Source organism: Methylobacterium adhaesivum, from assembly GCF_022179065.1.
GTDB lineage: Bacteria > Pseudomonadota > Alphaproteobacteria > Rhizobiales > Beijerinckiaceae > Methylobacterium > Methylobacterium adhaesivum.
Window position 1 is genome coordinate 1 of sequence record NZ_BPQD01000007.1, and the last position, 57,200, is coordinate 57,200.

At 67.4% G+C, this 57,200-nt stretch carries 49 protein-coding genes and 2 tRNA genes (1 of these 51 running past the window's edge); 15 read left to right on the plus strand and 36 right to left on the minus strand.

Annotated elements, in window-relative coordinates:
• Positions 1-181: 181 nt before the first annotated feature.
• Positions 182-397: a hypothetical protein gene (locus MFF01_RS07370; protein WP_238223497.1), complete on the plus strand. Its 216-nt coding sequence runs from the start codon at positions 182-184 to the stop codon at positions 395-397.
• Between the two features lie 112 nt (positions 398-509).
• On the plus strand, positions 510-1,010 hold the full coding sequence (locus tag MFF01_RS07375) for a CAP domain-containing protein (RefSeq protein ID WP_238223499.1): 501 nt from the start codon (positions 510-512) through the stop codon (positions 1,008-1,010).
• 4 nt (positions 1,011-1,014) lie between these two features.
• Here MFF01_RS07375 and MFF01_RS07380 read toward each other — a convergent pair whose 3' ends face one another.
• The 7 genes from MFF01_RS07380 to MFF01_RS07410 all read right to left on the minus strand — a co-directional run bounded on the left by MFF01_RS07380 (position 1,015) and on the right by MFF01_RS07410 (position 7,816).
• Positions 1,015-1,272 carry a hypothetical protein gene (locus MFF01_RS07380; RefSeq protein ID WP_238223502.1) on the minus strand — a complete coding sequence of 86 codons (258 nt, stop codon included), beginning with the start codon at positions 1,270-1,272 and terminating at the stop codon, positions 1,015-1,017.
• 93 nt (positions 1,273-1,365) lie between these two features.
• The gene (locus tag MFF01_RS07385; protein ID WP_238223503.1) at positions 1,366-2,742 is read right to left on the minus strand and encodes an LLM class flavin-dependent oxidoreductase; all 1,377 of its coding nucleotides are present in this window, start codon (positions 2,740-2,742) and stop codon (positions 1,366-1,368) included.
• A gap of 17 nt (positions 2,743-2,759) precedes the next feature.
• Positions 2,760-3,998 carry an SfnB family sulfur acquisition oxidoreductase gene (locus tag MFF01_RS07390; RefSeq protein ID WP_238223504.1) on the minus strand — a complete coding sequence of 413 codons (1,239 nt, stop codon included), beginning with the start codon at positions 3,996-3,998 and terminating at the stop codon, positions 2,760-2,762.
• Positions 3,999-4,004: 6 nt separating this feature from the next.
• Positions 4,005-5,237, minus strand: a complete 1,233-nt coding sequence (locus MFF01_RS07395) for an SfnB family sulfur acquisition oxidoreductase (protein WP_238223505.1) — start codon at positions 5,235-5,237, stop codon at positions 4,005-4,007.
• Positions 5,238-5,251: 14 nt separating this feature from the next.
• Positions 5,252-5,905, minus strand: a complete 654-nt coding sequence (locus MFF01_RS07400; protein ID WP_238223506.1) for a methionine ABC transporter permease — start codon at positions 5,903-5,905, stop codon at positions 5,252-5,254.
• Positions 5,886-7,016, minus strand: coding sequence for a methionine ABC transporter ATP-binding protein (locus MFF01_RS07405; RefSeq protein ID WP_238224298.1), 1,131 nt, complete (start codon positions 7,014-7,016; stop codon positions 5,886-5,888). The genes MFF01_RS07400 and MFF01_RS07405 overlap by 20 nt, the downstream gene beginning before the upstream one ends.
• Positions 7,016-7,816 (minus strand): MetQ/NlpA family ABC transporter substrate-binding protein, encoded by an 801-nt coding sequence (locus MFF01_RS07410; protein WP_238223507.1) that lies wholly within the window; start codon positions 7,814-7,816, stop codon positions 7,016-7,018. The genes MFF01_RS07405 and MFF01_RS07410 overlap by 1 nt, the downstream gene beginning before the upstream one ends.
• A 343-nt stretch (positions 7,817-8,159) precedes the next feature.
• Between MFF01_RS07410 and MFF01_RS07415 the strand changes: the two genes are divergently transcribed.
• The 3 genes from MFF01_RS07415 (at position 8,160) to MFF01_RS07425 (ending at position 12,344) form a co-directional block, all read left to right on the plus strand.
• Positions 8,160-8,834 carry an HAD family hydrolase gene (locus MFF01_RS07415; RefSeq protein WP_238223508.1) on the plus strand — a complete coding sequence of 225 codons (675 nt, stop codon included), beginning with the start codon at positions 8,160-8,162 and terminating at the stop codon, positions 8,832-8,834.
• 161 nt (positions 8,835-8,995) lie between these two features.
• Positions 8,996-9,271, plus strand: a complete 276-nt coding sequence (locus MFF01_RS07420) for a hypothetical protein (RefSeq protein ID WP_306421580.1) — start codon at positions 8,996-8,998, stop codon at positions 9,269-9,271.
• Positions 9,272-9,407: 136 nt separating this feature from the next.
• Positions 9,408-12,344, plus strand: coding sequence for a PAS domain S-box protein (locus MFF01_RS07425; protein ID WP_238223511.1), 2,937 nt, complete (start codon positions 9,408-9,410; stop codon positions 12,342-12,344).
• A gap of 305 nt (positions 12,345-12,649) precedes the next feature.
• Here the strand turns inward: MFF01_RS07425 and MFF01_RS07430 are convergent, their stop codons facing one another.
• The 11 genes from MFF01_RS07430 to MFF01_RS07480 form a co-directional block, all read right to left on the minus strand.
• On the minus strand, positions 12,650-12,949 hold the full coding sequence (locus MFF01_RS07430) for a GCG_CRPN prefix-to-repeats domain-containing protein (RefSeq protein WP_238223513.1): 300 nt from the start codon (positions 12,947-12,949) through the stop codon (positions 12,650-12,652).
• Positions 12,950-13,160: 211 nt separating this feature from the next.
• A complete protein-coding gene (locus tag MFF01_RS07435) occupies positions 13,161-14,276 on the minus strand; it encodes a protein-glutamate methylesterase/protein-glutamine glutaminase (protein WP_238223515.1) in 1,116 nt (371 codons plus the stop codon).
• Between the two features lie 13 nt (positions 14,277-14,289).
• Positions 14,290-15,129, minus strand: a complete 840-nt coding sequence (locus MFF01_RS07440; RefSeq protein WP_238223516.1) for a CheR family methyltransferase — start codon at positions 15,127-15,129, stop codon at positions 14,290-14,292.
• Between the two features lie 7 nt (positions 15,130-15,136).
• Positions 15,137-15,610, minus strand: a complete 474-nt coding sequence (locus MFF01_RS07445; RefSeq protein WP_238223517.1) for a chemotaxis protein CheW — start codon at positions 15,608-15,610, stop codon at positions 15,137-15,139.
• Positions 15,611-15,742: 132 nt separating this feature from the next.
• Positions 15,743-17,926 carry a HAMP domain-containing methyl-accepting chemotaxis protein gene (locus tag MFF01_RS07450; RefSeq protein WP_238223518.1) on the minus strand — a complete coding sequence of 728 codons (2,184 nt, stop codon included), beginning with the start codon at positions 17,924-17,926 and terminating at the stop codon, positions 15,743-15,745.
• Positions 17,927-18,090: 164 nt separating this feature from the next.
• Complete coding sequence (locus tag MFF01_RS07455; RefSeq protein ID WP_283207165.1) at positions 18,091-20,160, minus strand: HAMP domain-containing methyl-accepting chemotaxis protein; 2,070 nt, start codon at positions 20,158-20,160, stop codon at positions 18,091-18,093.
• A gap of 25 nt (positions 20,161-20,185) precedes the next feature.
• Positions 20,186-20,650: a chemotaxis protein CheW gene (locus tag MFF01_RS07460; protein WP_373319672.1), complete on the minus strand. Its 465-nt coding sequence runs from the start codon at positions 20,648-20,650 to the stop codon at positions 20,186-20,188.
• Positions 20,647-22,665 carry a chemotaxis protein CheA gene (locus MFF01_RS07465; protein ID WP_238223520.1) on the minus strand — a complete coding sequence of 673 codons (2,019 nt, stop codon included), beginning with the start codon at positions 22,663-22,665 and terminating at the stop codon, positions 20,647-20,649. The genes MFF01_RS07460 and MFF01_RS07465 overlap by 4 nt, the downstream gene beginning before the upstream one ends.
• 835 nt (positions 22,666-23,500) lie before the next feature.
• Positions 23,501-24,571 carry an HD-GYP domain-containing protein gene (locus tag MFF01_RS07470; RefSeq protein ID WP_238223523.1) on the minus strand — a complete coding sequence of 357 codons (1,071 nt, stop codon included), beginning with the start codon at positions 24,569-24,571 and terminating at the stop codon, positions 23,501-23,503.
• Positions 24,572-24,845: 274 nt separating this feature from the next.
• Positions 24,846-25,211, minus strand: coding sequence for a response regulator (locus MFF01_RS07475; RefSeq protein ID WP_238223525.1), 366 nt, complete (start codon positions 25,209-25,211; stop codon positions 24,846-24,848).
• Between the two features lie 26 nt (positions 25,212-25,237).
• Positions 25,238-25,525, minus strand: a complete 288-nt coding sequence (locus tag MFF01_RS07480; protein ID WP_238223526.1) for an STAS domain-containing protein — start codon at positions 25,523-25,525, stop codon at positions 25,238-25,240.
• 319 nt (positions 25,526-25,844) lie between these two features.
• On the opposite strand from MFF01_RS07480, the gene MFF01_RS07485 reads away from it, so the two are divergent.
• Positions 25,845-26,963, plus strand: a complete 1,119-nt coding sequence (locus MFF01_RS07485) for a methyl-accepting chemotaxis protein (protein WP_238223528.1) — start codon at positions 25,845-25,847, stop codon at positions 26,961-26,963.
• Between the two features lie 364 nt (positions 26,964-27,327).
• Here the strand turns inward: MFF01_RS07485 and MFF01_RS07490 are convergent, their stop codons facing one another.
• The 9 genes from MFF01_RS07490 to MFF01_RS07530 all read right to left on the minus strand — a co-directional run bounded on the left by MFF01_RS07490 (position 27,328) and on the right by MFF01_RS07530 (position 35,919).
• Positions 27,328-27,516 carry a hypothetical protein gene (locus MFF01_RS07490; RefSeq protein ID WP_238223530.1) on the minus strand — a complete coding sequence of 63 codons (189 nt, stop codon included), beginning with the start codon at positions 27,514-27,516 and terminating at the stop codon, positions 27,328-27,330.
• A gap of 340 nt (positions 27,517-27,856) precedes the next feature.
• Positions 27,857-28,651, minus strand: coding sequence for an ABC transporter permease (locus MFF01_RS07495; protein WP_238223532.1), 795 nt, complete (start codon positions 28,649-28,651; stop codon positions 27,857-27,859).
• Positions 28,652-28,809: 158 nt separating this feature from the next.
• Positions 28,810-28,947, minus strand: coding sequence for a hypothetical protein (locus tag MFF01_RS07500; RefSeq protein WP_238223534.1), 138 nt, complete (start codon positions 28,945-28,947; stop codon positions 28,810-28,812).
• A 155-nt stretch (positions 28,948-29,102) separates the two neighbouring features.
• Positions 29,103-29,178, minus strand: a tRNA-Val gene (locus MFF01_RS07505).
• Positions 29,179-29,281: 103 nt separating this feature from the next.
• Entirely contained in the window at positions 29,282-31,708 is a 2,427-nt protein-coding gene (gene lon / locus MFF01_RS07510; RefSeq protein WP_238223536.1) for an endopeptidase La, read from the minus strand.
• A gap of 249 nt (positions 31,709-31,957) precedes the next feature.
• The gene (clpX, locus tag MFF01_RS07515; RefSeq protein ID WP_238223538.1) at positions 31,958-33,229 is read right to left on the minus strand and encodes an ATP-dependent Clp protease ATP-binding subunit ClpX; all 1,272 of its coding nucleotides are present in this window, start codon (positions 33,227-33,229) and stop codon (positions 31,958-31,960) included.
• 218 nt (positions 33,230-33,447) lie between these two features.
• Positions 33,448-34,077, minus strand: coding sequence for an ATP-dependent Clp protease proteolytic subunit (locus MFF01_RS07520; RefSeq protein ID WP_238224302.1), 630 nt, complete (start codon positions 34,075-34,077; stop codon positions 33,448-33,450).
• A gap of 132 nt (positions 34,078-34,209) precedes the next feature.
• On the minus strand, positions 34,210-35,658 hold the full coding sequence (tig, locus tag MFF01_RS07525) for a trigger factor (protein WP_238223543.1): 1,449 nt from the start codon (positions 35,656-35,658) through the stop codon (positions 34,210-34,212).
• Positions 35,659-35,834: 176 nt separating this feature from the next.
• Positions 35,835-35,919: transfer RNA gene (locus MFF01_RS07530), tRNA-Leu, on the minus strand.
• Positions 35,920-36,127: 208 nt separating this feature from the next.
• On the opposite strand from MFF01_RS07530, the gene MFF01_RS07535 reads away from it, so the two are divergent.
• On the plus strand, positions 36,128-37,621 hold the full coding sequence (locus MFF01_RS07535) for a multicopper oxidase family protein (protein ID WP_238223545.1): 1,494 nt from the start codon (positions 36,128-36,130) through the stop codon (positions 37,619-37,621).
• Between the two features lie 6 nt (positions 37,622-37,627).
• On the opposite strand, the gene MFF01_RS07540 is transcribed toward MFF01_RS07535, so the two are convergent.
• Positions 37,628-39,133 carry an NAD(P)H-hydrate dehydratase gene (locus MFF01_RS07540; RefSeq protein ID WP_238223547.1) on the minus strand — a complete coding sequence of 502 codons (1,506 nt, stop codon included), beginning with the start codon at positions 39,131-39,133 and terminating at the stop codon, positions 37,628-37,630.
• 215 nt (positions 39,134-39,348) lie between these two features.
• Here MFF01_RS07540 and MFF01_RS07545 point away from each other — a divergent pair, with 215 nt between their 5' ends.
• The 8 genes from MFF01_RS07545 (at position 39,349) to MFF01_RS07580 (ending at position 47,371) form a co-directional block, all read left to right on the plus strand.
• Positions 39,349-39,687 (plus strand): P-II family nitrogen regulator, encoded by a 339-nt coding sequence (locus MFF01_RS07545; protein ID WP_003600526.1) that lies wholly within the window; start codon positions 39,349-39,351, stop codon positions 39,685-39,687.
• 242 nt (positions 39,688-39,929) lie between these two features.
• On the plus strand, positions 39,930-41,342 hold the full coding sequence (gene glnA, locus MFF01_RS07550; protein WP_238223549.1) for a type I glutamate--ammonia ligase: 1,413 nt from the start codon (positions 39,930-39,932) through the stop codon (positions 41,340-41,342).
• Between the two features lie 139 nt (positions 41,343-41,481).
• Positions 41,482-42,636, plus strand: coding sequence for a PepSY-associated TM helix domain-containing protein (locus tag MFF01_RS07555; protein ID WP_238223551.1), 1,155 nt, complete (start codon positions 41,482-41,484; stop codon positions 42,634-42,636).
• An 82-nt stretch (positions 42,637-42,718) separates the two neighbouring features.
• Complete coding sequence (locus MFF01_RS07560) at positions 42,719-43,297, plus strand: NADPH-dependent FMN reductase (RefSeq protein WP_238223566.1); 579 nt, start codon at positions 42,719-42,721, stop codon at positions 43,295-43,297.
• Positions 43,298-43,351: 54 nt separating this feature from the next.
• Positions 43,352-43,678: a hypothetical protein gene (locus MFF01_RS07565; RefSeq protein ID WP_238223569.1), complete on the plus strand. Its 327-nt coding sequence runs from the start codon at positions 43,352-43,354 to the stop codon at positions 43,676-43,678.
• A 140-nt stretch (positions 43,679-43,818) separates the two neighbouring features.
• Positions 43,819-46,128: a ribonuclease R gene (gene rnr, locus MFF01_RS07570; RefSeq protein WP_238223571.1), complete on the plus strand. Its 2,310-nt coding sequence runs from the start codon at positions 43,819-43,821 to the stop codon at positions 46,126-46,128.
• Between the two features lie 51 nt (positions 46,129-46,179).
• Positions 46,180-46,659, plus strand: coding sequence for a DUF983 domain-containing protein (locus MFF01_RS07575; RefSeq protein ID WP_238223573.1), 480 nt, complete (start codon positions 46,180-46,182; stop codon positions 46,657-46,659).
• Entirely contained in the window at positions 46,616-47,371 is a 756-nt protein-coding gene (locus MFF01_RS07580) for an NUDIX hydrolase (protein ID WP_238223575.1), read from the plus strand. Before MFF01_RS07575 ends, MFF01_RS07580 begins: the two co-directional genes overlap by 44 nt.
• Positions 47,372-47,617: 246 nt before the next feature.
• On the opposite strand, the gene MFF01_RS07585 is transcribed toward MFF01_RS07580, so the two are convergent.
• From MFF01_RS07585 to MFF01_RS07620, 8 genes are all read right to left on the minus strand, one after another.
• Positions 47,618-49,018, minus strand: coding sequence for a class II 3-deoxy-7-phosphoheptulonate synthase (locus MFF01_RS07585; protein WP_238223578.1), 1,401 nt, complete (start codon positions 49,016-49,018; stop codon positions 47,618-47,620).
• Between the two features lie 128 nt (positions 49,019-49,146).
• Positions 49,147-49,446, minus strand: a complete 300-nt coding sequence (locus MFF01_RS07590; protein ID WP_238223580.1) for an RNA polymerase sigma factor region1.1 domain-containing protein — start codon at positions 49,444-49,446, stop codon at positions 49,147-49,149.
• Positions 49,447-49,453: 7 nt separating this feature from the next.
• On the minus strand, positions 49,454-51,757 hold the full coding sequence (locus MFF01_RS07595; protein ID WP_238224306.1) for an FdhF/YdeP family oxidoreductase: 2,304 nt from the start codon (positions 51,755-51,757) through the stop codon (positions 49,454-49,456).
• A 93-nt stretch (positions 51,758-51,850) separates the two neighbouring features.
• Positions 51,851-53,236: a glutathione-disulfide reductase gene (gene gor / locus MFF01_RS07600; protein WP_238223582.1), complete on the minus strand. Its 1,386-nt coding sequence runs from the start codon at positions 53,234-53,236 to the stop codon at positions 51,851-51,853.
• 150 nt (positions 53,237-53,386) lie between these two features.
• The gene (rpmG, locus tag MFF01_RS07605; protein WP_056255359.1) at positions 53,387-53,554 is read right to left on the minus strand and encodes a 50S ribosomal protein L33; all 168 of its coding nucleotides are present in this window, start codon (positions 53,552-53,554) and stop codon (positions 53,387-53,389) included.
• 107 nt (positions 53,555-53,661) lie between these two features.
• Entirely contained in the window at positions 53,662-54,834 is a 1,173-nt protein-coding gene (locus tag MFF01_RS07610; RefSeq protein WP_238223591.1) for an MFS transporter, read from the minus strand.
• Between the two features lie 92 nt (positions 54,835-54,926).
• Positions 54,927-56,204 (minus strand): efflux RND transporter periplasmic adaptor subunit, encoded by a 1,278-nt coding sequence (locus MFF01_RS07615; protein ID WP_238223593.1) that lies wholly within the window; start codon positions 56,202-56,204, stop codon positions 54,927-54,929.
• A protein-coding gene (locus tag MFF01_RS07620) for an efflux RND transporter permease subunit (protein ID WP_238223594.1) crosses the window boundary here: on the minus strand, positions 56,201-57,200 show its 3' end. It continues 2,228 nt past the right edge of the window; the window shows 1,000 of its 3,228 coding nt (coding positions 2,229-3,228); the start codon falls outside the window, past its right edge; it ends in the stop codon at positions 56,201-56,203. Before MFF01_RS07620 ends, MFF01_RS07615 begins: the two co-directional genes overlap by 4 nt.

A 57,200-nucleotide genomic window follows, 5' to 3' on the forward strand; every position in this document is an offset into this window, starting at 1 on the left:
AGTCCCGTCGCCCGCGCCACTTTCCCAGATCGACCGATCTCCTTCGCGGCCTTGGCCTCAGCTCGGTGTGTGCAGGTGACATTGCGCCGGCTCGCTTTCGCGCGCGGAAACTCTACCCTTCATGCCTGCATCCGGCCGAAGGACGCTCGGGTCCGTCGCGCGTGGTTGCGGAGGGTGGACGATGCCGGGATTCTTCTTCCTCTACTTCACCGCGTGCATGAGCCATGCGCCCGATACGTGCGAAGCGCGGCGCCTGGCCCTCGACGTCGCAGATGCGCAAGCCTGCCAGCATGTGGCTCAGCCGCAACTGGCGCGGTGGATCGAGACGCACCCGGCCTATCGCATCACCGGCTGGCGCTGCGGCGCGCCCTTGCGCGATCCCGGCACTCGCATCTGACCGGCCGCGTGCCTCGAATGCCCCCAGAGGAGTGGCGGGGGCAGCGCCGCGTTTTCGCCGCATCGAACCATGAAGGGCTTGCGGGCGACCCCGCCTGCGCCCCTTCGAGCCGATGCCACCGATTCCCTTCCGTTTTGCCGCCTTCGGCGGTGCCGCCCTTCTCACGCTCGGCCTCGCCGGCTGTGGTGCGCCGTCGCTCCTCACGGCCGATACGCCGACGAGCGTCGTGATCCTCAACGAACAGGCGGCCGCCGCGGCGATCTCGCGCTACCGGGCGCAACACGGTCTCGGGCCGGTGACCATCGACTCGAGCCTCATCCGCGCGGCCTCCTATCAGGCCGCCTCGAACGCCAAGGCCGGACGGCTGAGCCACGAGATCGGCGGCACGTTCGATAGCCGCATGGCGCAGGCCGGTTTCGGGCGCGCCTACGCGGCCGAGAACCTCAGTGCGGGTGCAAACACCTTCGACGAAGTGCTGGCGCGCTGGAAGGCCTCCCCGGAGCATAACAAGAACATGCTGATTCCGCAGCTGAAACGCGTCGGCATCGCCCGCGTCGATGCGCCGGGCACACGCTACAAGCGCTTCTGGGCCCTGGTTCTCGCCGGCGGCTGAGGGCTCAACTCTCCGACGCGTCGGCTTCGGCGAGGCCGTCCTGCAAGGTCCGGATGATCGTGCGCATCTCTGGGATCATCGCCACCGCCTTGGCGATGCGGTGCGCCTCGTCGCGGGTCATCACGCCCGTCGCCGACCGAACCGCATCGTCGTCCGAGAAGTAGGTCCAGGCCACGGCGGCTCCCGACGCGTCCTCGACGCAGAAGCTTTCCGCCTTCTCGACGACGAGCCACGGTGTGGGAAAGCCGCGCGGCTCGGACATGTCGGATCATCCAGAGTTGGGCCGTGCTGCAAGGCACCGGGAAAGGATCGGTACCGCCGGGCGCGGAACGCCGCAACCGTCACCACCCTCCCCTCACACAGACGGACCATTCAGTCCGGCGCTGTGGCGGAAGGCGTGGGCGGCATGACGCTCCGGCAGACGGTCGCCCTCCGCGAAGAGCTTTCGCCGCAGCGAGCCGTCCGCGTAGGCGGTCTTGTAGAGCCCGCGATCCTGAAGCTCCGGCACCACGAGGTCGATGAAATCCGAAAAGCTCTCCGGCACGACGATCCGGCTGAGATTGAACCCGTCGACCTCGCCTTCCTCGACCCAGGCCTGGAGTTCGTCCGCGACCGTCACCGCATCCCCCGTGAGGACGGCGTAGCGCCCGCCGAGGCCGAGTTCGGCCAGCAGATCGCGCTTCGTCAGGCCGCGCCGGGCGGCGGCGGCGTTGGCCGACTGGATGGCATTGCCCTGGCCGTAGGGAATCGGATCGTCGAGGCCGTAGGCGGCAAAATCGATCCCCGTGGAGGCGGAGAAATGCGCGAGCCCGGCTTCTGGACTCGCATAACGCAGGTATTCGGCGCGCTTCTCCTCGGCCTCGGCCTGGGTCCGCCCCGGAATCACCGCGAGGCCGACGAAGATCTTCACGTCGTCGGGCCGGCGTCCGGCAGCCACGGCCTCGGCCCGGATCGCCCGCCCGGCTTCGCGCGCGCTCGCGCGGTCGCGGGCGGAGATGAAGACGCACTCGGCATGGCGCCCCGCGAACGCCCGGCCGCGCCCCGAGGCGCCGGCCTGATAGAGCACCGGCGTTCGCTGGATCGACGGTTCGGCGAGGTGGAAGCCCGCGACATCGAAGTATTCGCCGCGATGCGAGACCGGGCGGATATGGGCCGGATCGGCAAAGACCCTGGCCGCCGGATCGCGCCGCACGGCCGCGTCACCCCAGCTGCCTTCCCAGAGCTTGTAGAGGACATCCATGTACTCGTCGGCGTAATCGTAGCGCCGGTCGTGGGCGGGCAATGCGCCGCTGCCCTGGCCGCGATGGGCGCTGTCGAGGTAGCCCGTGACGACGTTCCAACCGACCCGACCGCCCGTGAGGTGATCGAGGGTCGAGAGGCGCCGGGCGAAGGTGGACGGCGCTTCGTTGTGGACGTTGACCGTGAGCCCGAAGCCGAGATGCCGCGTCACCGCCGCCATGGCGGAGACGAGCACGGTCGGTTCGTTAACGGGCAGTTGCACGGCCTCCCGCGCGGTGACGTCGATGCCCCCGCCATAGATGTCGTAGACCCCGATGATGTCGGCGATGAACAGGCCGTCGAACAGGCCGCGTTCCAGCAGTTTCGCCTGGTCGGTCCAGTATTGCAGCGTGTTGTACTCCGCCGACCGATCGCGCGGGTGGGTCCAGAGACCGTGATTGATATGGCCGACGCAGTTCATGTTGAACGCGTTGAGGAGAATCTGTTTCTTCATCGAACCTGGGGCCGCCGTTAGAGGGCGCCGTGCCGGGGCGGCAGCCGACCGTTGAGATGGTAGGCGCCGATCCAGTGATGCTTCCAGCGCACGGGATCGTGCAGGGAGTGGGTGCGGACGTTGCGCCAGTAGCGGTCGAGGGCCTCGGCGCGGTCGGTGGCCGCGGTGCCGCCGAGTTCGAAGAGCTTGTTGGCGGCCAGGAGCCCGGCCCGGTGGCTGGCGGAGCGCGCTTCCGCCACGGCCACGGACGCCGCCGCGACGGTTGCTTCGTCCGGCGCGTCCCGCGCGGCATCGACGAAGCGTCCGGCCCGTTCGAGCAGGGCATCGGCGGCGGTGAGGCGCACCCGCACGTCGCCGATGGCGTGCAGCGTGAGGGGATCGTCGCTGGCGCGCGAGACCCCTGAATCGATCCACGGCCGGGCCCGGTCGCGCACGAAGGGCAGTGTTTCGGCAAACGCCCCCCGGCCGATGCCGAGGTCGATCCCCGCATGGAGGATCTGTGCGAAGGGTCCGATGGCGGTGGGGCGGTCCATGGAGGCGCTGAAGGGCACGACCCAGTCGGGCTCCACGCGCACGCGGTCGAACAGCACCGAGCCCGAGCCTGTGAGCCGCTGGCCGAATCCATCCCAATCGTCCACCAGGGTGATCCCCGGCGCATCGCGCGGAACGAAGACGAGATAGGCGACCGTCTCCCCCTCCTCCTCGGCCTCCACCAGGGTCGGGATGCGGTGGGCGAACAGCGAGCCGGTGCAGTAATACTTTCGCCCCTCGACGAACCAGCCGGCAGGGTCGCGCACGAGGCGGGTGCGGCGACGGTGGTCGCGCCGACCGATCTCGGCGAGCGCGTTGCCGAAACGCTCGCCCGCGAGCACACGGGCATAGAGCGCCCGCTTCTGCGCCTCGCTGCCGCCGTTGCGCAGCACTTCGAGGGCATAGAAGTGGTTCTGGGGAATCTGCCCCAGGGAGCCGTCCGCCGCCGACACGATGGCGATGACCTGCGCCACGGTCGCGCTGCCGACGCCGGTGCCGCCGTAGTCCTTCGGCACCGTGATGGCCCAGAGGCCTGATTCGGTGAAACGCTCGACTTCCGCGAAGGGCAGGTCCCGTTCGAGATCACGGGCGGCGGCTGACGCGATGAACGTCTCCGCGAGGGTGCGGGCGACGGCGAGCGCCGTGTCATCGTCGGGGATCACCGGCACCGGGCGGGGTGGAGCCGGCGCGCGTGTGAAGGCGGTCTCGTGGGACTGGAGCGGCATCGGACGTCAGTTCCACTGATGCCGGCGCGGCAGCGCGCCGTTCAGGGTGTAGTTGCCGACGAGGTGGTACTTCCAGCGCACCGGATCGTGCAGGGTGTGCACGCGCGCGTCGCGCCAGAACCGGCCGAGATTGGGAGCCGCCCGCGTCGCCGAGGTCCCGGCGAGTTCGAGCAAACGTTCGGAAGCCTCGAGGGCGAGTTCGGTGGTGAGGATCTTCGCCTCGGCCACCGCCACGGAGGCCTCTGCCGCACTCGCAGCCGTGACGGCGGCGGCGGCCACGCGGTCGAGGGTTCGTCCGGCGCGGGCGAGCACCTCCTCGGCGGCGTGCAGGTCGATCTCCAGGCGGCCGATTTCGCCGAGGATGTACGGGTCCTCCGTGGCGTCCGCGACGGTGAAGGGGGCGGCACGCGTCGTCGTCCGGACGAAATCCAGGGCCGCCGCCACCGCGCCCCGGCCGATCCCCGCATCGATGGCGGCGTGGACGAGCTGGGATGTTGCGCCGAACAGGCCCGGACGGTCGGTCAGTCCCGTGAGATCGAGGGTGAGGCCCGCCTCCACGGGCGCGTCGATGAAGATCACGGTTCCGCTCGCGGTGGTGCGCTGGCCGAAGCCCTGCCAATCGTCCACGACCCGTACGCCGGGGGCCTCGCGCCGGACCCAGACGAGGACGGGCCGGCCATCGGCGTCCTGGGCGCGCGCCGGAATCCAGTGCGCGAACAGGGCGCCCGTCGCGTAGAAGCGCTCCCCGGACAGGCGCGGGCCGTCCGGGCCGGGCATCAACCGCACGCCCGTTTGGGTGATGGCCTTTCCGTCGCGCGCCGGGCCGGCATTGCCGATCCGGTGCCCCGCCAACACGTCCGAATAGATCCGCTCGGCCTGCGCTGGACGCGCCGCCGCGCGGACGAGGGCGAGCACACCGAAATGGTTCTGCTGAATCTGCGCCGCCGAGGCGTCGGCGGCCGCCAGGATCGCGAACACCTCCGCGAGAGTCGCGTGCGAGACATCCGCCCCGCCCTGCGCGCGCGGGACGGTGATGCCGCCAAGCCCGCTCGCCGTGAAGGCCTCGACGGCGTCCCAGGGCAGGCGCCGCGCGCGGTCGCGCTCCGACGCGCCCTCGGCGAATAGACGGGCGACGGCATGGGCCGCCGCGATGGCCTCGGCATCCGAGCGGATCCGTTGCGGAGGCGTGGGAGGCGACGGATGCCGGTCCACGGCGTCCGGGTCGACGAGCGATGTCATGGCAAGCACATCCGTCACCGGGCCCTGAGCCGCCGCACGGCCGTGTCGCCCGCGAGCTGGACGAGGCAGACGAGGGCGATGAGGATCGCGATCACGGCGGTCATCACGGTGGTGTCGAACCGTTGGTAGCCGTAGCGGATCGCGACGTCGCCGAGGCCGCCGGCCCCGACGGCGCCCGCCATGGCGGAGGCGCCGATCATCGAAACGAGGGTGATGGTGAAACCGGCGACGATCCCCGGCAGCGCCTCGGGCAGGAGCACGTGGGCGAGGATGTGCCGGCGCCGGCAGCCGATGGATTGGGCCGCCTCGATGAGCCCAGCATCGACCTCGCGCAGGGAGACCTCGGCGATGCGGGCGAAGAACGGCGTCGCACTCACCGCGAGGGGCACGATGGCCGCCCAGACGCCGATGGTGGTGCCGGTGACGAGGCGGGTGAACGGGATCAGCGCCACGAGGAGCACGATGAAGGGCACGGCGCGAAAGCCGTTGACGAGGGTGCCGATCACCCGGTTCGTTCGGGGCGCGGGGAAGATGCCGCGGGGGCCGGAGGTGACGAGGAACAGCGCGAGGGGAAGCCCGACCAGCACCGCGATCCCGGCGGAGGCGGCGACCATGACTAGGGTATCGAGACCGGCCTGCCAGAGGCGGTCAATCATCTGCGGCGACATACCCGATCCTTTCGATCTCACCCCCGAGAACCCTGAGGCGCTCTTCGACCTCGGGTGCCGCCCCCGCGATGGCGACGATCATCCGGCCGACGGCGCGGCCCTGGATCCGGTCGATGCCGGCCTGGATCAGGCGCACCGGCGCACCCGCCGCCCCGGTGAGGGCCGCGAGATCGAGGGCCTCGCCCGCGCAGGTGATCCGCAGGAGGAGGGAGGCGCCGGCCGTCCGGTCCGAGCGCAGGCGGGCGGCCAGATCCTCCGGCAGATCGCGGCTCAGGGGCTCAAGGAGCGCCCGCGTGGCGGCATGCTCGGGCTGCCCGAAGACCCGCCAGACCGGCCCGGTCTCGGCGATCCGCCCGCGCTCCAGGACGACAACGTCGCTGCAGATCTCGCGGATCACGCTCATCTCGTGGGTGATGAGCACGATCGTGATGCCGAGGCGCCGGTTGATGTCGCGCAGGAGCCCCAGGATCGCGAGCGTGGCCTCGGGGTCGAGGGCGGAGGTCGCTTCGTCGCACAGGAGGATCGCCGGCCGGGTGACGAGGGCGCGGGCGATGCCGACGCGCTGTTTCTGCCCGCCCGAGAGCCGGGAGGGATAGACGTCGGCCTTGCCCTCCAGCCCCACGAGGCGCAGCACTTCGTCCACCCGAGGGCCGATCTCGGCCTTGGGCACCCCGGCGACGGCGAGCGGCAGGGCAACGTTCTGCCGTACGGTCTTGGCTGACAGCAGATTGAAGTGCTGGAAGATCATGCCGATGCGCCGGCGCAGGGCCACGAGGCCGTCGGCATCGAGGGCTTCGATCGGCTCGCCGTCGACGATCACCCGGCCGGAGGTCGGCTCCTCCAGGCGGTTGATGGTGCGCAGCAGGCTCGACTTGCCCGCACCCGAGCGACCGATGATGCCGAAGATCGTTCCGGCGGGGATCGCAAGATCGATGGCGTCGAGGGCCTGGACCGTCCCCGAGGCGGAGCGGTAGGTCTTGGAGACCGCCTCGAACCGCACGGTGCCGGCCGCCCCGCCCGCCGTCGCGGTCCGTGCGGCGGGAATGGGACGAGCGCTCGCCGTGTCCCAGCGAACCGGGTCGTGGATGCCGTGGAAGGCCAGGCCCAGCATCACTCCAGCCATGCCAGCACGTAGAGCTTGTCGCTGTCGGCGAACGACTTGTGGATCTGCGTCTTCACGGCCTGGGAGGCCTGGAACAGCGCGACGAACTTGCGGATCGTCGGATCGTCCTTGCGCGCCGCCTTGGTGACGAAGCTCACGGCGAAGAGCTTGTCCTCGATGCCCGAATAGACGAGGCCGCTCGTCGGATCGAAGGCGCCGGACGCCACGATGAAGTGCGGGTAGCCCTGCGCAAGGTCGACGTCGCCGGTGATCCGGGCAAGCTGCGGCCCCTCGACCTCGATGAATTTCAGCTTCTTCGGGTTCTCGGCGATATCGTCGAGGGTGCCGAGGAAGCCGACGCCGTCGCGCAGCTTGATCAGGCCGGCCTTCTGCAGCAGCAGCAAGCCACGGCCCTGATTGACCGGATCGTTGGCGATGGCGACGCGCCCGCCGACCGGTATGGCATCGAGACTCTTGTGTTTCAGGGAGTAGAGCCCGAGATTCTGCAGGATCCCGAGGCCGACGATCGCGAAATCGTAGCCCTTCTGCGTCTCGGCATTCTCCATGAAGGGCCGGTGCTGGAAGAAGTTCATGTCGATATCGCCCGCATCGAGGGCGACGTTCGGCGTCGTCCAATCGCTGAACTCGACGACCGTGACGTCGATGCCCTGTGCCTTCGCCTCGGGCAGGACGGCGTTGACCGCGTCGGCGTAGGCCCCCGGCACCACGCCGATCTTCAGGCTCGCTGCCTGGGCGGCCATCGTCCCCAGCGTCAGGGCGGCGACGGCGAACAGTCTCAAGGCTCGCATGATGGCGGAACTCACGGATATCGGCTCGGCACGGGCCGAGGAGGGGAACGGCGAAACCCGATTGTCGGGCGACACGGGTGTTCGCACCGGGCTCGTCTGATGGTCCAAGGCTAGAACAAAGACGTTCCGCCGCACATTCCAAAGATCGGCCCGATACAGCCCAAACCATCTCCCGAAACGGAGGTCTTTTAGATTCGCGTTCCTTCCCGTTTCCTGCGGTCGTTGCGTCTTCGTGCTGGCCGCCAACGCCGAGGGCGCGACGTCACGCCCACGGCGCGAACGCCCGGCTCCGGAACAGGACGGGCAACCGGCCACTTCTCCCCTGGTGCAGAGCAGGCGGGCCATGCTGAGAGCAGTGATTTTCGATGTCGACGGAACGTTGATCGATTCCGTGCCCCAGCATGCGAAGGCCTGGCAGGACGCGTTCCGCGACTTCGGGCACGATTTCCCCCTGGAGGACATCCGACGCCAGATCGGCAAGGGGGGCGACCACCTGCTGCCGGTGTTCCTGTCGGAGGCGGAGATCGAAGAACGGGGTGAGGCCCTCGAGAAGCACAGAGCCGAGATTCTGAAGACGCGCTACCTGCCGACCATCAAGGGCTTTCCCGAGGTGCGGGCCCTCGTCGAGCGCCTCCTGGCCGATGGACGGCACCTCGCCCTGGCATCCTCGGCCAAGGCGGACGAACTTCAGACCTACAAGACGATCGCCGGGATCGCGGATCTGATCGAGACCGAGACCTCGTCGGACGATGCCGAAGCGAGCAAGCCCGATCCCGACATCTTCGAAGCCGCCCTCGACCGGCTCGACGGGATCGCGCCCGACGAGGCGGTCGTCATCGGCGACACGCCCTACGACGCCGAGGCGGCGCGCAAGGCCGGTCTTCGCACCATCGGCTTGCTCGGCGGCGGCTGGACGGCCGAGGAACTGATGCAGGCGGGCTGCATCGCCACCTATCGCGATCCGGCGGAGCTACTCGCAGCCTACGATCGCTCGGCCCTGGGCGCGCCCGCGATGTGATGCGATCTGCCTCAGGCCGATTTGTAACGGCGATGGGGTTCAGGCGTTTCCCCCGACAGGCGCCGAGGAGACCGTCCATGACACTACGTTCCGAAGATCCGCCGCCACCGGGAAACATCACGGTTGCGACGCCCCCGGTAGCCGACCGGCCGACGACAGCGATGCTGAAAGCCGATATCGACAGCGGGCGGACCGGCGACAAGGTCGCCCACTACGATCCCGGCCTGTCGCAACTCGGGACCGACGACGAGGCCGCCGGCAATCCCCCGTCTCACGACCGCGTCGCCCTTGCCCGCGCGACCGAGGCGGCGTCGCCGCGTGTGCAGGCGGCAGCCAAGCCGCAGGGCCGCAACGCCTGGGTCCTGCCACTGTTCACGGGCGCCATCGTCCTGATCCCAGTGGTCATCGGCACGCTGCTGTTCGTCCTCGATCGCTAAGCATGGGAAGGTTCACGTCCGATGCGTCGCAGACCCTCATGCCGATTGAGGGCAATCCACCCGGTCTGCTACAAGACTCCATCGCTCGGGAGCGACGTCGCTCCGGCGCGTTCCTGCCAGATCGCTGCGGACCTCGATGACTGACGAGCGATACGAGGCCGGGTCACCGGAAGATCAACCGGATCGCGCCATCCAGCTGGACGATGCCCTGATCACCGAGGCTCTGGCGACGCGTCCCGCCCGCACGCCCGACTACGAGGCCGAGGCATATATCCTGTCCGAACTCGCCAGCGAGCTGGCCACGAGCCCGGGCACGGTGCTTCAGCGTCTCGTGAACCTGATTGTCGAGATGGATCTGGCTGGTTCGGCTGGCATCAGTCTCCTCGAGCGGAACGAGGGCAAGGCGCACTTTCGGTGGCACGCCCTCGCGGGTCTCTGGGCGGGGTATCTCGGCGAGACCATGCCCTTCGAGGCGAGCCCGTGCGGTGTCGTGGTGACGCGCGATACGCCCCTGCTGTTCTCGGACCCGCACAGGATCTTTACCGGCCGCGCGTTCGAGCCGCCGATCCACGAAGTGCTGCTCGTTCCCTTCCACGCCCACGATGCGCCAGTCGGCACACTCTGGGTGAGCGCCCACGATACACAGCGAGCCTTCGACGGCGAAGACCTTCGGCTGCTCACGCGGCTGACCCGCTTCGCGGCCGCCGCCTTCGCGATGACCGCCGCCCTCCACGAGGCACAGACGGCCAGGGACAGGCTGGAACAGCGAATCGCGGAACGCACCGCCGCCCTCACGGAGGCCCACGAGGCGCTGCGCCAGGTCGAAGTACACCATCGCGTCGAACTCGAATGGCAGGTGCAGGAGCGGACGCGGCAGCTGCAGGCGAGCCGCGACCTGTTCCAGGCCACCCTGGACAGCTCCATGGACATGATTCAGGTCTTCGAAGCCGTCCGCGACGCATCGGGGGCGATCGTCGACTTCCGGTGGCTGCTGAACAACCACACCTCTGCGAGCCGCTTCGGCGATGTGCAAGGACAGAGCATGCTGGAGCGCAACCCCGGCGTGCTGCAGGAGGGCATCTTCGATGCTTTCAAGGAGGTCGTCGAGACTGGCCGCCCGTCCTGCCACGAGCGCCACTATGTCCATGAACAGTTCGACGGCTGGTTCTACCAATCGGCGGTGAAGCTCGGCGACGGCGTGGCGACCACCACCAAGGACATCACCGCATGGAAGGCGGCGCAGGACGAGATCCTGCGGCTTCGGGACGAAGTGGCACAGGCCAAGCTCAACGAGAGCGAGGCGCGGTACCGGAACCTGTTCGATTCCATCGACGAGGGGTTCTGCGTCATCGAGGTGTTGTTCGACGACGCAGAGCAGCCGGTGGATTACCGCTTCCTCACCGTGAATCAAGCCTTCGAGAAACAGACTGGGCTCAGCGGCGCCACGGGCATGACCATCAGCGGCATGGTGGCCGGAAACGAACCGCATTGGCACGAAACCTACGGCCGGATCGCCCTGACGGGAGAGCCCGAACGCTTCGAGGCCCGGGCGGATGCGCTCGGGCGCTGGTACGAGGTCTATGCCTTCCGCATCGGCTCGCCCGACCAGCGGCAGGTTGCAGTCCTGTTCAAGGACATCCTGCCTCGTAAGAACGCCGAAGCGGCCCTTCGTGAGAGCGAGGAGCGCTTCAGGGCCTTCGTGACCGCGAGTTCGGACGTGGTCTACCGCATGAGCCCGGACTGGACCGAAATACATATGCTGAAAGTGCTGGAAGGGGGTGAGTTCCACGGCAGCGCCGAACAGCGGAGTGCGCTCTGGTGGGAGCGCTACGTTCATCCCGGCGATCGGGCAGCGCTCCGCGCCGCCAAGGCCGAGGCGTGCGCAACCCGTTCGCTCGTCGCCCTGGAGCATCGGATGATGCAGCCCGGCGGTTCCTTCGGCTGGGTCCAGTCCCGCATCGTACCGATCCTGACCGAGGACGGGACCATCAGGGAATGGCTGGGGACGGCCAGCGACGTCACGGCGCGCAAGACCGCCGAGACCGCCCTACGCGCCAGCGAGGAACGACTTACCCAGTTCGGCGAGGCGTCGTCCGACGTCCTGTGGATCCGCGACGCCGCGACGTTCCAATGGATGTACCTCACGCCGGCCTTCGAAACGATCTACGGTCTCGATCGCGCCACGGCATTGTCCGGCGACAACATGATGGGCTGGATCGAGATGATCGTGCCCGAGGATCGCGAACATGCCTTGGCGAACCTGAAGCGGGTCCGCACGGGCGAGCGCGTTACCTTCGAGTACCGCGTCAGGCTGCCCGACAATGGCGCGATCCGATGGTTGCGCAGCACCGATTTCCCCATGCGCGACGCCACGGGGGGCGTGAGCTGGATCGGTGGCGTCGGCCGCGACATCACCGAAGAAAAGGAAACAGCCGCGCGCATGTGCGTACTCGTGGCCGAGTTGCAGCATCGTACGCGCAACCTCCTCGGCGTCGTGCGGGCCATGGCGGACAAGGCCCTGCGACGTAGCACCAGCCTGGCGGATTTCGAGGTCCGCTTCGGCACCCGTCTGGCCGCCCTCGCCCGCGTGCAGGGCCTGCTGTCCCGCCTCGGCGAGGGTGAGCGCGTCACCCTCGACGAGCTGATCCGCAGCGAGATCGCCGCCCTCGACGGAGATCCTGCCAGAGTCGCGCTGGAAGGGCCATCCGGAGTCGCCCTGCGGTCTTCGACCCTGCAGACTTTCGCCCTTGCCCTCCACGAACTCGCGACGAATGCCGTCAAGCACGGTGCCTTCGCTCAGCCTCAGGCGCACCTCGAGATTCGGTGGTCCGTGGAGCCCGTCGAGCCGGAGCGGGGACCTTGGTTGCATATGGAATGGCGCGAGCGCGGCGTTCGCATGCCGGAAGCTCGCGGATCGCGCGAGAGCGGATCAGGCCGCGACCTCATTGAACGCGCCCTGCCCTACCAGCTCGGCGCACGGACAAGCTACGTGCTCGGGGATGACGGTGTTCACTGCACCATAGCCCTTCCCGTTTCGGACCGCACGGCCATGGACAGCTACACCGATCCCTGAGTGTTTTCACAGAACTCCCGCGGCGCCGCTGTGCCCAGAGCGAGGACCGGCGGTGATCGGGAGTTTTGTGAGGCACCCTAAGCGATGCTTCGACGTCGGTTCGATGCCAGCGCCACATGCCTGCACGCTGAACCCGGCTCCGCGCGGGGCGGCGTGCGGCACATGAACATTCTCGACCTGACCCGGGGCCGTGCGGATGACGGGCGAGCTGACCTTTGACGGGAATGTGGGAACATCATCGACGGTCCCACAACGAGAAAGGGCGCCCCTAAGTGTGGGGGCGCCCCTTCCGGATCACGATTCGATCAGTAGTAGAAGCGTCGCGGTCCGCCATAGTAGCCGTAGACCGGCGGAGGCGGCGGCAGGGGCCGATATCCGTAATAGCCACGGCCCCAGTAGGGCGGCGGGCGGCGGTTCGGACGGCACTCACCCCACGGATTGGGGTGCCAGCCGGGGCCGCAGCCACCCGCGACCCGCTCGATCGCCGCATTCCCATCGGGCGCCCCGAGGGGAGCGACCGAGATGGGGGCGGCCTGCGATGCCGTTGCAAGACCAAGGCTGCCGGCGAGCACCGCAGCCATTCCAAGCACCTTCGCGTGCTTCATGACAGGATTCTCCAAGATCGCGCCACCCATTCAACCGGGTGGGACAGGGCCAGATTGACCCGCTCTGGGTGAATGATGCCTGACCGGATTGCGGCGACGGCGGGGCAAGCATCGAAGACTTGGTCTGCAGCGAAAGGCGCGGTCCGGTCGTTCGCGCGTGCCGCGCGGTCCCTAAGATCCGGCGAACGATTCGGATCGCACGGATGCCGGATCAGTCGGCTCCTCTCGAGGAGCGAGACGCTTTCACGTGGGCATTGGCGCCGAAGCGCGCGATCTCAAGGTGGATGTGAGGGAGCGGGACCACCCGGGCGGCGGCACCGCGCTCGATCGCCTCCTTCGGCATGCCGAAGACGACGCAGGTCTCCTCGTCCTGGGCGACGGTGTGGGCCCCGGCGCGGCGCATCTCGAGGAGGCCCGTGGCGCCGTCGTCCCCCATGCCCGTCATGATGATGCCGAGGGCGTTGCCGCCGGCGCATTGTGCGGCCGAGCGGAACAGGACGTCCACGGACGGCCGATGACGCGAGACCAGGGGTCCGTCCTTGACCGCCACGCTGTAGCGCCCGCCGTTACGCTGGAGCAGCATGTGGCGCCCCCCCGGCGCGATCAAGGCGCGTCCGGAGTGCACCACGTCGCCGTCTTCCGCCTCCTTCACCTCGATGGCGCAGAGCCCGTTCAGGCGCCGCGCGAAGGCTGCCGTGAAGTGTTCGGGCATGTGCTGCACGATGACGAGGCCAGGCGTTTCCACCGGCAGCACCTCGAGGACGTCGCGCAACGATTCGGTCCCACCCGTCGAGGCGCCGATGCAGATGACGGGATCGGTTTCGGCCACGGGGCGACCCATGAGCGGGGGCGGGATCATCGCGTCGGCCGAGAGCTTCGCCTCGATCGCCCGCGCGGGGGGACGCTGACCCCGGAGCCGGGCCCGGGCCGCCCCGCGGACGGCGTCGCAGACCCGCACGGAGGATTCCATGAGGAACTGACGCGTATCGACCCGGGGTTTCGGCAGCACGTCGATGGCGCCGGCTTCGAGCACCTCGAACAGCATGTTCGATCCCGCCTCGGTCAGGGTGGAGCAGATGATCACCGGGATCGGCTTCTGGGACATGATCTTGCGCAGGAAGGTCAGGCCATCCATGCGCGGCATCTCAAGGTCGAGGATGATCACGTCGGGAACGTCGTCCTGAATGCGCCGGGCCGCGACGTAGGGATCGGCGGCCGTTCCCAGAACCTCGATATCGGGTGCGGCACTTAGAATACCGGTCAGTGTCTGCCGCACGGAGGCCGAGTCGTCGACGATCAGGACACGGATGGGTCTCGTGGCTGGCATGGTGACACTGCTTTCACTTGCGGAACACAGTCGAGGAGATTTGAGTCAGCCGCGTCAGGCCGCTGCCGGCCATGGATTCGGAGTGGCCGACGATGAGGTACCCCCCCGGCCGGACATGGGTGGCGAGCTGCTCCAGGACGGCCCGCTGGGTCGGCTTGTCGAAGTAGATCAGCACGTTGCGGCAGAAGACGATGTCGATGTCCCGATCGACGGCGTAGCGGTCCGACATGAGGTTCAGGTGCTGGAAGCGCACGCGGGCACGCAGCTCCGGGACGATGCGGCCTTCCCGGCGATCGGGGTCGCGGGCCATCATCACGTAGCGGCGGCGCATCTCGGGCGGCACCGTCGCGAGCATCTCGGTGCCGTAGATCGCGGTCCTGCCGACCTTCAGGACCTCCGTCGAAACGTCCGTTCCGAGAATGCTGTAATCGAGGGGGCGGCCGGCTGCGACCATGTCCTGAAGGACCATGGCCAGGGTGTAGGCCTCCGCCCCGATGGAGGCGGCGGCACTCCACAGCTTCAACCGCGCCTTGCCGGCCCCGTGGGCAGTGAGACGTGGCACCAGTTCGTCGCGAAGCAGGTCGAAATGCGCCGGCTCGCGGAAGAAGTCCGTCTTGTTCGTCGTGACGCAGTCGACGAGATGGACGTACTCCTCGTCGAGGTGTCCTTCGTCGAACACGTGCCGCCCGTAGGCATCCAGGCCATCGAGTTCGAGGGCGCGGACGCGCTTGCGCAGGCGCCCTTCGAGCATGGTGCGCTTGGCCGCCGGCAGTTGAATGCCGACATCGGTCTCGATCAGGCTGACGATCGAGCGGAAATGACGTTCGCTCAAGCCTTGGGTGGGTTCAGACATGGAAGCGTCAGGCGGCGCGTGCGGGTGCGAGCAGGGCGGACTCCTCGCCCGCCATCAGCGCCGGCAGATCGAACACCACCACGAAGGCATCCCCCTTCCGACCGATCCCGGCGATGTAGCCGGAGTGCCAGCGCCCGCCGACCTCGGGGGCCTCTTCGAGTTCGCCGCCGTCGAGTTCGGTCACCTCGAACACCCGATCGGCCACGAACCCGACCCGCATGGCGCGTTTGCCCATGGGGATGTTCAGGAGGATGATGCGCGTGGCTGGCGTCACCGGGACGCGCGGCAGACCGAGCTTCGTGCGCAGGTCGATTACCGGATAGCTCTGGCCCCGCACATCGATCATGCCGATGAGAAAGTCGGGCGCCTGGGGCAGCGCCGAGACCTCGCGGTGATCCAGAATTTCGTGAACGTACGCGATATCGATCCCGAAGGTTTCGCGATCGAGACCGAGGGTAAGGTACTGCCAGACGCTCGACATGGGATTTCTTTCAATTCTTCATCCCGGGCGCCGAGAGGCTAGCCCGCAAAGGGTTGAGTAAGTATGCAGCACCCGCCTTTCGGCGCGGGCCGGCACGGGACACGGGGCCACGCCCCGTGTCCCGCATCAGCGTCAGGCGCTTCGCTTGAACTCGGCGTCGCGCTCGTCCTCGGCGCCCATGTCGAGGGCGAAGCCCCCCACCGCCGGCTGAGGCCGGGCCTTGCGCCGCGCGGCCGGGGCCGGCGAGCGCACCACCGCCGACGGCGCCCGCATCCGGACCGCCGTCTCGCGCAGCCGCGTCACGTCCGCGTCCACGCTTCGATCACCCAATCCCGCCGCATCGATCCGGAAGTACGAGATCGTCGTCTGGAGCCGGTCGGCCTGCGCCGCCAGTTCCTCGGAGGTTGCCGAAACCTGCTCGGAGGCGCTCGCGTTCTGCTGGGTCACCTTGTCGAGCTGCTGGATCGCCTGGTTGATCTGCCCCGACCCCACGTCCTGTTCGCGGCAGGCCGCCGTGATCTCCTCCACCAAAGCCGCCGTGCGCTTGATGTCGGGAACCAGCCGGCCCAGCATGTCGCCCGCCTCGCGCGCAGCCTTCACGGTATCCGTCGACAGGGTGCCGATCTCAGCCGCCGCCGCCTGGGACCGCTCGGCGAGCTTGCGCACCTCCGAGGCTACCACCGCGAAGCCCCGCCCGTGCTCGCCCGCCCGCGCGGCCTCGACGGCCGCATTCAGGGCGAGAAGATCGGTCTGACGCGCGATCTCCTGCACGATGGTGATCTTCTGCGCGATGGTCTGCATCGCATCCACCGCCCGGCCGACCGCCGCGCCGCTGGCCTCGGCATCCTTGGCCGACTGGCGGGCGATGGTCTCGGTCTGGCTCGCGTTCTCGGCGTTCTGCTTCACGTTGGCGGCCATCTCCTCCATGGAGGCCGAGGCCTCCTCCGTCGACGAGGCCTGCTCGGTGGAGCCCTGCGACAGCTGCTCGGCCGAGGCGGACAGCTCCTGCGACCCCGACGACACGTTGCCCGCCGCCGTCAGCGCCTCCGTCACCACCGCACGCAGCTTCACCAGCATCGTCTGCAGGGCGAGGCCCATCGTGTCCTTGTCCGATTGCAGCGTGGCCTCGACCATGAGGTTGCCGTTCGCAATCTCACCGGCGAGTTGCGCAGTGGTGTTCAGGTTGGCGGTCATCCGGTTCATCGCGGCCACGAGATCACCGATCTCGTCCTGCGAGGTCACCTCGACCGTCTTGCTGAGATCGCCCAGGGCGACCGCATCCGCGAGCGCCACCGTCCGGGCGAGGCCACGCGAGATCGAGAGCGCGAGCCAAGTCGCGATGATGAAGCCGAGGAGGAGTGCGCCCGCGACGGCGGCGAGCAGCAGGGTCTGGCCCTCGCTCGCGGTAGCCTTGGCCTGCGCCACGGCCTGGACCATGCGGCCGTTCTGAAACTCGATGAAGGCATCGAAGGCTCGGATGACGTTGGTGCTCAAGGTGGCATACTCACCCGAGGCGAGTTCGGCGGCCTTCAAGGTGCCGCCGCCCTCGACCAGCGTAAGGGCCTTCTCGAAGGATGCCATCCAGGCGCCGAACTTCTGCCGCAGGTTGTCGCTGCCGATCCCGGCGGCATTCGTCGCGCCGATCAGATCGTTCAGGGAGCGGGTGGCCTCTTCGCGTACCCGCTTGGCGGCGGCGATGCGCTCCTCAAGGGCTTGCAGGCTGGTGGCGCCGATGGTGGATTGCAACTGGCCCCAGGCCCGCTCGAATCGGGCCTGGACGGTGGCGGTGACCCGGATGATATCGGAGGCTTGGATATCCGACCGGTTCAGGATCGCTTCGATCTCGCTGCGCAGGGCAACGGCGGCAGGCCGACCCGTCGTCTCGATCTCGGTCCAGGCTCTGGCGGCGGAGTTGGTGCGCGTCAGGTCCAGCACCTTGATGGCCAGGGTACGCTGGACCTCGTATTTCTCGGAGAGGTCGCCGAAGAGCCGTTTGCCCTCTTCCGAGGTGAGATAGCCCTTGGCCTTGGCCAGGGCGGCGAGAGCATCGGCGCGGTTATCCGCCGCGCGTTTGGTGAAATCGGCCATCTTGGCCTCGTCGGTGGTGATCACCACCGCCCGTGTGTTGGAGACGCCGCGGAGGGCATGGGCCTTGGCCTCGAGCGCCAGGGCCTGGACCTCCGAGCGGCTGACGATGAAGTTCATCGCCTCGTCCGAGGCCGCCAGCTTCTGGTAACCAACTCCACCCGCCATCGCGGTAAGCACCAGTACGGCACCGAAGCCGGCGGCCAGTTTCGTCTTGATCGTCAAACGCATGTCGTTGTCTCCTGTAAGCCCTCGATGAATTGACGCAGATGCGGGCGTCACCCCCTCTTCCTCTCTTGCCGCACCCATTCGCGTAGCGCAGACGCGCGGCATGAGACTGCTATCCGCCTCCGGGGCCGATCCGCTCCGGGAGCACCCCGGAGCGGAGGTCGTCGTCAGGCGCTTCGTTTGAACTCGGCGTCGCGCTCGTCCTCGGCGCCCATGTCGAGGGCAAAGCCCCCCGCCGCCGGCTGAGGCCGGGCCTTGCGCCGCGCGGCCGGGGCCGGCGAGCGCACCACCGCCGACGGCGCCCGCATCCGGACCGCCGTCTCGCGCAGCCGCGTCACCGCCGCATCCACGCTTCGATCACCCGAACCCGCCGCATCGATCCGGAAGTACGAGATCGTCGTCTGGAGCCGGTCGGCCTGCGCCGCCAGTTCCTCGGAGGTTGCCGAAACCTGCTCGGAGGCGCTCGCGTTCTGCTGGGTCACCTTGTCGAGCTGCTGGATCGCCTGGTTGATCTGTCCCGACCCCACGTCCTGCTCGCGGCAGGCCGCCGTGATCTCCTCCACCAAGGCCGCCGTGCGCTTGATGTCGGGAACCAGCCGGCCCAGCATGTCGCCCGCCTCGCGCGCAGCCTTCACGGTATCCGTCGACAGGGTGCCGATCTCAGCCGCCGCCGCCTGGGACCGCTCGGCGAGCTTGCGCACCTCCGAGGCCACCACCGCGAAGCCCCGCCCGTGCTCGCCCGCCCGCGCGGCCTCGACGGCCGCATTCAGGGCGAGAAGATCGGTCTGACGCGCGATCTCCTGCACGATGGTGATCTTCTGCGCGATGGTCTGCATCGCATCCACCGCCCGGCCGACCGCCGCGCCGCTGGCCTCGGCATCCTTGGCCGACTGGCGGGCGATGGTCTCGGTCTGGCTCGCGTTCTCGGCGTTCTGCTTCACGTTGGCGGCCATCTCCTCCATGGAGGCCGAGGCCTCCTCCGTCGACGAGGCCTGCTCGGTGGAGCCTTGCGACAGCTGCTCGGCCGAGGCGGACAGCTCCTGCGACCCCGACGACACGTTGCCCGCCGCCGTCAGCGCCTCGCTCACCACCGCACGCAGCTTCAGCGTCATGGCCTGGATCGCCTTCAGCAGATCGGTGATCTCGTCGCGCCCAGAGACGGCGACGTCCTTGGTCAGATCGCCCGCCGCGACGCTCTGGGCCGCGGAGACCGCCTTCGACAGGCCACGGGAGATCGTGATCGCGATCCAGGAGGCCATGACGAGGCCGAGCAGGACCGCGCCGGCGGAAACCGCGATCGTAATCGTACGGGTCGATTCATAGGCGACCTGCGTGTCACGGACGAAGGTCTGAGCGACCTGCTCCTCGTAGGCGCGAAGCTTCGCCACGTCTTCGACCACCGCCCGACGGCCGTCGGTGAAGGGACCGACGTAGTAGCGCAGGGCTTTGGCGTCGGTGTTGGCGACACCGAGGGCGAAGATCTTGTCGGCCACGGCCGTCCATTGCCGCGTGGCCGTGGTGATGGCGGCTCCGCCATCCGTGACGCCAGCGCCTGCCCCGAGTTCGGAGAGCTTGACGAGGTCGCGGTAGAGGGCGCTGCGCATCTCTGCGAAAGCCGCCGCGGCCTTCGTCAGCACGGCTTCGTCCGTGATCACGATCGAACGGAAGACATCGCCGCGCATCTGCAACGCCTTGATTTCGATCCCGTCGATGAGGCTTCGGCTTTCATTGGACAGATCCGCGCGATTGCGCAGTTCGGAGATTCGGGCCGACAGCTCCGCGTAAGCCGTGAGGTGCTCTCCGGTCACCAAGCTGGCCGCCGTGTTGTTCCCGTTCAGGACGCCGAGCTCCATGCCCTTGATCACGGCGTCACTCATCTTGGTCCAGTCGTCGCGCAGGGGCTGGATCCGCGAACGCTCCTCCATCGGAACGAGGTCGGTGTACTCCTTCAGCAGACCCTGGAACTTGGCGTCGTGCGCCTTGAAATCGGCGAACAGTTTCTCGCGGGCGGCACTCGTGGGTTCGAGAAGGGACCGCGCGAACATGCGCGCGGCGTCGAAGGCCATCGAGTCGAAGCGCAGGACCCGCTGGACCTGCGAGAACGGACGGGCCGCGAAGGCCTGCATCCGATCATTGGAACTGCTCAGGCTCGCGATGGCGAGGTAGCTGATCCCGCCGAGCATAAGGAGGATCATCGCAAAGGCGATCCCAAGTTTGGCTTTGATCGTGAAGCGCATTACTCTACTCCAAATCTATTAGTTTTTAATTCAACACTTTTTCTACATCAGGAACGATCACAAATTCCTCTCCGAACTTGACAATGGTCTTGATGTATTCCGGACGCCAACTGGTACCGATCTTCGGGACCGACTGACGTTCGCCGAATTGGATTTCGGTCACCTCGAACACCTTGTCGGCCACGAGGGCGACGACGACGGGGTCGCCGTCGATCGCCACCTCGATCACCACGAAGCGGGTGTCGCGCGTGGCGACGGCCTGCGGCATGCCAAAGCGCTCGCGGATATCGGCGAGGGGCACGACGTTGCCCCGTACATTCACGACGCTGGCGAGATGGGCCCGTGCGCCCGCGACCCGCGTCGCCGGAATCGGATCGATGATCTCGCGCACCATGCCCGCGTCGAGGGCGAAGGTTTCGGCCCCGATGCGCAGCATCACGACCTGCAGGGCGCCATCCTGCCCAACGGACTCGGCGGTCTCGGCCATCATGCCACCTCCTGGAAATCTTGAATTCTCTCGGCCCCGTCGCCGGCCACGAGCTGGCCGACGTCGATGATCAGCGCGGCCGTGCCGTCCCCGAGGATCGTCGCCCCCGAGAAAGTCGTGACATTCGCGTGCAGCTTGGACAGCGACTTGATCACCGTCTGGTGGTTGCCGATGATCTGATCGGCCACGAGGCCGATCCGGGCGTCACCGGCGGCGATGACGATGACCTTCTGGTGCGGGTCGGGCTCACCCTCGGCTCCGAACAGGCTGCGCAGGCGCAGGAACGGCACGAGTTCACCACGGATGTTGAGGAAGTCGCGGCCACGGGTGAGCCGATCCGCCGCGGGAAGCTCGACGCACTCCTCCACCGCCGAGAGCGGCAGGACGTAGCGCCCCTCCCCGACACGGATCAGCAGGCCCTCGATGATCGCCAGCGTCAGCGGCAGCCTCAGGGACACGGTGGTGCCGGCCCCCGGCACCGTGGCGATGTCGATGGAGCCGCGCAGGCCCTCGATGGTCTTCTTGACCACGTCCATGCCGACACCGCGTCCGGACAGGGCCGAGATTTCCTGGGCGGTGGAGAAGCCGGGCGCGAACAGGAACTGATAGATCTGCTGGTCGGTGAGCGGCGTGCCCGGCGCGACGAGGCCCTTCTCCTCGGCCTTGGCGCGGATCCGGGCCGCGTCGAGGCCGGCGCCGTCGTCGCTCACGCTCACGAGCACCTGCGCCCCCACGTGCTCGGCGGCGAGGACGATGCGGCCCGTCGGACCCTTGGTGCCGGCGCCGCGGCGCGCCGGATCCTCGATGCCGTGGTCGATGGCATTGCGGATGAGGTGGACGAGGGGATCGGCCAAGCGCTCGATCATGGTCTTGTCGAGCTCGGTCTCCTCGCCCTCGGTGATGAAGTCGACGGGCTTGCCGAGGTCGCGCGAGAGATCGTGGACGAGGCGGCGGAAGCGGCCGAAAAGCGAACCGATCGGCACCATGCGGATGCCCATGGTGGTGTCGCGGAGGCGAGCCGAGAGGCGTTCGATCTCCTCGGAGATCGACTTGATCCCGACATCGGTCTGGAGACCGGCGAGCTGGCTCAGTCGCGCCTGGGCGATGACGAGTTCGCCCACCCGGTCCATGAGTTCGTCGAGGCGGCCGGCCTCGACCCGCACGGTCGCCGAGGGCCGGTCGTCGGGGCGCCGGTTGCCGGTGCGCGCTTCAGCAGCGGGGGCGGCCGCGTCCGGCGCCGGTGCGGGCAGGGCTGCGGGCGCGGCTTCGGTCGCTATCTCCGGTTCCGGCGCCGGCGCGGCCTCCACGTCGAGGGGCGTCAGGGTCAGCGTCACCTCGTCGCCGACGAAGACGAAGACGTCCTCGATCGCCTCCCGGCTGACGTCGCCGTTCAGCGTGATGTCCCAGGCGATGGCCAGGGCCTCCGGATCGAGGGCGGCGAGGTCCGAGACGCCGTCGAGGCGCGGGACGACTTGGCAGGGGCCGAGGTCCCGCAGATCGTCGAGGAGGGCGAGGGGGTTGGTGCCGTTGCGCAGAATGTCGGCCTCGAACACGAGACCCAGACGCCATCCCGGCGATACGACCGCAGTACCTTGCGGGGCTGGCGGCGCCGAGGCGACGGGAGGAGCCGATGGTTTGGGCGCCTCTCCGGCAACGAGGTGTTTCAGCTCGTCGAGGACGGCTTCGCCGATGATGGCGGAGGTGTTGTCCGGATCCTCGATCAGCATCCGGATGTAGTCCTTGGCGGACAAGGACACGTTCACCAGTTCAACGCTTGCCGGCACCTTGCCCTGGCGCACAAGATCGAAGGCCGTCTCGAAGTCGTGGGTGAATGCGGCGACCCGGTCGAAGCCGAACATGGCGCCCGACCCCTTGATGGTGTGCAAGGCCCGGAACGCCGTGTCGATGAGCGCCGTGCTGTCGGGCTTCTCACCGAGGTCGAGGAGCGTCGCCTCGAGGCAATCCAGAAGCTCGGCGGCCTCCGTCCTGAAGATGTCGATGGGATCGAGGCTGCTCATCTCTGCGTCTGGCCTGTTCGTGAGCGGGACTGGGTCGAGGAGATACGGGGGTCCGGGCCTTCGGCCGGACATGGACCACACCGTTTCCGACGTCGCAGGACCGCGGCGTCGAATGGTCGATCCAAGACCGCCCGCACAATCGACAGCGCACCCGGTTCTCTGGCAACTGAATAAGCAGTAACGCAACAAAAGATAACGGCAGGTTACTCCAAGTCATATCGACATGGCGATAGCTTCACCCAAGTAATATGATTGTTTTATCAGACAATAATCTTATGCGTGGATCACAGGATCATCCAATCCAAGGCGGGGGCGACACCTGCTCATGGGAGAAGCGTGCCGTGCGAGGCCCGCACGGGCGACGCGTTTGCATGCGCGATGAGATCGCGCGCTCGGTGAACGCACTTTCCGGGTCGAGGAGGTTCGATCATGCCCGCGCATCGCCTGGCTGCGGGGAAATGAGCCGAGCCGAACGTGTCAGGAGCGAACGCTTCCGGCGCGGCACGCGCCCGGTCGACGTGAACTCGTTCCGGCACGGCAGGCTCGAAGGGCGAGAGGACCCGCCTCGCAACGATCCGGCGGAACGCCGTCACGGCTTGAAGAGCCTGTCGGGATGCGTCGTTGCGAGGATTGATCCTCGAAATGGCCCACAAAGCCCCCGACGACCATCGGCTGACATTCCGAGCAAGACGGTGCAGCGGGAATTTTATGAGAGACGCTGAACGCGCGGATCGAGCGGCGACCAGAGAGCACCGAGGCGCTGGTACATCGTCCTGAGATGTGGCGTCCGGTTTTCCGGACGATCCTCTAGGGATGGCGTGCGGACGCCGACGTCCTAGCGGTCGGCGTAGGCGCGCGCGGCATCCTGAATCCGACCGCGCCCGGCGAGGAATGCCGCGACGCAGGTCGGGTCGAAATGCTTGCCGCCTTCGCTCTCGATGTAGGCGACCGCCTCGTCGATCGGCATGGCCGCCTTGTAGGGCCGCACCGTCGTCAGCGCATCGAACACATCGGCGACCGCGACGATGCGGGCGGCCAGGGGGATGAGACGTCCGCGGAGCCCGGCCGGATAACCGGTTCCGTCCCAGCGCTCGTGATGCGAACCGGCGATCTCGGCTGCGAGTTGGATGAGCTCACTTTTACTGCCTGCGAGGATCTCATGGCCGATCGCCGCGTGGCTCTTGATCAAGGTGAACTCCTCGGGATCGAGGCGACCCGGCTTTCGCAGAACCATGTCCGAGATCGCCACCTTCCCCACGTCGTGCAGCGGCGCGGCGAGATAAATCGACCGGCACGTATCGGGTGGAAGTCCAAGTTCCTCCGCGATGATCCGACTGTACATCGCGACCCGGAGGGTGTGCCCTCCCGTGTCGTTGTCCCGGTACTCGACGGCGCGCGACAGACGAAGAATCATTTCCTCCTCGCGCTCGAGGAGCTTGCGGGTCGCGGCACGCAGGGCGTGCTCCAGCAGCGACGCCTGGCTGTTCATCCAATGGAAGGCTGCCGACAGCTGCACGAGGTTGCGCAGGCGGACCTTGAGTTCCGTCCGACCGACGGACTTCGAGAGGAAGTCGGTGGCGCCCGTTTCGATGGCCGCGAGTCTCACGTCCTCACTGACCCGCCCGGTGACCATGACGATGGGAACGGTGCGGTGCTTGGGCTGCTCACGCAGATGCCGGATCACGTCGAGACCGTTGAGAGTCGGCATGACGTAATCGACGACAATGAGATCGAACGCCGTGGTCCCGGCGGCGGCGATCGCGGCGACGGGATCGGAATACCCATGGCACTCGAGATCGCCGACCTCTCCGATCACCCGCAGCATGTGATCGAGATTGGATTGCATATCGTCGATGACGAGGGCGCGCATGGTCGGAAGCGCCCGCACGATCGCATCGACCGGCATCGCCTCCGGATCGGCCCCCTTCAAGGGGGCGGCGGGATGCCAGCTTCTACTCATTGTCGCCCGTAGCGCCTGACCGACCGTTCCCGGCGTTTCCACGAACCACCTGCCGGGACATCGAAGCCGGAACGCGGAGCGTGACCGGAGGGAATTTCATGGCGGATCAGGTCAAGAAAGACCTCACCTGTTTCGAGCTCGGACCCGGCTCCGTTCGGAACGGCGGCTCTGAAGGAAGCTCGGGCGAGGTTGGCGTGGACGGCCTTGAGCGTACCCGACATCATTCCCGGGTGAGCTTGGCCACCACAGCCAGCAACTGCTCAGGCTTGAAGGGTTTCGTGATCCATCCCGTCGCGCCGGCCGCCTTGGCCTGCTGCTTGATGCCCTCGTCAGATTCGGTGCTGAGGAACAGGATCGGAACCCCCGTCACCGAGGGTAAACCGCGCAGGTTCTTGATCATGTCGAGACCGTTCATCACCGGCATGTTGAGGTCGGTGATGACGAGATGGACGGCATTGCTCTTCGCCTTGGCGAGGCCTTCGGCCCCGTCGCCAGCCTCGATGATCGTGTGTCCCGCCCCACCGAGGACGACCTTGATCATCTGTCGGATACTCGGGGAATCGTCGACGGCGAGAATGGTGGCCATGGATGGGTTACTCCGGGATCGCGCGATCAGGAAACAGGACGATCGAGGCCGTCAGGCGCCACGCCGGCACGCTGGAACGCGACCTCCACGGCTGCGGGCATGTTCGCGAGTCGAAGGTGCTTGGCCTGTCGGGTCGCCGTCTTGGCGGCCGAGACGACCAATTGGACGAATGCGATGTCGACACGCGTCACGTCCGTGCAATCGAGCGTCAGGTCGCCGGTCTGGGCGAAAGCCTCACCGACCTCGCCATGCAGCGATCGGATGGTCCTGATGCTGCAATCAGCGGGCAGTTTGAGACGGGTGGGAGCGGACATGTCGGACCGGGAAGACTCAGATGCCCAGGCAGATGCCGAGCGACGGAGCGATAGAGCCATGATGGTTGTAAATCTTCCGTGAAAGCCATTCGAGCGAGCATAAGACCCACCCACGCTAATCTTTCGGAAAGTCGATCATACGAGACTGGATCGGATCAGGGACGACGACGCCTCCAAACCACAGGAGCGGCGTGCCGGATCCAAGATGACTGGACGAGGGTGCCTGACGATGGCCACGGAGGCTCTTTTGGAAGCGCGCAAGCGATTCCCCACAGCTTGGGCGTCCTGGCGCGCCCGCGATGCGGAGCAGGATGGGATTGTGCCTGCAACGAGCGTACCGACCGCCCTCATCTTGCACGCCGACGACACGCAGCGGGACGATCACGGCGTATCGGCCGGGCCGAATCCGATCGACCTGCTGCAGGGCTGGCTCGGCCTGTCCACGCTGCAACGGCGCATGCTGGAGGCACTGATCGGCGAGATCGGCCTCACTTCCTCCGATGTGGAACGGAACGTCCACGATCTTTCCGACCGGTTTCAGAACATCTCCGCGACGACGCAGGACCAGGCCGATATCGTGCGGAACCTCGTCGCCTCGATTCAGACCGTGCAGATCGACGGAACATCGCTCCATCTATCCGAAGTCGCATCGGGCCTCGGCGAGACACTCTCGGCGCTCATGGAGAAGGTCGCCTTCCTATCGTCGCGGGGCGGCGAGACCGCCGATGCCCTCGACGGCGTGCTGACGGAACTCGTTTCCGTGGAGGGCAGCGTCGCGCAAATCGAGCGGATCAACCGACAGACGAACCTTCTCGCTCTGAACGCCAAGATCGAAGCGGCTCGGGCAGGGGATGCGGGGCGCGCCTTCGCCATCGTCGCCGATGAGGTGCGCGCTCTCGCCAGCTCGATCAACGGCCTGTCGAACACCATCAAGGAACAGATCAACGGCATCGCCATCGGGCTTCGCAGCAGTCGGCTGCTTCTGAACGACATCGCCGCCGTCAACATGTCGGAGGAAAGTCATCTCGCCGAAGCCCGCGTGCGAATGGTGATGCAGACCCTCGTCGAGCAGAACGCCCAGGTCTCCGACGTCCTGCGGCAGACGGCAGAGACCACGCAGGCGATCACCGGTGACGTGGCGGCCGCCATCGTCGGAATGCAGTTCCAGGATCTGGCCAAGCAGCGCCTGCAGAACACCAACCATATGCTGGAGGCCCTGGGAACGGCCCTGGAACTGTTTGAAGCGACGACAGTTGCGACGTTCCCGGCTGCCGGAGATGCCGAGCCGGACAAAAGCTGGCTGGAAGCCGCGATCGCGCGCTGCACCCTCGGCGAGGTCCGTGGACGACTGCAGCAGCAACTGGTGCCAGGCAGCGCCGCGGCAACGCTGACCGCCTCGACCTCCGACGATCCCCTCGACGGCATCGACCTGTTCTGACCAGAAGCCGCAACGGCGGATCGGTGAGTCGACCGCCGGACCGACGTGGCGACAATCAACCCGTCGCGCCTCGATCTGGCGGCGCGCCCGTATCGGACGGAGGCTGAGCCTCCGCCAAAGGCGAGGCGCAGCGTCAACACCGAGAGCGACGCGGGTTGGGCGCAAAGGGTAACGTGTTTCGGGCAACTCGATGAAAGCCGCAGTCGCAGGAACACTGGATTGAGAGGGACTCACAAAACTCCCAACCATCGCCGATCCTCACTCTAGGCACGGCGGCGTAGCGGGAGTTTTGTGAGAGACACGTAGAGAGCGGGCCCTGCTTCGGAATGAGGCGGTACCGATCGATAGTACCGCCCTCGGTCACTCAGCCGAAGGAACTGAATCCTTCGAAGCTTTCGACGTGCGCCGCCGCCGATTCAGAGTCTTCCTCGGGCGCCGGAAGACAATCTTCCGCAGGCGCGCCAGGCATTCGCTTCGGTGGATTTGGGTGGATCTCGTCAGAGACGGTTGCAAGCGGCGAGGCAGAGCGATCGAGCTGCACGTCTTTGGTCATCCAGACTCCTCAGGGAATTATGCCGAGCTTACGGCAAAGCTTGGAGTACCCCGATTCGTCCTGATTGGGAAACCGCACCAAGATGGCAGGTGCCATGCAAGCCGGCGTGACGAACGCCCCGGCAGAAGCCGACAGCCCTGTGAGCACCGCGAACGCGATGGCGGTCGTCCACAACCGGACGGATACAAGATCGCGCGGCGCGTGACGACGACTGCCCGGCTCTCGCAGGCAGACACCGAGGAAAGCCGAGCGCCCACCATGCCACTCGTACCCTGCGCCACCCCGCAGACCTCATCTGCGCTGGTTGGGCCCGATCATGAGCGCGATCCGAGCCCAAGCCTCATGCCAAGCGACGCACAAGCGTCCGCTCCATGATCAGCCCGATCGTAAGCGAGCCAAAGCCCCACCCCAGAACATAGAGATAATCGACGCTGACCCCGAGCGACGGATAATATCCGAGCCTGACCCATTCGATGATCTGTACGATCGGGTTCCACTTCATCACCTCATAGATCTGAGGCGGCATGAATTGCGGCAGAAAATACACGCCGGACGTCAGATAGAACGTGATCGTGACGAGGATGTATCCGATCTGCCACCCGGGAAAGAACGACAGGATTCCGACATTGATCGCGCCAATCCCCAACCCCAGCAGCAGCGCGGCGCAATAGCCTCCGACGGCCATGATCGGCTCGTCCGGCATCGGATCAACGCCGAAACAGGCCAAGATCGCAAAAACGACAATGAGTCCGGTAAAGCCCTTGACGACTTCGACGATGTATCGCGCAACGATGAGATCGAATAGCTTCACCTGGGGATAGTAGGTCAGCGGCTTGTTGCTTCCGATCGCCTTCATCGCTTCTCGGGAGGTGTATTGGAAGACCAGGGCCGGAACGGCTCCGGTGGCGATGAACAGCGCAGTGCTTCCCTCCAGGGGTGCCGCGATGCCTCGCACAACCATGATGCCGACGATCAGGAATATGTGTGACACGGGCCACATGACGACGACGAAGTAGCCCCAGTAGGAGGCACCGAATCGGGTCCGCATATCACGCAGCATCAAGGCGTGAATGACATACGCATAGACATCCCAGTCGCTTCGCTCGGCGTGTTGTCTGGGTTTGTATTCGGACATGCGGCATCTCGACGGGCGACGGAGCGTTCGAGGGACGTACGCAGGGAACGCGTCAAAAATGCGCGTGGGGATCCGCAGTAGCAAAGCGACATCAGGCCGGCGCCCGGCCGCACTGAGGGCCGCAAACTCTCGGCCGAAGCGCGCCCGTCGACGCGCGATCACCTTGTGGTCGTCGGGATATTGCCTTCCTGCATGGGAACGGTGTTCTTCGTCGCACCGCTTCCCACGAAGAAGAAGGCGATGGTCAGAGCCAGGGCAACGAGGGCGACGATGAAGACGAGAAATCTGCGGGGCATGGTTGCCTCTGTGAGACCGTTGAAGACCGCCCGCCCGTCACGCCGAAGCAGCGCCAGCCGGTCGCAAGCATCCGCCAGAACGATCCCCTAACACGAAAGGAAACGCTTTCCGGAGATCACCGCTGTCTCCCGGATAGCAATCCATCGCAGACGTGTGGTGGGCGGTGAGGGACTCGAACCCCCGACCCTCTCCGTGTAAAGGAGACGCTCTACCAACTGAGCTAACCGCCCAAGCGCGCTGTTTCGTAGCGAAGCGGCCGCTGTCACGCAAGCCGGTGGCCGGATGTGAGAAAGGCCCCGGAGTTTCCTCCGGGGCCTTTCTCGTTTCGATCGATCAATGCGCGATGACCGTTGCGGTCTCGTCCTCGCCGATGACCGGGCGGACCGGCGGTGCCGGCTCCTCCCACTCGATGGGCTCGGGCACCCGAACGAGGGCGTGCTTCAGGACCTGATCCATCCGCGAGACCGGGATAATCTCCATCCCGTTCTTCACGCTGTCGGGCACCTCGGCGATATCCTTGGCGTTCTCCTCGGGGATCAGCACGGTCTTGATGCCGCCGCGCAGGGCCGCCAGCAGCTTCTCCTTAAGGCCGCCGATGGGCAGCACGCGGCCGCGCAGGGTGACCTCGCCGGTCATCGCCACATCCTTGCGCACGGGAATGCCCGTAAGCGTGGAGATGATGGCGGTGGCCATGCCGATGCCGGCGGACGGACCGTCCTTCGGCGTCGCCCCCTCGGGCACGTGGACGTGGATGTCCCGACGCTCGAACAGCGGCGGCTCGATGCCGAAATCGACGGCCCGCGACCGGACGTAGCTCGCCGCCGCAGAAATCGACTCCTTCATCACGTCGCGCAGGTTGCCCGTGACCGTCATCTTACCCTTGCCGGGCATCATGACGCCTTCGATCGTCAGCAACTCGCCGCCGACCTCGGTCCAGGCCAGACCCGTGACCACGCCCACCTGATCCTCCTCGTCGATCTCGCCGTATCGGAACTTCGGCGGCCCGAGGAAGACCGGCAGGTTCTCCTCCGTAACGGTGACCGACTTCACCTTCGTGATGAGGATCTCCTTCACGGCCTTGCGGATGAGGTTCGAGATCTCACGCTCCAGATTGCGCACGCCCGCTTCTCGCGTGTAGCGGCGAATGAGCATGAGCAGGCCGGAATCCTCGATTTGCCACTCCTTGGCATCGAGGCCGTGCTTCTTGATCGCACCCGGAACGAGGTGCTTCCGGGAGATCTCGAGTTTCTCCTCCTCGGTATAGCCGGCGATGCGGATCACCTCCATGCGGTCCATCAGGGGCGCGGGGATGTTCAGCGTGTTGGCGGTGGTGACGAACATGACGTTCGACAGGTCGTAATCGACCTCGAGGTAGTGATCGTTGAAGGTTGCGTTCTGCTCCGGATCGAGCACCTCCAGCAGGGCCGCCGAGGGATCACCACGGAAGTCCATGCCCATCTTGTCGATCTCATCGAGAAGGATGAGCGGGTTCGAAGTCTTAGCCTTGCGCATGGACTGCACGATCTTACCCGGCATCGAGCCGATATAGGTCCGGCGGTGACCGCGAATCTCGGCTTCGTCACGCACCCCACCCAGCGACATCCGCACGAATTCGCGACCCGTCGCCTTAGCGATGGACTTGCCGAGCGAGGTCTTGCCAACACCCGGAGGGCCGACGAGGCAGAGGATCGGGCCCGTAAGCTTGTTCGCGCGCTGCTGCACAGCGAGGTACTCGACGATGCGCTCCTTGACCTTATCGAGGCCGAAATGGTCCTCGTCGAGCATCACCTGGGCGCCGAGCAGATCCTTCTTAATCTTCGAGCGCTTGCTCCACGGAATGCCCAGCATCCAGTCGAGGTAGTTGCGCACCACCGTCGCCTCGGCCGACATCGGAGACATCTGGCGAAGCTTCTTCAGCTCCGCCACCGCCTTGTCGCGGGCCTCCTTGGTGAACTTGGTCTTCTCGATCTTCTCTTCGAGTTCCGCGAGCTCGTCCTTGCCATCCTCGGAGTCGCCCAACTCCTTCTGGATCGCCTTCATCTGCTCGTTAAGGTAGTACTCGCGCTGCGTCTTCTCCATCTGCCGCTTGACGCGGGTCCGGATACGCTTCTCCACCTGCAGGACCGAGATCTCGCTCTCCATGAGCGACAGCACGCGCTCGAGGCGCTGCGCCACCGTGGGGATCTCGAGGATCGCCTGCTTGTCGGCAATCTTGACGGCGAGGTGCGAGCCCACGGTGTCGGCGAGCTTCGAGGGCTCGTCGATTTGCGTGACGGCTGAGACGACCTCGGGTGAGATCTTTTTGTTAAGCTTCACGTAATTCTCGAACTCGGCGATGACCGAGCGCGCGAGGGCCTCCGCCTCGACGCTATCGCCGAGCTCGTCCGTAAGGGTCTCGGCCTCGGCCTCGTAGTAGGAGTCTGATTTGTTGAACTCCGTGATCCGGGCGCGTCCCGCGCCCTCGACGAGGACCTTCACGGTGCCGTCGGGCAGCTTCAGGAGCTGGAGTACGCTGGCCAGGGTGCCGATCTTGTAGATGGCGTCGGTGGCCGGATCGTCGTCGCTGGCATTGATCTGGGTGGCCAGCAGGATATGCCGATCCGTCCGCACGGCCTCTTCGAGGGCGCGGATCGACTTCTCACGCCCAACGAAGAGCGGGACGATCATATGCGGGAACACGACGATGTCGCGGAGCGGCAGGACGGCATAGGAGCCCGTCGAGCCCGGAACGACAGGCTGGCGCGATTTCGGTTGAGTCATGTCGGACTTCCTCATGATGGACGCCGGGCGGTCACACCTCGATGAGCGAGTGACTGCCGGGGCCGACCGGGCCGCGAAGGGGTCGGAAGCATTCTGAAAAGACGCGGCTGGCGGCGGGACGCCGCACCTCGGAAGGGCGAGCGTGCGGCCATCGCGCTTGACGTTTGAGATGGAAGCGGAAGCTGACGTTTACAAGATCCGTTTCGGTCCGGCCCGTCGTGAAGGGCCGGACCGCAAGTCGGGCAGCGTTCAGGCGCTGACGCTAGCTGGGGCTTCCTTGTTGCGGTCTCCGTGGATGTAGAGGGGACGCGACTTCCCATCGACAACCTCGGGACCGATCACAACCTGCTCGACGGAGTCGAGGCCGGGCAGGTCGTACATCGTCTCCAGCAGGATGGTCTCCAGGATCGAACGCAAACCACGGGCGCCGGTCTTGCGCTCGATCGCCTTGCGGGCAACCAGGGACAGGGCCTCGTCCTGGAACGTCAGCTCGACATTCTCCATCTCGAACAGACGCTGGTACTGCTTGACGAGGGCGTTTTTCGGCTCCTGCAGGATCTTCTTGAGGGCGTCCTCGTCGAGATCCTCCAACGTTGCCAGGACCGGCAGACGACCGACGAACTCCGGAATAAGGCCGAACTTCAGGAGGTCCTCCGGCTCCACCGCGCGGAAGATCTCACCGGTGCGACGGTCGTCGGGAGCCTGCACGGTCGCGCCGAAACCGATCGACGTCCCCTTGCCACGCTGCGAGATGATCCGCTCAAGGCCCGCAAAGGCGCCACCGCAGATGAACAGGATGTTCGTGGTGTCGACCAACAGAAACTCCTGCTGCGGATGCTTGCGACCGCCCTGCGGAGGCACGGAAGCGACGGTGCCTTCCATGATCTTGAGGAGCGCCTGCTGCACGCCCTCCCCCGACACGTCACGGGTGATGGACGGGTTGTCCGACTTGCGGGAAATCTTGTCGATCTCGTCGATGTAGACGATGCCGCGCTGCGCCCGCTCGACGTTGTAGTCGGAGGCCTGGAGCAGCTTGAGGATGATGTTCTCGACGTCCTCACCGACGTAGCCCGCCTCCGTCAGGGTGGTGGCGTCCGCCATGGTGAAGGGTACGTCGAGGATGCGAGCCAGCGTCTGCGCGAGCAGCGTCTTGCCGGAGCCCGTGGGCCCAATCAGCATGATATTGGACTTCGCCAGCTCGACGTCGTTGTGCTTCGAAGCGTGGGCGAGCCGCTTGTAATGGTTGTGGACCGCGACGGAGAGAACCTTCTTCGCAAAATCCTGGCCGATGACGTAATCATCGAGGACGCGGCGGATCTCCTTCGGCGTGGGCACACCGTCGCGCGATTTCACCAGGGAGGATTTCGATTCCTCGCGGATGATGTCCATGCACAGTTCGACACACTCGTCGCAGATGAACACCGTCGGGCCCGCGATCAGCTTGCGGACCTCGTGCTGGCTCTTGCCGCAAAACGAGCAGTACAGCGTGCTCTTCGAGTCGTTGCCGCCAGTCTTGCTCATATCGGTCTCCGTTCGCGGGCATGGCGCCGGTCCCGGGCGCACACGCATCCTTCGAATTTAATGCCATCGGCCTAAAGAAACAGTCACCTGCGCGCATCTGCCGGCTTCGGGACGGACTGACGATGCAAGCACGCTGCCGCGGCCGGATCAAGGCAGGGACGTGGCCCCGCCTCGAAACGACGCGGCCAGCCCCCTACGGGAAGCCGGCGCGCACGCGATCAGGTGGCGGCGGCAGGCTCCGGACGCTTCTGAATCACCTCGTCGATGAGCCCGAACTCTTTGGCGGCATCCGCCGTCATGAAGTTGTCGCGCTCAAGGGCGGTGACGATGGCGTCGTAATCGCGGCCGGTGTGCTTCACGTAGATCTCGTTGAGGCGCTTCTTCAGGGCCTCGATCTCGCGAGCATGGATGAGGATGTCGGTGGCCTGGCCCTGGAACCCGCCGGAAGGCTGGTGCACCATGATGCGGGCGTTGGGCAGGGCAAAGCGATGGCCCGGCTCGCCAGCGGTCAGCAGCAGGGAGCCCATGGAGGCGGCCTGACCGACGCAGAGCGTCGTCACAGGGCAGCGGATAAACTGCATCGTGTCGTAGATCGACAGTCCCGACGTCACCACGCCACCGGGCGAGTTGATGTAGAAGGAGATTTCCTTCTTCGGATTCTCAGCCTCGAGGAACAGGAGCTGCGCCACGATGAGCGACGCGCCGTAATCCTCGACCGGGCCGGTAAGGAAGATGATCCGCTCGCGCAACAGGCGCGAATAGATGTCGAAGGCACGCTCGCCGCGGCTCGACTGCTCGACCACCATGGGCACGAGCGCGGAGTTATAATAGTCGACCGGATCTCTCATCATCACGTGCCCCAAGCCTCGAGGGGTCCGGCCGCACCGCGTATCGGGCGCAGGCCGGACATTTCAGCGAACTCCGGCGACGGTGAACGCCGCCTTACTCATGGCCCGCCGCCCTCGAAGGGAGCAACGGGCTCAGTCGGCCTTGGCGACGGCGGGCAGAGCCTCGTCGTTTCCGGCCGAGTTGGTCTCGTCCTTGCTGGACGCGGCCTTGGAAGCCCCCTTGGAGCCCTCCTCGGCCTCATCCTCGTCGTTGAACAGCGCCTCCTTCGAGACGGGCTCCTCGACGAGCTTCACCTGCCCGAGGACGTGGTCGACGACCTTCTCCTCGAAGATCGGCGCACGCAGCTCGGCAAGCGCCTGGGCGTTCTTACGGTAGAAGTCCCAGACCTGCTGCTCCTGGCCGGGAAACTGCCGGACCCGGGCGATCAGCGCCTGGTTCACCTCGTCGTCGCTCACCCTGATATCGGCCGTCTCACCGACCTGCGCAAGCACCAAGCCGAGGCGTACGCGACGCTCGGCGATTTTGCGGTACTCGGCCGTGGCCTTCTCCTCGGTGGTATCCTCGTCGGCGAAGGTCTTGCCGCGGGTCTTCAGGTCCTGCTCGACCTGGGCCCAAACGGCGGCGAACTCCTGGTGGACGAGGCTCGGGGGCAGCTCGAACGCGTACTTCGTATCGAGGGCGTCGAGGAGCTCCTTCTTGAGCTTGCGCCGGGACTGGGCCTCGAAATCGCTGCCGATGGCCGTGGCGACAGCCTCCTTCAGCTTGTCGAGGGATTCCATGCCGAAGCCCTTGGCGAGCTCGTCGTCGATCTTGGTCTCGCCCGGAGCCTGGATGGCCTTCACCGTGACGTCGAACTCGGCATCCTTGCCGGCGAGCGCCTCGGCCCCGTAGGCCTCTGGGAAGGTGGACTTCACCACGCGGCTCTCGCCGACCTTGGCGCCGACGAGCTGGTCCTCGAAGCCGGGGATGAACTGGCCCGAGCCGAGCTCGAGGTCGATGCCCTCGCCCGTGCCGCCCTCGAAGGCGACGCCGTCGATGCGGCCGACGAAATCGATGGTGACGCGGTCGCCGGTCTCGGCGGCTGCCCCCTCGTCACGTGCCGTGAAGCTGCGGTTGGACGACGCCATGCGGGTGATGGCCTCGTCGACCTCCGTGTCGGAGGGCTTGGCCACGAGCTTCGTCAGGCTGACGTCGGAGAGGTCGGCGAGTTCGAAGGTCGGCAGAACTTCGAGGGCGACGTTAAACGACAGGTCGGCCTTGGCGTCGAGCGCTCGCTCCACCACGGACTGCTCGCCGGGGAACTCGACCTTCGGCTCGAGGGCGAGCTTGAGGTTGTTGTCCTGGACGATCTTCTGATTCGCTTCATTGACGGCATTCTGCAGTACGTCGGCCATCACGGAGCGGCCATAGAGCTTGCGCAGGTGCGCCACCGGGACCTTGCCGGGGCGGAAGCCCTTGATCTGCGCCTTGTCCTTGAGGGTCGACAGCTCGCTGTTCAGGCGCTCCTCGAGCTCTTGCGCGGCAAGGGATACCTGAAACTCGCGCTTCAGCCCCTCGGAGAGTGTCTCGGTCACCTGCATGGTCGTCTTTCCGCTGTCGTGCGCGCATCGGCGCGAATTCATCCGGTCCCCGCCGCCCGACCGGGCCGGGGATAAGGTCGGCGCCAGGACGTCACGCAAGAACCGAAGGCCGAATCGCGACGAGTGGCCCGGCCGGCCATTCGCGGTGAGCCGATCCGTTCCCAACGGCGATGGACTGGTGCGGGCGGAGGGGCTCGAACCCCCACGTCTTGCGACACTGGAACCTAAATCCAGCGCGTCTACCAGTTCCGCCACGCCCGCAAGCGACGACCTCCGGCGCGCATCCCGCCGCCAGAGCGCGGTCCTATAACACGCGCACAACGGGCCGCAGCAAAAAAAGTCGGCTCGACGTCACGCGGTTTCGCGCATCCGTGGACCTTCGGCGGCGCCGGTTGGCGCCCGCGCGTCCCGACGTCTACAACCGGCGCGGATCGCCCGCCCGCATCCCCCATCGTTCGCCAGAGGTGTCATGCCGCATCGTCGCCCGCCCCTCGTTCCCGGGCCGTCGCTCGCTGAAGCCGCCCTGTCGCGCCGCAGCCTGCTCGGCGGCGTTGCAGCCCTGGCGCTGGGCTCGACGGGCGCACGCGCCCAGGCGCCGGCCCGAACCGCTCCTTCCGCGAAGCCCGAGACCAAGGCGCCGACGGAACAGAAGCCCGAAGCCCCGGTCCGGCCGTTGAGCGCCGCGCCCGGTACGACCCGTCTGAAGCCCGAACCGGCGGCGGCGACGCCAGTCTGGTCGTTCGATGGAGCGAGCGTTCCGCCGGTGGTCCGGGTGAAGCTCGGCGAGACCGTGCGCCTGCGGGTCGAGAACAAGATCGACAAGCCCCTGTCCCTGCACTGGCACGGGGTCCGCAACCAGAACCCGATGGACGGCGTCGGCGGTCTCACGCAGGCGCCGATCCCGCCGGGGGGCGAGTTCACCTACACGTTCGTGCCGCCCGACGCCGGCAGCTTCCTCATCCGCCCCCTCGTGGTGGCCGGCTCGAGCGAACCGTCGGGCCGGGGGCTCGCCGGCCTGCTCGTGGTGGAAGAGACCACGCCTCCGGGCGTCGACCACGACCTCGCGGTTCTGATGCAGGACTGGCGCCTCGCCGACGACGGCACCCTGCTGCCCTTCGGCCAGACCGCCTTCGCGGCGAGTTCGGGGCGGCTCGGCAACCTCGTCACGGTGAACGGCAAACCGGTGCCGGACGCGCTCACCGTGCGGCCGAGTACCCGCGTGCGCCTGCGCCTCGCCAATGCCTGCAACGCGCGTGGCACCCGCATCCGCTTCGACAACCTCAAGGTCTACGTGGCGGCGGTGGATGGCCAGCCAACGGATACGTTCGAGCCCCTGCGCGCCACGCTGCCGTTCCCGCCCGGCACCCGCTACGACCTCATGCTCGACATGCCGGCGGAGGCCGGCGCCTCGGGGAGCATCACGGCCCTCGTCGGCAGCGGGCTCGCCCTCGCCACCCTCACGACCCAGGGCGAACCGGTGCAGGCCAAGCGGGCCGCCATCGGGCCCATCGGCGAGAACAAGCTTCTACCAGCGGAAGTGAAACTCCAGAACGCCGTGCGGCGGGACGTGGTGATTACGGGCGGCGCCCGCCCGGACAAGGACAAGCCGGCGGCCGAACCGGTCTATACCGGTGACGCCGCGAAGGTCTGGTCGGTCAACGGCACGTCGGGTGCCGCCGGCATCCCGCCCCTGTTCACGGTCAAGCGCGGCCAGGTAGTGGTGCTGGCCCTGCGCAACGAGACTGCGTTTCCCCAGGCTTTGCACCTGCACGGCCACGCCTTCCGCCTGCTCCACCCCCTCGACGACGGCTGGGAGCCCTACTGGCTCGACACCTTCCAGCTCCTCGAAGGCCGCACCGCCCGCATCGCCTTCAAGGCCGACAATCCCGGCCGATGGGCCCTCGGCTCGACGGTGCTGGAGCGGTTCGACACGGGCCTGTGGGGCTGGTTCGAGGTGACCTGACCCCCGTCAACCGCCCAGAACGTCCCGCAGCACCGCCGGCATCAGTTCGGGAAGATCCTCGGCGATGAGGCCGGGGCCGTGGCGTCGCCCGGCCTCGCCGTGCATCCAGACGGCGGCGGCCGCCGCCTCGAACGGGTCCATCCCCTGGGCGAGGAGGCCGGCGACGAAGCCGGACAGCACATCGCCCGATCCCGCCGTTCCGAGATAGGGCGTGCCGTGATCGTTGATGGCCACGCGGCCATCGGGTGCGGCGATCACCGTGTCGGGCCCCTTGAACACCACCACCGCCCCGGTGAGGCTGGCGGCCCGGCGGGCCCGTTCGAGCTTCGAGAGATCGTCGGCGACCGCGTCCGTGCCCTCGAACAGCCGGTCGAATTCTCCCGCATGCGGAGTCAACACGGCCTGCGACGACCCGTCCGCGACGTGGGCGGCGAGCAGTCGAGCCTGTCCCTTGAAGCTTGTCAGGGCATCGGCGTCGAGCACGAGGTGGCGTCCGGCGGCGGCGGCCACGGCGACGAGGTCGCGGGTGGCCTCACCGACACCGAGGCCGGGGCCGGCCACCACGACATTGAGGCGCTCGTCCACCAGGAGGTCGTCAAGGTCGTCGGCGCCCTCGCTGGCCCGCAGCATGATCGCCGTCAGGTGCGCGGCGTTCTCCGCCATGGCGTTGGGCGGCGAGGCCACGGTGACGAGGCCGGCGCCGATCCGCAGGGCCCCGCGCGCGGCGAGCCGCGCCGCGCCGGTGCGATGGGCGGGCCCCGACAGGACCAGAGCGTGGCCGCGCGTGTACTTGTGACTTGCCGCCTGGAGACGCGGGAACGCCGCTCCCCACAGGTCGGGGTCGTTGCGCCAGAGGGGCGCATCCGTGCCGAACCCGGCCGCGAGGTCATCCGCGTCGGTGCCGATCTCCGCCACATGCAGGGCGCCGCAATGGGCGCCCCCCGGCTGGAGGAGATGGCCGGGCTTCAGGGCCACGAAGGTCACGGTCTCGGTCGCGCGCACGGCATGGCCGCGCACGGCCCCGGTATCGCCATCGATCCCGCTCGGCACATCGACGGCGATCACCGGCACGCTCGAGCGTGTCAACCGTTCGACGAGGGCGGCGGCCTCTCCGTCGAGGTCGCGTGACAGGCCGGCGCCGAACAGGGCATCGACCACGATGTCGTAGGCGGCAAAATCCACGACGTCGGACGCCGCTAGAACCGGTCCGTCCCATCCCGCCGCCGCGCCGGCGGCATCACCATGGAGATCGGCGACGGGCACGAGGGCCGCGAGATCGACGGCAAGACCAGCATCTTGGAGCATGCGGGCGGCGACATAGCCGTCGCCGCCGTTGTTGCCCGGCCCGCACAGGACGAGGACCCGCCCGCGATCCGGCAGATGCGCCCGAACCCGCGCGGCAACGGCGGATCCCGCCCGCTGCATCAGGACGGCCCCGGGAACGCCCCGCGCGATGGCGGCTGCATCGACCCTGCGCATCGCCGCGACTGTGAGCAGGCGCGTCGTCTCCATGGCCAATCCCCCCTCGATGGTTCGCGGGGCTGCTCGCACCCCGCGCCGTTCCGTCTGCAGCGGCTTCGCAGAGAGGCGGCAGCCCAAACGATTTGCAGATCGTGCACATTCGTTGTGCAATTTTTGGCCCGCCACCGTCAAAACGGCGTGGCGGCGGCCCGGCCGCGATGATACCAAAGTGGCTCAGAGAAGCATCGAGGTCAGGCCCGCCCGGCATGAAGAAGATCGAAGCGATCATCAAGCCTTTCAAACTGGACGAGGTGAAGGAAGCCCTCCAGGAGGTCGGGCTGCAGGGCATCACCGTGATCGAGGCCAAGGGCTTCGGCCGCCAGAAGGGCCACACCGAACTCTATCGCGGTGCCGAGTATGTGGTCGACTTCCTGCCCAAGGTGAAGCTCGAGATCGTCCTGTCGGACGCCCTGGTGGAAGGCGCCGTTGAGGCGATCCGCAAGTCGGCCCAGACCGGGCGCATCGGCGACGGCAAGATCTTCGTCTCGACCATTGAGGAAGCGATCCGCATCCGCACCGGCGAGACCGGCACCGACGCGATCTGATTTCCCGGTCCCGGTGCGTGCCGGGGTGCCGCAATCGCCGCTCCGCGCACACGGTCGCGCGAGCAGGCGAGCGTCCGGCATGACGGAATTTTCGCCCTGTCGCCGGTCGAAGGCGTTTTCTTCTCGCGCGCCGGGTCCACCGCACGCAAAAACCCTATAAAGCGGGCCCAACCGCGGGCCGCCTTTCGGCGGCGCGCGGCGGAACCACGGCCCGACGCCGCGAATCAAGGAGACTCCCGAGGATGGCCAAGACTGCAGCCGACGTCCTGAAAGAAATCAAGGACAACGACGTCAAGTACGTGGACTTCCGCTTCACGGACCCGCGCGGCAAGTGGCAGCACGTGACGTTCGACGTCTCCCTCGTGGACGACGACATGTTCACCGACGGCACCATGTTCGACGGTTCGTCCATCGCCGGCTGGAAGGCCATCAACGAATCCGACATGCTGCTGATGCCGGACCCGGCGACCGCCTGCATGGACCCGTTCTTCTCCGCCTCGACCATGTCCATCGTCTGCGACGTGCTCGAGCCGTCGACGGGCGCGCCCTACAGCCGCGATCCGCGCGGCACGGCGAAGCTCGCAGAGGCCTACCTCAAGTCCACGGGCATCGGCGACACCATCTATGTCGGCCCCGAGGCCGAGTTCTTCGTGTTTGACGACGTGAAGTTCGCCTCCGATCCCTACCAGACCGGCTTCAAGCTCGACTCGACAGAGCTGCCCATCAACGGCTTCACAGACTACGAGGGCGGCAACCTCGGCCACCGCATTCCCATGAAGGGCGGTTACTTCCCCGTCCCGCCGCAGGATTCGGCCCAGGACATGCGCGGCGAGATGCTGGCCGCCATGCAGTCCATGGGCGTGAAGGTCGAGAAGCACCACCACGAGGTGGCGAGCGCTCAGCACGAACTCGGCATGAAGTTCGACACGCTCACCCTGCTCGCCGACCACATGCAGATCTACAAGTACTGCATCCACAACGTCGCCCAGAGCTACGGCAAGACCGCGACGTTCATGCCGAAGCCCGTCTACGGCGACAACGGCTCGGGCATGCACGTGCACCAGTCGATCTGGAAGGACGGCAAGCCGCTCTTCGCCGGCGACAAGTACGCCGACCTCAGCCAGGAATGCCTGTGGTTCATCGGGGGCACGATCAAGCATGCGAAGGCGCTCAACGCCTTCACCAACCCCTCGACCAACTCCTACAAGCGCCTGGTGCCGGGCTACGAGGCCCCCGTGCTGCTGGCCTACTCGGCCCGCAACCGCTCGGCCTCCTGCCGGATTCCGTGGACCACGAACCCGAAGGCCAAGCGCGTCGAGGTCCGCTTTCCCGATCCGATGGCGAACCCCTACCTCGCCTTCTCGGCCCTGCTCATGGCCGGCATCGACGGCATCCTGAACAAGATCGATCCGGGCCCGGCCATGGACAAGGATCTCTACGACCTGCCGCCGCGTGAGCTGAAAGAAATTCCCACCGTCTGCGGCAGCCTTCGTGAAGCCCTGCAGAACCTCGACCGCGACCGCGCCTTCCTCAAGATGGGCAACGTCTTCACCGACGATCAGATCGACTCGTTCATCGAGCTGAAGATGGCGGAGGTGATGCGCTACGAGATGACTCCGCACCCCGTCGAGTTCACGATGTACTACTCGCTCTGAGGCGAGCGGGCCGGGCCTCGCGCCCGGCCTTTCGGACAGTTCGCAACGCCGGGGCCTCGAAGGGGGTTCCGGCGCTTCGCATTTCGTAAAGCGCGTTCGCCATCGTCTCGGCCCGCCCATTCTGCTAGGGCGAAACGCCATGCTTCGTACCATCCTGTTCCGTCTGCACTGGGGTCTCGGCCTCACCGCCGGCTTCGTCCTCGCCCTCGTCGGGGTCACGGGGGCGCTCATGACCTACGAGGAGGCCATCGGCGATTGGGCGGATCGGGACCGGGCCTTCGTCGCTGTTCAGGACGTGCCCCGGCTCGGCCCCCAGGCCCTGGTGGCCCGGGTGGAGGCGCAGCACCCCGGCCTGACCATCGACACCCTCACGCTTGCCGACGATCCGGAGCGAAGTCCCCGTGTTCGCTTCGCCCCCGATGCGAAGGCCGGCGCCCGGCCGCCCTCGGCCTATCTCGATCCCTATGACGGCCGCGATCTCGGTCCGGCCCACCTCGAACCCGCCTTCGCGACGATCCGTGACCTCCACCGCTGGCTCCTCCTGCCGGGTGAAGGCAAGGGCTGGGGTCGCAGCATCACCGGTGCCAGCGCCCTCGCCCTCCTGATCTTTCTCGGCACCGGGCTCTACCTGCGCTGGCCGCAGATCCATTCCCGGCGGATCTGGCTGAAGCCCAACCTCCGGCGTCCGGGCCGTCCGCGCTGGTGGTCGCTCCACACCGTTGCCGGGACCTGGCTCCTGCCGGTCTACGCGGCCGTCGCCCTCTCGGGCCTGTGGTGGTCCTACGATTGGTACCGGGACGCGGCGACCTGGGTGCTGACGGGCGAGGCGCCGCGCGCGAAGCCCGCGCGCCCGCCGCGCCAGAGCGGTTCGACGGAACCGCCGGCCCTCGACCGGGCCTGGGCGGCATTCCGGGCGGGGGACGGCAGGGACGCGTCCCTCGCCGTCGTCACCCTGCCCCGTCCCGATGCCGGCGCGATCCGCATCCGCTACCGCATCGGCGACGACACCTCCCGCAACGAGGCGACCTTCGATCGAGCCACCGGCGCGCAACTCTCCGTCGCCCGGGACGCCGACAAGACTCTTGGCCGGCGCATGGCCGACAACATGCTCGAGGTGCATCGCGGGCGCTTCTTCGGGGGCCTCGTCGCCCTGGTGTTCTGCGTGGCCTCGCTGCTGATGCCGCTTCTCGCGGTGAGCGGTCTCACCCTCTATGTCCTTCGCCGTCGCTCGGCCCGCCGCCGGGTGCGGGCGATAGAATCTGGCCTCGGCGCGGCCCAGGGCGTGAACGGGTGACGCAACGGGTTGGCCGCGCGGCGATCCGCGTCCAGACTGCCGGGGCGCGGGCCGCCCGGCGCCCGCAAGGGAATCAGCCGCCATGCCCCTCGTGATGCCCGTCATCCTCGGCTCCGTCCGCGCGGAGCGCCAAGGCCTGCGGGTCGCCCGCTTTCTCATCGCGCGGCTGGAAGCCCGCGGCATCGAGGCGCCCCTGGTCGATCCGGCGGCTTTGGGACTGCCGCTCCTCGACCGGATGTACAAGGAGTATGCGCCCGGAACGGCGCCCCCGGCACTGGAGGATCTGGCGGCCCTCTATCGCCGCTCCGACGCCTTCGTGGTGGTCTCGGCGGAGTACAACCACTCGATCCCGCCGGCCCTGTCGAACACCCTCGCCTACTTCCTCGAGGAGTATTTCTGGCGGCCGTCCGCCATCTGCTGCTACTCGGCGGGGCAATATGGCGGCGTGCGCGCGGCGATGCAGCTGCGGGCGATGATGGCCGAACTCGGCGCCTCCAGCATTCCGTCCCTCCTGCCGATCCCGCGCGTCGGCAAGACCCTCGACGCCGAGGGAGGCATCCAAGAGGACTGGCTCGCCAAGGCCGCCGGGCGCTTCCTCGACGAACTCGTCTGGTACGCCGAAGCCCTGCGGGCCAAGCGGGACGGCGGCACCCCGTCGTGACGTCTGGCGCGCGCCTTGCCCTACTCGGGACACGTCACGCCAACGGACGGACTCATGAACGATCTCAGACAACTCCTCGCGAGCCTGGTGAAGGCGGCCCTGATGGGGGACGACCGTGCCAGCCTGCTGTGGCGCGAGGAGGCACGCCACAGCCACGCCCGCATCGTTTCGGACCCGTCCGCAGTTTTAAACCTCAAGATCGATGGGATGTGGACCCTGGCTGTCGGTGACGCCGAGGCCCCGGAATTCCGCGAAGCGGAGGGCCAGGTCGAGTTCGGCTTGCCCGCCCTGTGCCCGTTCACCCTGGCGGAGATCACCGCCCACGATCTCGACATCGATGCGGCGGTCGAGCGCATCCGCAAGTCCGCCGCCACGGGATGAACGGTGTTGAGGGCCGGAGCCGCGCCGTTGCCCAGGGGCATCGTCGAGCCCATGTTACGAGGACAGGCCATGATCCCATGCCGGGATCGGCCACGACCTTCTAGCGTCGGGTCACGACCCCGCGCCGCGAGCCCGTTCATTTGGCCAAGCGCATCAATCCGAATCCCGGGCGTCCCGCCCTCCCCTCGCGCGAGGCCATCCTCGCCTTCATCGCCTCGGCGACGGAGAAGGTCGGCAAGCGCGAGATCGCGGCGGCCTTCGGCATCAAGGGCGCCGACCGCATCGGCCTCAAGCGCATCCTGAAGGAGATCGAAGAGGACGGCGCCATCGAGCGCGGGCGCGGCGGTCTCACCGAGGCCGGGCGCCTGCCGGCGGTGGTTCTCGCCGACATCAAGTCCCGCGACCGCGACGGCGATTTCCTCGCCGTTCCCGTCGAGTGGGATGCGGAGAAGGGACCGGCTCCGAAGATCACGGTCGTGGCGCCGCGCCCGGGCCGCAAGCCGGGGTTGGCGGCCCCCGGCATCAACGACCGGGTGCTCCTGCGCGTCGCGCCGACGGAGGGCGAGGCGGGGCGCTATTCGGGCCGCGTCATCAAGGTGGTGGGCAAGAACAAGGCCGAGATCGTCGGAGTCTACCGCGCCGGCCGGGACGGCGGCCGCATCATCCCCGTGGAGAAGCGCGCGCAGGGACGCGAGATCGCGATTCCCGCCGGCGAGGAGGGCGAGGCCCGCGACGGCGACCTCGTGAGCGTGACCCTCCAGCGCGAGACCCAATTCGGCCTGCCGCAGGGGCGGGTGAAGGAGCGCCTCGGGTCCCTCGGGTCCGAGAAGGCCGTGAGCCTCATCGCGCTCCACCTCCATCACATCCCCCACGTCTTCGCGGCCGCGACCCTCGCCGAGGCCGATGCGGTGGTGCCCGCCGGCCTCGACGGGCGCGAGGATTGGCGTTCCGAACCCCTCATTACGATCGACCCGCCCGACGCCAAGGACCACGACGACGCCGTGATGGCGGTCCTGGATCCCGATCCGGCCAACGCCGGCGGCTTCGTCGTCACCGTCGCCATCGCCGACGTCGCCGCCTATGTCCGCCCCGGCTCGGCCCTCGACCGCGAGGCCCTGATGCGCGGCAATTCGGTCTACTTCCCCGACCGGGTGGTGCCGATGCTGCCCGAACGCATCTCCAACGACCTGTGCTCGCTGCGCGAACACGAGGATCGCCCGGCCCTGGCCGTCCGCATGGTCGTCACCGCCGATGGAACGAAGCGCCGCCACAGCTTCCACCGGGTGATGATGCGCTCGCGCGCCAAGCTCTCCTACGCCCAGGCTCAGGCCGCCATCGACGGATTCCCGGACGAGACCACGGCGCCTCTCCTGGACCCGGTCCTGCGCCCGCTCTGGGCCGCCTACGAGGCCCTGAGGACCGCGCGGGACGAGCGTGGCCCCCTCGCCCTCGATCTGCCCGAACGCAAGGTGCTGCTCACCCCAGAGGGCGCCGTCGACCGCGTCGTGGTGCCGGCGCGCCTCGATGCGCACCGGCTGATCGAAGAGTTCATGATCCAGGCGAACGTCGCCGCCGCCGAGACCCTGGAGCAGGCCAAGCAACCCCTGATCTACCGCGTCCACGACGAGCCCGCGCTCGAGAAGATGCGGTCGTTGGGCGAAGTACTCGCCTCCATCGGCATCAAGATCCCGAAGGAAGGGGCCCTGCGCCCGGCCCTGTTCAACCGCATCCTCGGGGCGGTGGCCGAGACCGAGCACGCGATCTTCATCAACGAGGTGGTTCTCCGCTCCCAGGCCCAGGCGGTCTATGCGGCGCAGAATCTCGGGCATTTCGGGTTGAACCTGCGCCGCTACGCCCATTTCACCTCGCCGATCCGGCGCTACGCCGATCTCATCGTCCACCGTGCCCTGATCTCGGCCTGCCGCCTCGGACGCGACGGCCTGTCCACGGAGGTGACCGTGGGGATGCTGGACCAGATCGGCGAGCAGATCTCCGCGGCCGAGCGCCGGGCTATGGCGGCCGAGCGCGAAACCATCGACCGCCTCATCGCCCACCATCTCGCCGACCGGGTCGGCGCGAACTTCACCGGGCAGATCTCCGGCGTCACCCGGTCGGGGCTGTTCATCAAGCTCGACGAAACCGGGGCCGACGGCTTCGTGCCGATCTCCACCATCGGCGCGGACTTCTACCGGCACGACGAGGCCCGCCACGCCCTCGTCGGCGAGCGTTCGGGGGAGACCCATCGCCTCGGCGACCGCGTCGAGGTCCGCCTCGTCGAGGCCGCCGCCGTGGCGGGCGCCCTGCGGTTCGAACTGCTCTCGGAGGGGCAGGCACGCCCGGCCCGTTCGGGCGTGGGCGGCAAGACCGGCTCGCCGCGCAAGGCCGGTGCGCCGGGGCGCCCCGCCGGCATCCGCAACACCGGGTCGCGTCACCGCGGGTCGCGCCGGTGAGGCGAGTGGTGTAGACGAGGAGAGCTTCCGACGAACAGGACGGACACCGCCATGACCGCGCGCGTCGAGACCCTTCCGGCCGAACGCACCGGCCTCACGACGTCCATGGCGCGGGGCTTCCTCGGGCGCTGCCCCCACTGCGGCGAGGGCCGGATCTTCGGGCGCTTCCTCAAGGTGCGGCCGGACTGCGAAACCTGCGGCCTGGCCCTGCATAGCCACCGCGCCGACGACCTGCCGCCCTACGTCGTGATCTTTATCGTCGGCCACGTCGTCGGGTATTTCATCCTGGAACTCGAGACGAATTACGACGTGCCGTTGTGGTTCCAGCTTAGCTTCTGGCCCCTCGTCACCCTCGGTTCGGCCCTGGCCCTTCTCCAGCCCGTGAAGGGCGCCGTCGTCGGCCTGCAATACGCCCTTGGCATGGGGGGCTTCGCCACGCTACCCGTCGGCCCGAGCGCGGCCGTATCGCGGCCGGAGGAGCTTCCGCGTGGACCCAGCGACACTCGCACCCCCGGCCTCGGCCCCGTCTGACCGCTCGAACCCCGGAGCGCCCGCGAAGCCGGCCCTACGCCCCCGCAACGCCGCGACCCTGATCATCCTCGACCGTACGAAGCGAACACCCCGGATCCTGATGGGTCGGCGGCATCCGTCCCTCGCCTTCATGCCGGGCAAGTTCGTCTTCCCGGGCGGACGCATCGAGCCGGGCGACCGGCACATGCCCGTGGCCGGCGCCCTCTCGAGCCGGGCCAGCGATGCCCTGGCGCTCCAGGTTCCACGGGCATCGCATCATCTCGGGCGCGCGCTGGCGCTGGCCGCCATCCGCGAGACCTACGAAGAAACCGGGCTGATGCTCGGCACCCGCGATTACGGACCGCCGGAGTCCGTGCCCGAGGGCAGCTGGCAGGCGTTCCGCGAGGCCGGGATCATGCCGGACCTGGAGGCGCTGCATTTCGTCGCCCGGGCGATTACCCCGCCGGGCCGGCCCCGGCGGTTCGACACTCGCTTCTTCGCCGTCGACCGCAAGGCCGTGGCGGAGGAGGCGCCCGGCGTCGTCACGTCGGAGTCGGAACTCGTCGAACTCGCCTGGGTGACCTTCACGGAGGCGCGCAGCCTCGATCTGCCACGGATCACCGGTCTCATTCTCGGCGATTTGGAAGCTCAGATCGCCGGCAATCTGGCGCCCTACCTGCAGATTCCGTTCTATTACGAACGGCGGGGCAAGGGGCAGCGCGAAGTCCTGTAGAGACATCATCCCCAATCCGCGCACGAATATAGGAACTGATGACCGGCCCGACCCGTTGAGCAGCAGGATCTTTACGGGAGTTGCGTCATGCTCAAGGGCGGTTTGCTTTGGCTCATCGGCATTCCACTGCCGATCATTCTGATCATCTACTTCTTCACGGGCTGGTTGCACTAGCCGGACCCGGCACCGTCCCGATTCGAGCAGCCACATGAAAAAGGCCCCGCCTCAACGGCGGGGCCTTTTTTCTCATTCCGCCGCGTCGAGGCGGGGCCGCTCGATCTCGGCGCGTTCGCGCTTCACCAATTCGGCCGTGAGGAACGCCACCTCCAGGGCCTGCTCCGCGTTGAGGCGCGGGTCGCAGTAGGTGTGGTAGCGGTCCTGCAGGTCGTCGGCCGTGAGGGCACGGGCGCCGCCGGTGCATTCGGTGACGTTCTTACCGGTCATTTCGAGATGGATGCCGCCCGCGATGGTGCCCTCGGCCCGGTGGATGCCGAAGAAGCCCTCGATCTCCTGCATCACCCGCTCGAACGGCCGGGTCTTGTAGCCGCCGGCCGAGATGGTGTTGCCGTGCATGGGATCGCACACCCACACGACCTTGCGACCCTCGCGCTCCACCGCCCGGATCAGGCCCGGCAGGTGGTCGCCGACCTTCTCGGCACCGAACCGGCAGATGAGGGTGAGGCGCCCGGCCTCGTTGGCGGGGTTGAGCTGGTCGATGAGCCCGATCAAGCCCTCGGCAGTCATCGACGGCCCGCACTTGAGGCCGATGGGATTCCGGATACCGCGGGCAAACTCGACATGCGCGTGATCGGCCTGCCGGGTGCGGTCGCCGATCCACAGCATGTGGCCCGACGTGGCGTACCAGTCACCGCTCGTGGAATCGACGCGGGTCAGCGCCTCCTCGTAGCCGAGCAGCAGGGCCTCGTGGCTGGTGTAGAAGTCCGTGGTGCGAACCTCCTGGTGCGTCTCGGGATTGATCCCGATGGCGCGCATGAAGTCGAGGGTCTCGGTCATGCGCTCGGCGCAATCGGCGTAGCGCGCGGATTGGGGCGAATCCTTCACGAAGCCGAGCATCCAGCGATGCGAGTTCTCGAGATTGGCGTAACCACCCGTCGCGAAGGCGCGCAGCAGGTTGAGGGTCGCGGCCGACTGGCGGTACGCCTCGAGCTGCCGACGCGGATCGGGCACGCGGGCCTCCTCCGTGAACGTCAGTCCGTTGACGATGTCGCCGCGGTAGCTCGGCAGGGTCACGCCGCCCAGGGTCTCGGTGGGTGACGAGCGCGGCTTGGCGAACTGCCCGGCGATGCGGCCGACCTTCACCACGGGCGAACCGCCCGCGAAGGTGAGCACCAGGGCCATCTGCAGGAACACCCGGAAGAAGTCGCGGATGTTGTCGGCCGAATGCTCGTCGAAGCTCTCGGCGCAATCACCGCCCTGGAGCAGGAAGGCCTCGCCCGTCGAGACCCGCGCCAGCGCCGATTTCAGCTTCCGCGCTTCCCCAGCGAAGACGAGGGGCGGAAAGCTCGCGAGTTGGGTCTCGACCGCGGCGAGGGCGGCGGCATCCGGATAAGCCGGCACCTGCTGGATCGGCAGATCGCGCCAAGATTTCGGCGTCCAGCCCGTCTTCGATGTCCGACGCTCGCCCATGATTGTCTCCCGCCACCCCTCGGCCGGCTTGTCCGCGCACACAGGATGCGACGCGGAAAGCGCGGCTTATAGAGGGGTTTGCCGGCAGACGCGAGGGTCGGGCAGCACGGTGCGGTCCGCGTGCCGATTCAGGCGACGTCACCGTCCTCGATGGCGATGCCATGCTCCGACAGGATCCAGAAGATCGCCTCCAGATCCTCGGAGGTGACGTCACGGGGCGGCAGAGCCTCCTCGAGATCGTCGTAGGTCAGTCGGCGCATGCGCTGCGCCTCAGCCTTGGCGAGCAGGATATCGACCGTCTTGCGCATGTCCTCCGGCAAGGCATCGTGGCTCGGCAGGCGATAGTCGTCGACGGGATCCAGCGCCTCCGCGAGCATCCGGTCGATGATGGCCTGACGGCGATCGTGCGCGTCGTCGTGCTGTTCCATGGAGATGTTATGGGTCGCGCGGGCGACGCGTCGAGGGGGTGATCCGGACGGGAATCGCCTTGGCCGCCGGGGTCTTCGACTGTTCGTCGTGGTGCCAGAGGGGGATCAGCGGGTTCAGCTCCGGATAGTAACCGCCGCAATTGCCCGGCGGGATGTCGTACGCGATCACGCGCAACCCCTTCACCGTGCGGGTGAACCCGTCCTCGGAGGGGGTCGAGAGGTTGACGCTGTCGCCGTCGCGCACGCCGATGCGGGCAAGGTCGGCCGCGTTCATGAACAGGATCATGCGCGTCCCCTTCACCCCCCGGAAGCGGTCGTCATAGCCGTAAATCGTGGTGTTGAACTGATCGTTCGAGCGCAAGGTGATGAGGTCGAGGATGTCCGGGCCGCGTGCCGGCATGTCGGGATCTTCATCGAGACCGGCAGGCACGATGAAGTTGGCCTTGCCCGTCTCGGTCTCCCACTTGCGCTCGCGGGCCGGGATCGGCTTGTGCAGGCCGCCCGGCTCGAACATCCGCCCGTTGAGGTCGTGGAACACGCTCGGATAGGTCGCCTCGATGGCGTCGCGGACCTTGGCGTAATCGCCGACCCAGGCGTCCCAATCGACCTTCGGATTCGGGGCGAGCGTCGCCTTGGCGAGTTCGGCGACGATCCAGGGCTCGGAACGGACCTCTGCGCTCACCGGCTTGGTGAAGCCGCGCGAGCCGTGGAAGCACGAGGTCGAATCCTCCATGGACACCGCCTGGATGCCCGTCGCCTGGGCGTCGATCTCGATGCGGCCGAGGCAGGGGAGCAGGTACGCAACGGTGCCGTTGACGAGATGCGAGCGGTTGAGCTTCGTCGCAATCTGCACGGTGAGGCGCATCCCGCGCCACGCCTCCTCCATCCGCACCGTATCGGGGATCGCGCGCACGAAGTTGCCGCCGAGACTCACGAACGCCTTCACCGATCCGTCGAGGATGCCCTCGCAGGCCTCCACGGTGTTGAGGCCCTTTTCACGGGGCGGCTCGAATCCGTATTGCTCGGCGAGGGTATCGAGGGGCGCGAGTTCGGGTTTCTCGGTGATGCCCACCGTGCGTTGGCCCTGGACGTTGGAATGCCCGCGCACGGGGCAGAGGCCGGCGCCGGGGCGCCCCACATTGCCGCGCAGGAGCATGAGGTTGACGAGCATCTGCACCGACTCGGTGCCCTTGCGATGCTGGGTCAGGCCCATGCCGTAGACGCCGAGCACGGCCCGCGCCCGGCCATAGACCGCAGCGGCGGATTCGATGGCCGCGCGTGTAAGTCCCGAGCGGGCCTCCAGGGCCGCCCAATCCTGACCTTCACAAAAGGCCTTGAAGGCGTCGAGTCCGTGCGTGTGCTCCTCAATGAAGGCCACGTCGAGGATGCGCGGACGACCGACCGCTTGCGCCTCGTCGTCGGCGGAGAACAGCGCCTTGCACATCCCAGTCAGGGCGGCGATGTCCCCGCCGGCCTTCACCTGGTGATACTGCGTCGAGATCTCGGTCTCGCTCCGGGTCGCCATCTCGATGGGCGATTGCGGATTGGTGAACCGCTCCAGCCCGCGCTCGCGCAAGGGATTGAACGTGACGATGGGCACCCGGCGCTTGCGGGCTTCCTGCAGGGGATGAAGCATGCGCGGCGAATTGGAGCCGACGTTCTGACCGAAGAACAGGATCAGGTCGGTGGTCTCGAAATCCTCCAGCACCGTGGTGCCGACGGCCGAACCGATGGAGGCCTTGAGGCCGACCGAGGTCGGCTCGTGGCACATGTTGGAGGAATCCGGCAGGTTGTTGTTGCCGTACATCCGCGCGAACAGCGCGTACATGTAGGACGTCTCGAGGGACGCCCGGCCCGACGCGTAGCAGACGACGGATTTCGGATCCAAAGCTCGCAGTTCCCAGCCGATCTCGGCGAACGCCTCGGCCCACGCCACGGGCACGTAGCGGTCGCTCGCCGGATCGTAACGGAGCGGATGAGTGAGCCGGCCCTTCTCTTCCAGAGCGTAATCGCTCCAACCCAGCAGTTCCGTCACCGTATGCTCGGCGAAGAAGTCCGGGCCGACGCGCTTCGGCGTCTGCTCCCAAACCGTGGCCTTGGCGCCGTTCTCGCAATATTCGAACATCGCCGGCTTGCTGGGCTTCGACCAAGCGCAGGAGGTGCACATGAAGCCGTCGGGCTTGTTCTGCTTCAGCAGCAGCGCCGCTCCCGAGGCGGGAATCTCCTCCCGCAGCAGGATCTCGGCGAGCGACGCGGCGGAGCCCCAGCCGCCCGCCGGACCGTTGTAGGGTTCGATCTTCGGGTCGGCCATCTTGTCGGTCATGGAGAGCTCCGGATGCGGACGAGCGCCTCCGGCAACCGCTCCCACCCGTGCCGCGTTCCCGGCTGCGACGGTGGAGGCCCCTTAGCCCACGTTGTCGGGGTGCTTTTTCGCCACGGGCGTCCGCATGGTGACGAGTTCCTCGCCAGCGGTGGGGTGGACCGCGATCGTCCGATCGAAATCAGCCTTCGTCGCCCCCATGGTGACGGCGATGCCCACCGCCTGGATGATCTCGCCGGCATCGTGACCGAGGATATGGACACCCACGACCCGATCGCTGGCGCAGTCGACGATGACCTTCATCAGGACCTTCTCGTCACGCCCCGACAAAGTCGCCTTCATCGGGCGGAAGCTCGACCGGTAGACGTCGATGCGGGCGTAGAGCTTGCGCGCCGTATCCTCGTTGTGCCCGACGACGCCGATCTCGGGAGTCGAGAACACGGCCGTCGGGATGAGATCGTGGTCGACGCACCACGATTTGCCCCCGAACACCGTATCGGCGAAGGCGTGGCCCTCGCGGATGGCGATGGGGGTCAGGGCCGCACGGTTCGTGACGTCGCCCACCGCATAGACCGACGGCACGCGGGTCTGCGAGAACGCGTCGACGGGGATCGCGCCGGCCTCGTCGAGTTCGATGCCCACTCTGTCCAGCCCGAGCCCATCGACCTTCGGACGCCGGCCCGTGGCGTAGAGAACCTCATCGACCTCCAGGGCGGATCCATCGCTCAGGGTCGCCCGCAGGCCGCCCGCGACACGCTCCAGGCGTTCGACGTTGGTTCCAAGGCGCAGGTCCATGCGCTTGGCATAGGCCGTGTCGAGCGCCTCGCGGATCTCGTCGTCGAACCCGCGCAGGAGTTGGTCGCCGCGATGCGCCAGGGTGGTACGTGACCCGAGGGACGCGAACACGCCGGCAAATTCCACCGCGATGTAGCCGCCGCCGACCACGAGGATGCGCTCCGGCAGGCGATCCAGCTCGAACACCTCGTTCGACGTGATGGCGAGTTCACAGCCCGGCACTTCAGGCACCTTCACCGGATGGGCGCCCACGGCGACGAGGATGACCCTGGCCCGCACCCGACGGTTCGAGCCGACGAGGCGCACCGTATGGGCGTCCTCGATCACCGCGCGCTCGTGCACGAGGGTGACACCGGCCTTGTCCAGGTTGGTCCCGTAGATGCCCTCGAGCCGGGCCACCTCGGCGTCGCGCCGGGCCTTCAGCACGCTCCAGTCGAAGCGCGGCTCGGGGACGGTCCAGCCGAAGCCGGCGGCATCCTCGAACTCCCCGCGGAAGCGGCCGGCATAGACCATCAGCTTCTTGGGGACGCAGCCCCGGATGACGCAGGTGCCGCCGACCCGGTACTCCTCGGCCAGTTGGACCCGTGCGCCGTGTCCGGCCGCGATCCGGGCGGCCCGCACGCCGCCGGAGCCCCCGCCGATGACGAACAGATCGACGTCGAAATCCTGGTTCATGCGGTTGCGTCCCGGCGATGACTGCGTTGGCGCTCTCCATCGCCCGAACCCCGCCCGGCTTCAACCGAGACAGGCAGGCATCGGCGCAACAAAAAAGCCGCTTCCCCGGGCGGGGAAGCGGCCTGCACCGTCACGTTGCCGTGAAACGGCTTACTTGATCTTGGTTTCCTTGAAGTCGACGTGCTTACGCACGACGGGGTCGTACTTCTTCATCGAGAGCTTCTCGGTCTGCGTGCGGGAGTTCTTCTTCGTGACGTAGAAGTAACCCGTATCGGCGGTCGAGATCAGCTTGATTTTGACGGTGACGGCCTTGGCCATGGCGCGGCGCTCCTATGATGGCGGCATTCCGCATCAGCGAAACGCAAAAGGACCGGCCCGAGCCGGCTGAATACCGGGGCGGTCATTGCCCCATCGGCCGGGTTTCGTCAAGGCCGGGGATAGCCGCGCAGGCGCCAGGCTACCAGGCCGGCATACGCGAGGAACAGGCCACAGAGCGTGTAGGCGAAGCCCTGGGGCGGCACGAGGTCCATGCCGCCACCGATGAGCGGCGGGCCGACCATGAGGCCGACATTGTAGAGCAGCACGAAGGCGGCGTTGGCCCCGGCGAGTTCCGGCCCGCGCACGCTGGCGCCGAGTTGGGCGAGCCCCACGGTGTAGAGGGTGCCGGCCAAGCCGCCCCAGACGAAGAGCAGGACGACGAGGGCCGGGAACGAGACGGAGGCGACGGGGATGAGCAGTGAGCCGAGCGCTCCGCATAACGCCGAAGTCAGCAGGACGAGGCGCCGGTCGATGCGGTCGGCAAGCCAGCCGAACGGGATCTGGAACACGACATTGCCGAGCGCCAGGGCGGAGACGAGGCCGGCTGCCGTCTGCGCGTCGTAGCCGAGACGCAGGCCGTAGAGGGGCAGGATGGCGAAGCCGCCGGTCTCGACGGCGCCGTAGACCAGGGCGGCGCCCGTCGCGGCGGGCGCGAGGCGGAGATAGGCGAGGAGCGAACGGCTACCGCCCTGCCCGATCTCGGGCGAGAGGCCGCGCGCGAGAAGCAAGGGAACCATGGCGGCGACGAACAGGCCCGAGCCGGCAAGGTAGGGCGCGTATCCCTCCGTTCCGAGGAGTGCCAGCAGGGTCGGCCCGACGGCGAAGCCGAGGGCCAAGATCGTGGCGTAGATGCCCATCACCAGCCCGCGCCGGGCCGGCGGCGCCGCCTCGCTGATCCAGAACTCGGAGAGGACGAACAGGGCGCCCAGCGTCGCCGAGAAGACGAAGCGCAGGGGAAACCACCACACGATGTCTTGAAACACCTTGAACCCGGTGAGCATGAGCGCCCCGAGGCCCAGCGACAGGATCAAGAGGCGGACGACGCCGATGCGTGCGGCCACCCGGGGCACGAACGAAACTGTAAGGATGCTGGCCAGCCCCGCGACGGCGGTGTTCACGCCGATGAGCGTGCTGGAAGCGCCCATCCTTGCCATTTCGATGGACAGGAGCGGAATGGTGAGGCTGAGGCCGATGCCGACCACGGCGACACAGACGATGGCGGCGGTGATCGAGGCGAAGCGGGCGCGGTCGTCCGGCTCCGGCGGATTAGCGACGGGCATGAAGGGTAAAGACGGGTCCTTGAGCGAGCCGCGCGACGGCTCCGGGCCCGCCTTCTCTACCCCGAGCCGGGGCAGCGCAACCGGCGTACCGCTCAGCGCGCCGCCGCCGTCACCGGCTTGCCGTCGGATTTCGGGATCTGCCGTTCGATCTTCTGGCCGTCGCGCAGGTCGGCGGGTGGGCTCAGCACGATCTGCTCACCGCCCTCCAAGCCCCGGTCGATCTCCAGCGTGGTGCCGAGGTCGCGCTGGACATGGACGGTGCGCCAGCGCGCCTGCCCGTCATCGCCCGCGATGGCGACCTGGGTGCCGCGCTGGTTGAACACCATGGCCTCGGCCGGGATCACGGCCATGGCTTGGGTGCGCGGCACCTTGAAGGTTACGGACACGTAGAGGCCGGCGCGCAGGGCGAGATCGGCGTTGGGCACGTCGACCTGAGTGGTGAGGGTGCGTGAGGACAGGAGGAGCGCCACGGAACTGCGCTCGACCTTGCCGGAGAACACGCGGTTGGGCATCTGCGGCACCCGCACGACGGCGTCGAGCCCATCACGGATGCCCCCCGCAGCGCTCTGGGGTACGTTCACGGAGACGCGCAGGACGTCGTCGCGATCCATGCCGAGGAGGGCGGTGCCGGTACCATCGGCGTGGACGAGATCGCCGACATCGACGCCGCGCGTGGTGATCACTCCGTCGAAAGGGGCGACGATGTCCTTGAAGCCAGTGAGGGCCTTCAGCCGGTCGACGGTGGCGGCCTGCGCCTTGATGTTGGCTTCGGCCACCTTCACGCCCGCCTCGGCCGAGGCCAGGGTCGCGGTCTGGCTGAGCACGCTCGCCTGGGAATTGTCGGCGTTCTGCTTCGAGGCCCAGCCCTGGCCGGCGAGCGTCGAGGTGCGTGAGTTGGTGACGTTGGCGAGATTCACGTTGGCCTTGGCCTGATCGACCATGGAGCGGGCTTGGAGGAGCTGCGCCTGGAGCTGCCCGGCCTGGGCCTCGGCCTGAGCCAGCTGCTGGTCGAGGTCGGGGGCGGCGATCCGCAGGAGAATGTCGCCCTTACGCACACGGGAGCCGATATCGACCCGGCGCTCGGCGATGTAGCCGGTGGCCCGGGCGTAGAGGGCGGCTCGGGCGAAGGCGTCGGTCTGGCCCGGCAGGGTGATCTCCAACGGCTTGTCGGCCCGCTCGACGGTGGCCGTGCGCAGGCGCGGAACGTGGGTCTCGATCTTGCGCTGGGTATCGGCGGCGGCGGCGCGCTGCTGCCACTGGCCGTAGCCGCCCCAAGCCAGCAGGCCGGCCACCCCGAGGCCGACGAGGACGAACGGCCCGGCGCGCGGCGGCGGGGGCACGTCGGACGGGTCGCGGGGGGCGTGGGTCACGCGTAATCCTCCAGGGGCCGCACCTCGCCCCGGCGCAGAAAGGCGTAGAGGAACGGCACGAACAGCAGAGTCGAGGGGGTACCGACGGCGATGCCCCCCATCACGGCCCGGGCGAGGGCCGCGTTCTGCTCACCGCCCTCCCCCGTGCCGAGCGCCATGGGAATGAGGCCCAGGAACATGGCGCCCGCCGTCATCAGCACCGGCCGCAGGCGGGTCTCGCCGGCGAGCAGCGCCGCTTCGGCGGCGCCGCATCCCGTGGCCTCCCGGTGCTCCTTGGCGAAGGTGACGAGGAGGATCGAGTTCGCCGACGCGATACCCACCGACATGATCGCCCCGAACAGGGACGGAATCGAGATCGTGGTGCCGGTGATGAACAAGCTCGCGACTATGCCGCAGAAGGCCAGCGGCAGGGCGGCCAGCACCACGAACGGATCGCCCCAGCTCTGGAAGTTCACGGCCATCAGCAGGTAGACGGCGACCAGCGCGATGGCGAGGCCGACCTGCAGGCGGGTGAAGGCCGACTGCATGTTCTCGATCTGGCCCCGGACGGTGATCTTGTCGGGCGCCGGCAGCCCCTTTTGCTCCTCCGCCACGATGGTGCGGATCTCGCGCGCCACGGAACCGAGATCGGAATCCTGCACCGCCGCGTAGATGTTGAACGTCGGCTGGGTGTTGACGTGGTTGATCACCGTCTGGGAGCCCTCCCGCCGCATGGTGGAAACGCTGGAGAGCAGCGTCAACACGCCCGGCGCCTCCGGGCCGCCTTGCACGAGGAGCGGGGTGTTCTGGAGGGCGGTCAGCGAATCGTTGCGGAATTCCGGCGTCTGGACCCAGAGCTGATAGGGAATACCGGTCTTCGGATCGGTCCAGAAGTTCGGCGTCACCTGGAAGGAGCCGGACAGCGATACGTTGAGCCCCTGGGCGATCTGCTGCTGGGTCAGGCCGAGTTCGGAGGCGAGCTTGCGGTCGACATCGACGAAAAATTGCGGCGTGCCG

Bases quoted from the DNA above. Each gene is read 5' to 3' on its own strand.
- MFF01_RS07370 (WP_238223497.1), top strand. From the start codon at position 182: ATGCCGGGATTCTTCTTCCTCTACTTCACCGCGTGCATGAGCCATGCG.
- MFF01_RS07375 (WP_238223499.1), top strand. From the start codon at position 510: ATGCCACCGATTCCCTTCCGTTTTGCCGCCTTCGGCGGTGCCGCCCTT.
- MFF01_RS07380 (WP_238223502.1), bottom strand. From the start codon at position 1,272: ATGTCCGAGCCGCGCGGCTTTCCCACACCGTGGCTCGTCGTCGAGAAG.
- MFF01_RS07385 (WP_238223503.1), bottom strand. From the start codon at position 2,742: ATGAAGAAACAGATTCTCCTCAACGCGTTCAACATGAACTGCGTCGGC.
- MFF01_RS07390 (WP_238223504.1), bottom strand. From the start codon at position 3,998: ATGCCGCTCCAGTCCCACGAGACCGCCTTCACACGCGCGCCGGCTCCA.
- MFF01_RS07395 (WP_238223505.1), bottom strand. From the start codon at position 5,237: ATGACATCGCTCGTCGACCCGGACGCCGTGGACCGGCATCCGTCGCCT.
- MFF01_RS07400 (WP_238223506.1), bottom strand. From the start codon at position 5,905: ATGTCGCCGCAGATGATTGACCGCCTCTGGCAGGCCGGTCTCGATACC.
- MFF01_RS07405 (WP_238224298.1), bottom strand. From the start codon at position 7,016: ATGCTGGGCCTGGCCTTCCACGGCATCCACGACCCGGTTCGCTGGGAC.
- MFF01_RS07410 (WP_238223507.1), bottom strand. From the start codon at position 7,816: ATGCGAGCCTTGAGACTGTTCGCCGTCGCCGCCCTGACGCTGGGGACG.
- MFF01_RS07415 (WP_238223508.1), top strand. From the start codon at position 8,160: ATGCTGAGAGCAGTGATTTTCGATGTCGACGGAACGTTGATCGATTCC.
- MFF01_RS07420 (WP_306421580.1), top strand. From the start codon at position 8,996: ATGCTGAAAGCCGATATCGACAGCGGGCGGACCGGCGACAAGGTCGCC.
- MFF01_RS07425 (WP_238223511.1), top strand. From the start codon at position 9,408: ATGACTGACGAGCGATACGAGGCCGGGTCACCGGAAGATCAACCGGAT.
- MFF01_RS07430 (WP_238223513.1), bottom strand. From the start codon at position 12,949: ATGAAGCACGCGAAGGTGCTTGGAATGGCTGCGGTGCTCGCCGGCAGC.
- MFF01_RS07435 (WP_238223515.1), bottom strand. From the start codon at position 14,276: ATGCCAGCCACGAGACCCATCCGTGTCCTGATCGTCGACGACTCGGCC.
- MFF01_RS07440 (WP_238223516.1), bottom strand. From the start codon at position 15,129: ATGTCTGAACCCACCCAAGGCTTGAGCGAACGTCATTTCCGCTCGATC.
- MFF01_RS07445 (WP_238223517.1), bottom strand. From the start codon at position 15,610: ATGTCGAGCGTCTGGCAGTACCTTACCCTCGGTCTCGATCGCGAAACC.
- MFF01_RS07450 (WP_238223518.1), bottom strand. From the start codon at position 17,926: ATGCGTTTGACGATCAAGACGAAACTGGCCGCCGGCTTCGGTGCCGTA.
- MFF01_RS07455 (WP_283207165.1), bottom strand. From the start codon at position 20,160: ATGCGCTTCACGATCAAAGCCAAACTTGGGATCGCCTTTGCGATGATC.
- MFF01_RS07460 (WP_373319672.1), bottom strand. From the start codon at position 20,650: ATGATGGCCGAGACCGCCGAGTCCGTTGGGCAGGATGGCGCCCTGCAG.
- MFF01_RS07465 (WP_238223520.1), bottom strand. From the start codon at position 22,665: ATGAGCAGCCTCGATCCCATCGACATCTTCAGGACGGAGGCCGCCGAG.
- MFF01_RS07470 (WP_238223523.1), bottom strand. From the start codon at position 24,571: ATGCCGGTCGATGCGATCGTGCGGGCGCTTCCGACCATGCGCGCCCTC.
- MFF01_RS07475 (WP_238223525.1), bottom strand. From the start codon at position 25,211: ATGGCCACCATTCTCGCCGTCGACGATTCCCCGAGTATCCGACAGATG.
- MFF01_RS07480 (WP_238223526.1), bottom strand. From the start codon at position 25,525: ATGTCCGCTCCCACCCGTCTCAAACTGCCCGCTGATTGCAGCATCAGG.
- MFF01_RS07490 (WP_238223530.1), bottom strand. From the start codon at position 27,516: ATGACCAAAGACGTGCAGCTCGATCGCTCTGCCTCGCCGCTTGCAACC.
- MFF01_RS07495 (WP_238223532.1), bottom strand. From the start codon at position 28,651: ATGTCCGAATACAAACCCAGACAACACGCCGAGCGAAGCGACTGGGAT.
- MFF01_RS07500 (WP_238223534.1), bottom strand. From the start codon at position 28,947: ATGCCCCGCAGATTTCTCGTCTTCATCGTCGCCCTCGTTGCCCTGGCT.
- lon (WP_238223536.1), bottom strand. From the start codon at position 31,708: ATGACTCAACCGAAATCGCGCCAGCCTGTCGTTCCGGGCTCGACGGGC.
- clpX (WP_238223538.1), bottom strand. From the start codon at position 33,229: ATGAGCAAGACTGGCGGCAACGACTCGAAGAGCACGCTGTACTGCTCG.
- MFF01_RS07520 (WP_238224302.1), bottom strand. From the start codon at position 34,077: ATGAGAGATCCGGTCGACTATTATAACTCCGCGCTCGTGCCCATGGTG.
- tig (WP_238223543.1), bottom strand. From the start codon at position 35,658: ATGCAGGTGACCGAGACACTCTCCGAGGGGCTGAAGCGCGAGTTTCAG.
- MFF01_RS07535 (WP_238223545.1), top strand. From the start codon at position 36,128: ATGCCGCATCGTCGCCCGCCCCTCGTTCCCGGGCCGTCGCTCGCTGAA.
- MFF01_RS07540 (WP_238223547.1), bottom strand. From the start codon at position 39,133: ATGGAGACGACGCGCCTGCTCACAGTCGCGGCGATGCGCAGGGTCGAT.
- MFF01_RS07545 (WP_003600526.1), top strand. From the start codon at position 39,349: ATGAAGAAGATCGAAGCGATCATCAAGCCTTTCAAACTGGACGAGGTG.
- glnA (WP_238223549.1), top strand. From the start codon at position 39,930: ATGGCCAAGACTGCAGCCGACGTCCTGAAAGAAATCAAGGACAACGAC.
- MFF01_RS07555 (WP_238223551.1), top strand. From the start codon at position 41,482: ATGCTTCGTACCATCCTGTTCCGTCTGCACTGGGGTCTCGGCCTCACC.
- MFF01_RS07560 (WP_238223566.1), top strand. From the start codon at position 42,719: ATGCCCCTCGTGATGCCCGTCATCCTCGGCTCCGTCCGCGCGGAGCGC.
- MFF01_RS07565 (WP_238223569.1), top strand. From the start codon at position 43,352: ATGAACGATCTCAGACAACTCCTCGCGAGCCTGGTGAAGGCGGCCCTG.
- MFF01_RS07575 (WP_238223573.1), top strand. From the start codon at position 46,180: ATGACCGCGCGCGTCGAGACCCTTCCGGCCGAACGCACCGGCCTCACG.
- MFF01_RS07585 (WP_238223578.1), bottom strand. From the start codon at position 49,018: ATGGGCGAGCGTCGGACATCGAAGACGGGCTGGACGCCGAAATCTTGG.
- MFF01_RS07590 (WP_238223580.1), bottom strand. From the start codon at position 49,446: ATGGAACAGCACGACGACGCGCACGATCGCCGTCAGGCCATCATCGAC.
- MFF01_RS07595 (WP_238224306.1), bottom strand. From the start codon at position 51,757: ATGGCCGACCCGAAGATCGAACCCTACAACGGTCCGGCGGGCGGCTGG.
- gor (WP_238223582.1), bottom strand. From the start codon at position 53,236: ATGAACCAGGATTTCGACGTCGATCTGTTCGTCATCGGCGGGGGCTCC.
- rpmG (WP_056255359.1), bottom strand. From the start codon at position 53,554: ATGGCCAAGGCCGTCACCGTCAAAATCAAGCTGATCTCGACCGCCGAT.
- MFF01_RS07610 (WP_238223591.1), bottom strand. From the start codon at position 54,834: ATGCCCGTCGCTAATCCGCCGGAGCCGGACGACCGCGCCCGCTTCGCC.